Here is a 57671-nt window from a genome sequence, read left to right as displayed (position 1 = left end):
CTACGAGCTGCTCGACACCGAGCAGGTGACCTTCAGCGCCGCCGTGCCGACGGTGTGGATGATGCTCCTCCAGTATCTGGAAGAGACCGGCAAGAAACTGCCCTATCTGCAGAAAGTCGTCATCGGCGGCTCGTCCTGTCCACGCGCGCTCACGACGAAGTTCCAGGACAGTTACGATGTCCAAGTCGTCCACGCCTGGGGCATGACCGAGATGTCGCCGCTCGGCACGCTGTGCACCCTGAAGCCGGATTACGCCGGGCTGAAGGGCGAGGCCCGCCTCGGCGTCCAGCAGAAACAAGGCTTTACACCGTTCGGCATCGAAATGAAGGTGACGGACGACGCCGGCAACGAACTGCCATGGGACGGCAAGACCTTCGGCCGGCTCAAGGTCCGCGGGCCGGCCATCGCGCGCGCCTATTATGGCGGCATCGGATCCGAACAGTTCGATCAAGACGGCTGGTTCGATACCGGTGACGTCGCGCATATCGACCCCGGAGGCTATATGCAGATCACCGACCGCGCCAAGGACGTGATCAAGTCGGGCGGCGAATGGATCTCGACCATCGAGCTCGAGAACCTCGCGGTCGGCCATCCCGATGTGGCGGAGGCCGCCGCCATCGGCATTCCGCATTCGAAATGGGGCGAGCGGCCTTTGCTCGTGGTGGTGCGCAAGCCGGGCAGGGAGCCGACCAAGACGGATATTCTCGCTTTCATGGACGGCAAGGTGGCGAAGTGGTGGATGCCGGACGACGTCGCTTTTGTCGGCGAAATCCCACACACCGCTGCCGGCAAGATCCAGAAGATTACCTTGCGCCAGCAGTTCCGGGATTATCACCTGCCGACGGATTGACCGCAGATGCGGCGTCTTTGCGTCTTCAAGCCGCCGCTGAAAGGCACTATGCCTTTGTTCGGGTTGGGGCAGCGCGGAAAACAATGACGGGAATTCCCGAGCGACAAACGTCGAGGGCTGCCGGTTGGTCGCGGCGCGCCGGCGCGTTTTCGGCGGTCCTGCTGCTGACGGTTCTTATCGGCCACCGATATGACCTCGTCGAGACGCCGGCATTCCTGTGGGTGCTTGGTATTGTCGCGTTGCTGGCCGCGGTTGCGCTTTTGTTTGCCGGGTTTGCCTTTGCGCGACTGTGGAATTTCGGCGATCGCGGCGGCCATGACCTGACCGCCGGCGCCTTGCTGGCGATTCTGGTGCTCATGCCTTACGCTGTCGCGGCCTATTGGGCGGCGACCTATCCGCCCGTGCGCGACATCTCGACTGATTTTGACGACCCGCCGGCGCTCGATATTTCTACCCGGACAAAGGACATGAACGAGCTTTTGCCGCCGTCGCCCGGCGAGCAGCGCCTGCAAATCGAAGCTTATCCGCTTGTTACCGGACGCAGCTACACCTTGCCTTTCGATCGCGTTCTGGAGGCGGTCAAAACCGTGCTCGATCGGCGCGGCTGGCAGCTCACGGCGCCATTTCCCGACGCAGCAGGGCAAAGCGACGTGACGGTCGATGCGCTGGCTAAGAGCTTGCTGCTTGGCCTTCCCGCCGATGTCGCCATCCGCGTGACCGATGACGGCGATGCGGTCATCGTCGATATGCGCTCGGCCTCGCGTTACGGCCGCTACGACCTTGGCGACAATGCAGCGCGCATCACCGACTTCCTTGCCGAACTCGACCAGGAAGTCGCCGGCCAGGTGGGCGTGGCGCCGGCGGAATGATATCGGAAGGGTACTACTTTGCCGGCGAATAGATGCCGTCGATAGCCGGCGCGCCATCGGTGTGAACCAGGCCGCGCGCCACCAGGTCTTCCAGGTGGGCAAGCACCGACAGGCCGGCCGCGCCATGCAGGCGCGGGTCGGTGTCCCGATAGATTACCTCCACCATGTCCTTGATTGTCCGGTCGCCGCTGTTGATCCGCTCCAGAATTGCCCGTTCGCGCATTTTGCGATGCGTTTTCAATCCGCGCATGAAGCTGCGCGGCTCGGTCACCGGCCCGCCATGACCGGGCAGCAGCAGCCGGTCGTCACGTTCGATCAGCCGATCGAGCGATGTCATGTAGTCGGCCATCGCGCCATCCGGCGGCGCGACGATCGTGGTTGCCCACGCCATGACGTGATCGGCCGAGAAAAGGATGCCGGTTCCCTCCAGCGCGAAGGCCGCGTGATTGGCGGTATGGCCGGGCGTCAGCACCGTCCGGATCGCCCAGCCGTCGCCGTCGATCACCATATCGTCCGGCAGCGCGATATCAGGAACAAAGTCGGCGTCGGCGCTGGCATCGAGCGGATTGACCTCGCCGGTGCGCAACGGCCGCGCCGGGCGATGCCGGCCCTCCGCCAGAACCACCGCACCCGTATGCTGCTTCAGCCGCGCCGCCAGCGGCGAATGGTCGCGATGCGTGTGGCTGACGAAGATATGGCTGACCGGCCTGGTCCCGATCGCTTCGAGCAGTGTTCGAAGATGTGCCTCGTCATCCGGTCCGGGATCGATCACCGCCAGCGTCTCGCGCCCGACGATATAGCTGTTGGTTCCGTGAAAGGTGAACGGGCTTGGGTTCCTGGCGGTGACGCGTTGAATACCAGGCGCAACGGCTACGCCCTGGCCGTAGGCCGGATCGAAGCGTGTATCGAATTTCAGCGCCATGCGAACGTCGCGACCTTTTTTGGGGCGAGGGCAAAACCGATTGCCGCATAGCACGGAAGCCAATATAGGAAAACGCAAGGCCGCGTTCGGCGGCAATCCGGAACGGGGAAGACCATGGCAATTGCAACGACGATGCGTCCGCTCATTTCTCTCGCTTTGCCTGAAAGGGGCGCGGCCCGGCTGGCAGGACAGCTTTTGCTGGCGATCGCCGGAACGCTGCTGCTGATCTTGTCTGCCAAGACCAAAGTCATGCTCGGACCGGTCGATATCTCGATGCAGACGCTCGCCGTCTTCCTGATCGCTGCCTCCTTCGGCATGCGTCTCGGCGTCGCCACGCTGCTTCTCTACATGGCCGAGGGCGCATTGGGCCTTCCGGTCTTCCAGAGCACGCCCGAAAAGGGCATCGGTATCGCTTACATGCTCGGCTCGACCGGCGGTTATCTAGCCGGCTTCGTCGTCATGGCGGCGATCGTCGGCTGGGCTGCCGACCGTGGCTGGGATCGTCATCCTATCAAGCTCTTCAATGCCATGCTGGTGGCCGAGATCGTCATGATGGCAATGGGCTTTGCCTGGCTGGCGCTGTTGATCGGCCCGGAAAAATCCTGGCAGTTCGGGGTGTTGCCCTTTGTCGTCGGTGATCTGATCAAGGTTGCGCTGGCCGCGAGCCTGGTGCCGGCTGTCTGGTCGCTGCTGAAGCGGTCGTGAAGCCGGTCGAGCGGAACTGAAGTCAGAACGGAACTGCACGTTGCATCGCTGTCACCATGTTGTTGCCTGAACCCCATGACTCGATGGTAACCTGTTCTGCGCGACAATGGTTTTTCGCCGTAGTTGGTGTGGCCGTGTAGGATCTTTCTCGCTGGCGGCAGGCTTGTGCGCGACGCCATCCGTCACATTAGCTTCAAGTCGACGGACTAAGTACCAGAACCAACGGGCGATTCGTCACGACCAGCGTAACCAAGCACCTACGTATGGAAATAAATTGCTCGACATAGCATCTCAGCCAGCTGAAAAAGAAAGCGGCTCGATGATTATTTAGGCACAGCTAAATTTCTGGACAATGTGTAGGAAATTCTTAACCCAACGGCCTTGACTCTAGTGGCTTGGTTGCTTGCTGGTATCCACACACTGTCGTAACCGTTGACCTGAGATCATGCCGCCGACCGCCGAAGGAAGACACGTGAGTAGCGCGGAAAAAAGAACGAGCAAGGCGACCACCCTGTCGCCTGAGCCGACGGCCGCGCCGGCAACTCGCTGGTATGCGGCCAGCGTCTTTCCCGGGAAGGAGCATGTCGCGGAGCGGCATCTCCGGATCCAGGGATTCCAGCCCTTTGTGCCTCGCTGCGAGAAAACCGTGCGTCATGCCCGGCGGCTCGAAACACGAGTTGCGGCTTATTTCCCCGGTTATATGTTCGTCGCCATCGACATCGCGTCGCAACGTTGGCGCTCGATCAACGGAACGTTCGGTGTGCGTTCCCTCGTCACGCAAGGGGACCGGCCTTTGCCTGTCCCCTCCGGTCTGGTAGAGCGCTTCATTGCGTTGACCGGCAGGCACGGCCTGCTCGATTTCAGCGGCGGCCTCGCAGCCGGTGCTTCGGTTCGGATCCTTTCCGGCCCTTTCGCGGAAATGATCGGTCGCCTTGACCGGCTCGATCCAGCCGGAAGGGCTCGGGTTCTGGTTGCCATCATGAATGGCGAGATACCTGTCGACCTTGATGCCAGGGAGCTCGTCGCCATCGCATAGTCGTAAGCATCGAAGTGCGGCGAGGCGATGCAAATTGTTGTAGGATCGGCTCTCGGGTTTTCACCCGGGAGTGCGGTAGCCGTCTTTCGGTAGGGAGTGGGCGCTGTCTGGCGAGATCGTCTTATCGGCGCTGATTGAGAGAGTACGCGATATGCGGATAACAATGATTGGTGCCGGCTATGTGGGGCTCGTCTCGGGCGCCTGCTTCGCCGATTTTGGCCATCAGGTCTGCTGCGTCGATCGTGACGCGGAAAAGCTTGCCATGCTCAAACTCGGCAAGATACCGATCTACGAGCCAGGGCTCGACGACCTCGTCACGACCAACACCGCGCAAGGTCGCTTGCGTTTCGACGACAATCTGGCCGATGCGGTTTCTCAATCGGATGTCGTCTTCATCGCCGTGGGCACGCCGTCGCGGCGTGGCGATGGGCACGCCGATCTGTCCTTCGTCTACGATGCGGCCGCCGAAGTTGGCCGCGCGCTCAAGGGGTTTACGGTCGTGGTGACGAAATCGACCGTCCCTGTCGGTACCGGCGATGAGGTGGAACGGATCATCCGCGAGCAAAATCCCGCCGCCGATTTTGCGGTGGTCTCCAATCCGGAATTTCTTCGCGAAGGATCGGCAATCGAGGACTTCAAACGGCCCGACCGCATCATTGTCGGGACCGATGCCGAACGGGCCAAAGCCGTCATGGGCGAGATCTACCGTCCCCTCTCGTTGAATGTCGCGCCGATATTCTACACAAGCCGGCGTACGGCGGAGCTTACCAAATATGCCGGCAACGCGTTTCTGGCCATGAAGATCACCTTCATCAACGAAATTGCCGATCTCTGCGAGCGGTTGGGGGCCGATGTGCAGGACGTCGCGCGCGGCATCGGCATGGACAACCGCATCGGTGCGAAGTTTCTTCATGCCGGGCCAGGCTACGGTGGCTCCTGTTTCCCGAAAGATACGTTGGCACTGGTCAAGACCGCGCAGGACGCGGCAAGCCCCGTGCGGCTTATTGAAACGACGGTCTCGATAAATGACCAGCGCAAACGGGCGATGGCGCGCAAGGTGGTCGAGGCCTGCGGCGGCTCGGTTCGCGGCAAGACCATCGGTATCCTCGGCCTTACGTTCAAGCCGAACACCGACGATATGCGCGATGCTCCCTCATTGGCCATCATTCAGGCGCTCAAGGACGCGGGCGCTTCGATCAAGGCCTATGATCCGGTCGGCATGGAGCAGGCACGCAAGATGATCGAGGGCATTGCATTCGGGGAAAGCGCCTACGCGGTAGCTGACGGCGCGCACGCGATCGTCATCGTCACCGAGTGGAACGCGTTTCGGTCACTGGATCTGAAGCGGCTTCGTGCAGTCATGGCGACGCCGGTGATGGTCGACCTGCGAAACGTCTACCGCGGCGAGGACGTCGTGAAGGAAGGCATAGCCTATTCGAGCGTCGGCCGAGAGCGGCATCCTGTCCAGTGAGCGTCCAACAAGAGCCGACGGCAATTTTGAATCTTCGGGGTTAAACGTTCCTGCAGAGAACAAGGTAAGCAGGCAAAAAGCATTTGAAGAGACTTGGAATTCAGTAACTCGCAACAGAGATTTTGAACTTGAATATAGTGATGATGAATCGGCCAAGACAGCGCCACCTCGTGCACAGGGTCAGGTTTCAACTCCTGGGCGGTTTGGCTTTCGCAATCATGCTCCCTGTTCTTGTCAGGATTTTATTTGATCCATCAATTCTATATTATTCAAACCTGCAGATTACCATCTTCGCAGGCGTTATCGCGCATACAATAGGTTATTTTGCTTTTCGACGTATAGGGAATTTCCCGGGCATCGCGGCCTCGGGCTACATATTTCCGACATTTGCTTTTTCTTACGGGATTGTATATTTGGCGATTTTCCTGTTTAGGATTGAATATAGCGGTTTCCAGGCGGCCAGCAGCTTGACGTTGTCAATTCTCTGGTACTTTGTCTTGACCATCATAAGCCGGCGCCTTGACCCTTACAGTCTTGCTGTGGTTCCAGGCGGCGCCGTTGATCGCCTGGAGGAGATAGGCGGGGTAAACTGGCATTGGCTTGTATCCCCTGAAATGATCATTGAGCGCGTCAACGGCGTCGTTGCCGATCTGCGCGCTGATCTGTCCGACGATTGGGAGCGCTACATCGCCGACCGGGCGCTTGCGGGCGTTCCGGTCTACCATGTCAAGCAAATCACCGAATCGCTGACTGGTCGCGTCGAAATCGAGCATTTATCCGAAAACACGCTGGGCTCGCTTAATCCCAATCAGGCCTATATCAAGATCAAACAGGCGATTGACTGGGTCTGTGCGCTGTTGGCGCTGATCGTGCTGGCGCCCTTCCTGTTGTTGATAGCGATGATGATCAGGCTGGAATCTCCCGGACCCGCCATATTTCGACAGGAGCGCCTCGGTTTCGGCGGAAAGTCCTTCACGGTCTACAAGTTCCGGACGATGACCGTCAGTGAACCAGAGGCGGCAAACGTTCGCAGTCTGGCCGTCACCAAGCCGGGTGACAGCAGGGTTACCCGGCTCGGCCGCTTCCTTCGCAGAAGCAGAATTGACGAGTTGCCGCAGCTGATTAATATCGTTCGTTCGGAAATGAGCTGGATTGGACCTCGCCCTGAGGCGACAGTGTTGTCATCCCACTATTCGGTGGCGTTGCCATTCTATCGCTACCGAAACATCGTGCGCCCTGGTATCTCTGGATGGGCTCAGGTGAATCAGGGATATGTGTCGGAAGATGACGACGAGACCGAGAAGCTGCACTATGACTTCTATTACATCAAGAATTTCTCGCCGTGGCTTGATTTCGTTATCGTGCTGAGAACGCTAAAAACTCTGCTAAGTGGATTCGGATCTCGATAGAGACCGTTCTGAATTTTGGCTACCATCGAAATTTATCTGTCGAACACTGCGCCGGGATAATGCTTGGCGGGTAATGTTTTCTGAAGCTGCCGAAGGGTATGAAATGAGCCGAAAAACCGCGCTAATTACAGGCATCACCGGCCAGGATGGTGCTTATCTCGCAGACCTCCTGCTCGCCAAGGGATATGCAGTCCACGGCATCAAGCGGCGTTCGTCGTCTTTCAATACTGGCCGTATCGATCATCTCTATCAAGACCCGCATGAAACCGGCGTCAATTTTTCGTTGCATTATGGCGACATGACCGATGCGACGAACCTGATCCGCATAATCCAAGAAGTGCAGCCCGACGAGATCTACAATCTAGCGGCGCAATCGCATGTCCAGGTGAGCTTCGAGACCGCGGAATATACCGCGAATGCCGACGCGATCGGTACGTTGCGCCTTCTGGAAGCCATCCGGCTGCTTGGCCTGACAAAAAAGACGCGGTTCTATCAGGCGTCGACCTCCGAGCTCTATGGCAAGGTGCAGGAAGTTCCGCAGAAGGAAACGACGCCTTTTTACCCTCGCTCGCCCTATGCGGCCGCAAAGATCTATGGCTACTGGATCACGGTGAACTACCGCGAAGCCTATGGCATTCACGCTTCCAACGGAATTCTGTTCAACCATGAAAGCCCAATGCGGGGCGAAACATTCGTGACCCGCAAGATCACCCGAGCCGCCGCGGCTATGAGCCTCGGCCTTCAGGACAAGCTTTATCTTGGCAACCTGTCTGCCGAGCGCGATTGGGGACATGCGCGCGACTATGTCGAAGGCATGTGGAGGATCCTCCAGCAGGAAACCCCGGACGACTATGTGCTGGCCACAGGGATCAAGAACTCCGTTCGGAAATTTGTCGAACTCGCCTTTGCCGAAGTGGGGATTCGCATTCAATGGAACGGCTCCGGGGTCGACGAAAAGGGTGTCGATACGAAAACCGGCAGGATATTGGTCGAGGTCGATCCGCGCTATTTCCGGCCGACCGAGGTCGACCTGCTGCTAGGTGACCCTTCGAAGGCCGAACGGATCCTAGGCTGGAAGGCGACGACATCGCTTGATGAGATGGTGCGCGAGATGGTTCAATCCGACCTCAAGGTGGTGGCGCGCGAATTCGAGCATCGCCGGCTTGACGAAGAGCACAATCGCAAAGCGGCCCGATAGTCGCGACGAGTCCCCCGCGAACATGAGGATTTCCGTTCTAACGGTCTGCTGGAACTCGGCGGCAACAATTCGTCATACGCTCGACAGTTTCTTTGCCCAGGATCACCAGGACAAGGAACTGATCGTCGTCGACGGTGCCTCGACCGACGAGACGCTCACAATAGTTCGTTCCTATGCCGGGCAAGGATTGCAGATCATCAGCGAGCCCGACCGCGGCATGTATGACGCGTTGAACAAGGGGCTGGCACTTTGCACGGGTGAGGCGATCGGAGCCCTTAACGCGGACGACGCATTTCACGACGCTTCCGTGCTCGGCAAGATCAGCGAGGCGCTCGCTGAAAGCGATATTGTCCACGGCCACCTCGACTTCGTTGAAAACCATGAAAGCAAGCGAGTGGTCCGGCGCTGGCGAGCAGAATCAAGACCCCACGATGGGTTCCGCTCCGGCTGGATGCCTGCCCACCCGACCTTCTATGTCCGCCGCGCCGTTGCCGAAAAAAACGGGCCGTTCGACCTGTCACTCAAAGTCTCCTCCGACTACGACTGGATGCTGAGAGCCGTCGAGCTCCACGGATTCAGGATAGGGACAATCGATCAGGTCCTCGTCGACATGATGATCGGGGGAGCCAGCACAAGGAGCTTCCGTTCGCACCTTGGGCATAATCTGGAAGCGCTGCGTTCCCGACGCCGGTGGCTCGGATCAGGTCCGGTCGACTACGCGCTTATCGCAAAGCCGGCACGGAAGTTGGGACAATTCTTGTCCAAACAACCTCTCAAGTCCAAGGGATAGAGACCTGGCGGTGCTCGATAGGGGCGGCGTTTCATCGGACGCAGTGATGCGGGACGGTACGCCGTGAACGACAGCAAGCCGTCCAATGCAGATATCGGAAGTGCAGCAGAGCCTCGTCACCAAAGCATGGGAATCATATATGTGAAATCGGGTTCGGGACACAGGCAGTCTTATGCTGACCTGTTGGGACCGGTTTTGGGCTTGTCTCCTGTAATGGGGCCAATGTCACGGGCTCTTAAAAAAAGACTGCTGGCGGCCGATCGTCTCTTTTTTGCGACGCTCGATGACGACCTGGTTTCTTTTGCCTCGATAGCTCTTCGGCGGGCGGCTCTTGGCAGGGCGACTGTTGCATTGTTTTTAGGGCCGCAGTCCTGCTTCGGACCCTTCAACTTCAAGCGATTTCTTAAGAAAAGCATTTTTGTTGTTCTGAGGCTTGTGCCAAAGGTCACGGTCGCGAGTATCATACCTCTCAGTCTGGCTCCGGAATATGGCAGCGTTGTCGATGTCGGCCTTCACGATCCGCAGTGGTGGGACATGCACGACGGTCACGTCTTGAGGCAGCCCGGCCATACGCCAGTGGCGACTGAAGTCCACCGCCTGGCTGCCGGTCGGCCGATCGTCTGCTGGCTTGGTTCAGCCTCGGTGCACAAAGGCTTTGCCTTCATGGTGGAAATTCTCGAGGCCAATCCGGATATCGCCAAACGGGTGTATTTTATAAGCGCTGGTACGGCGAAATCGGAGCAGGCATTGGCTTCCCGGTTCAAATCGATGGGAGGAATGCATATTGACCGGCGGCTCACCGATGCCGAGTGGGAAAGCCTGTATGGTGTCGCCGACGCAGTGTGGGCCTGCTACGATCCGAGATACGATCAGGCGTCGGGAGTTTTTGGCCGGGCACTGCAATTTGGCGTTCCCGCGATTGTGCGGCGTGGCTCGTTGATCGAGACGGCAGCTCGGAAGTTCGCCGCTCCGGTCCATGCGATCGATTTTGGCGACTGTCACGCGGCTGCAACTGAGCTAAACAAGATTGCCAAGGCAGACCGGGGCACGGCGGCAACAAAAGAACGTGAGCAAAGGATAGGGTCGTGGCGCAGTGATTTCATCTCCTTCACGATGCGCGCCTTGGAAGGATCATGCATGCCAGCACCGGATTCTTCGAGGGAGCGGCATGACCAAGCCTGATACCCCATCTTATAACCCGGACCATGGCATTGTGGCTGCTCATAAATGGTGAAGAAAGTATTGTATTTCCATCATGCGACCGCCCTGGGAGGTGCGCCGAAGAGTTTGGCATTGTTGATAAAATCGTTGGATCGCAAGGAATTCTCTCCAATAGTGGCAATGCCGCTTCGCCCGGGGAATTCCGGCGTTCGCGAGTTATTCGAAGGTGCCGGGGCTGAGGTAATCGAGGAAAGGGACATTCGACCGTTCCATGGATCGACAGTCGCACCGTGCAAGGACGTGAAGTCGAAGATACACGCGATACTTTCCTTTCCGCTTCTCGTCGGATGCGCTAGAAAGCTTGTTCGTGATATACGGCCCGATCTTGTTCACCTGAACTCTACCTGCATGGTAGCGGCCGCCAAGGGGACGCATGAGGCCGATCCCTCGATCCCCGTCATTGCTCACGTTCGTGAACCGATCCTGCACAACTGGTGGGGCAATATTCTTCGCAGTTTGAATAAAAAGCACGTCGACTATTTCGTTGCTATCGACAAAGCAGGTCTGGATAGCGTCGGCGCTTCCGCTACCCCGGCATCGGTTGTCTACAATAGTGTCGATAGCAGTCTCTTCCGTACGCCGGACGAAGGCGTTGCTGAGTTGAGGCGGAAATTTGGATGGGGAGATGGCGATGTCATATTCCTCTCACTGTCACGAATTGCGGAGTCGAATGGCATTCTGCCGTTCGTACAGGCGGTCAACTCGCTTGAGACAAACCTTCCCGAATGCGCTCGGTTTGTATTTGCAGGTTTTGGAAAAAACCAAGAAGGCTATGGAAAAGCAGCATTGGAGGCGATAAACGCAAGCCGCCGGTGCAGCGCCATGCCATTCATAGATGACATCGTTCCCGTTCTCACGGCCAGTGACGTCGTAATTGCACCCTTTCTGACAAGTCACAGTGCTCGGTGCATTTTCGAAGGAGCATCGGCGGGACGCCCGGGCTTGGTGACCCGCTTGCCGAATTTGCTTGAGCTGATCGAAGAAGGTAGAACCGGCTTGAGTTTCGAAATGGCCTCTTCCGCCGGTCTTCTTGAGGCGATTGAAAAACTCTGCCGGCGCGATACCCGGCTCGCTATGGGACGGAGCGCACGCCAGTTCGCAATGGCCAGGTTCCACATCGATCAAAACGTCGCGGCAATTCAAATGGTTTATCGCGATCTGTCAGAATCAGGCCGTTGATGTCTCCCTTTAAGTTACTTGATCGAAGTGAGCGCCTGTTCTGGAATGCAATTGCAACGCTTCAGTTTGCGGTGAGGCGCAGGAAGAGGCCTCGTGGCTTGTCCGTGCTCGGGCCAATTGGGCTAGGAGGGGCGGGCGTCCTCGAGATCGGAGATCACGTAACTGTCGTCAGCAAATCCAGGTTCAATCGAGCCGGCATAAATCATCCCACTCAGCTGGTTGTTGGGTCGTCAGGAAGACTCTCTATAGGAGACAATGTTGGGATTTCTGGAGCGTCTATTTTTTGTGTCGAGAACATTGCTATTGGAAATAATGTTCTGGTCGGAGTGAATTGCAATATTTTCGACACCGACTTTCACGCCGTCGACTATCTGGATCGGCGGCAAGGGCGGGGTACTCTTTCCGGGCCAATCGTGATTGAGGACGATGTCTGGCTCTGCGCCAACGTGACCGTTCTGAAAGGGGTGAGGATTGGTGCACGCTCGGTCATTGCGGCCGGGAGCGTCGTCACCTCCGACATCCCGCCGGATTGCCTGGCTGGCGGCGTGCCCTGCAAGGTCATACGGTCCCTGGATACCCGCGCATGCGGGGTCGAGTGAATGATGAACTGTTTCCTCAACATCGCCCCGATGGCCGGCAACGGTTTGGTGATAACGTCCTGCATGACCATAGTATGTTGTTTCGTTAAAGGGGGCGGGCGAAGCAGATTGCGGCATATGCCACCTAGCTACGCGAATGGCCCCGTGACCAGCCGACAATTGCGCAGTGGGCTGTTATTGTGACGAAGGGCCCATCCGATCGTTCTGATACATCGATAGATTCAGCACTGTCTAATGAGCATTTAACGCGCGATCTCGGGAGACGCACGGCATCTGGAGGGATTATAGCCCTCTGCACCCAGGCTTTAATTCTTCTCACACAAGTCGGCTACATGGCGCTGATGGCACGTTTGCTCCAGCCCGATGACTTCGGTCTGGTGGCCATGGCAGCGTCCGCCACGGCGTTTGTCGGAGTCTTCGCCGACTTGGGTCTGTCGATGGTGACCATCCAGCGCAAGGAGGTTGATCATGACACCATCAGCGCTCTATTTTTCGTCAATCTTGGCGTCGGTTTCGCTCTCATGCCGCTGACATGGCTGATGGCGCCGGTCGCAACCTGGCTCTTTAATGACTCTCGCGTTTTTCACCTTATCCTGGTTCTGGCGGTAGCCATTCCGATCACTGCGACCGGTGCGCAGCACAAAGCGCTGTTGGTTCGCAACATGCGTTGGATGTCATTGCAAAGTGTGAATCTTGGCAGTCTCCTGTGTGGATTTGCTGTCGGTATTGCAATGGCATGGGGCTGGGATTTCAAATACTGGTCCCTCGCTGCGGCGACGCTCACCACGGCTTTGGTTGGCACGGTCGCCCAGTGGATGCTGTCACCTTGGCGTCCGACCAAGGTCGCGAATTGGAAAAATGCAAGATCGGCCATTAATTTTGGAATCCATTACAGTGGATCCCAATTCACAAATTACATCAACCGCCAATCTGACAATGTGCTGATCGGCTGGAAATCCGGTCCCGGCGAACTCGGATTCTACACCCGCGCCTATTCTTTGTTCATGTTGCCGATAACGCTCGTCAGTGGACCAATTGGCTCGGTTATCATTCCAATGCTGAGCCGACTCCAAACCCAGCCCGACAAGTGGGCTAGAACCTACCTCAGCGCTATGCGACTTACACTCATGATGAACACGATATTGTGTATCCTCATTACCATCAATGCGGAACAAATTGTAGCGCTCGTTTATGGAGAGAACTGGTCGAAGTCCGGTACTATTTTGATGGTACTTTCGTTGTCCCTCATTACGAGTATTTCCGGTCAGTTTGGTGGCTGGGCGCTCATCTCTGTGGGTCGAGCTCGCGAGCTATTTATATTTTCTATATTTTCGTCGGCTATTCGCTTTGCGGCCTTCTTATTTGCTGTTCAATGGGGTGCCTCTGGAGTTGCGCTTGCGTGGTCTATCACCTCATGGGTATTTACCCCAGTACTTTGGATTTATGCAACAAGAGATACAAAGCTTAGATTTGCGGACCTTATGAAGGCGGCGGGGCCCTTCTTCTTTGCTTATGTTGTGGTCGTCGCCTTGTTTCACTTTTCTGGGATTTCGTTCGGCCTCTCATCTGACACCTTATCTCTGCCAGCCGGGGGCAACATCGTGTTGAACTCGACCATCACGATCGCAATCTATGCAATTTTTGTCGTTGCTCCGTATCGTTTCGCCGGCTCCATGTTAGGGGACATGCGGCTTTTTCTGGATAAAGACGAACGTCAGAGGACCTAAATCGTTGAAAATAATTGTTGAAACAACGGTTTTTTTGAACGGCGGAGACGCCGCGATCCAAGTCGCAACAAAACGCATTCTCAGGACCGCGTTCGGAGACGATGTTGAGGTCGTTTTTGCGGACATGGACGAGAAAGTCGCTGCAAAGTATTATCCGGAAAGCAAATTTATTTGCTTTCCTTCCGCGCAGATTCGTAAGAGCATAGCTGTTCGATTGGTGAATAGATTGACCAAAGGACGGCTAGAGTTCAAGGTGATTTATTCGATTGTAATCGCAATGACTTTTGTTGAGCGGTATTTTCGATGGTTGAAATATCTTGGATATGGAGGAGCGGTGGCTCGGGCTTTGCGGGAATACATCGCCGCAGATCTTATTGTTTCGACGGGTGGCACGTACCTTTCAAAGAAACATCTGGGGTCGGTTGCACTCCGTCTGCCAGAATATGCGAGAGACATTTATCTCGGAAAGCCGCCCATTTTTTTCACGCAATCTATGGGTCCGTTTGGCGACGATCGCATTTTCGGCCGACTTGCGATCGTTCTGAGAAAAAGCCCACTCATACTGGTCAGAGACCAAAAATCCATGGCTTTTGCGAAAGAGCTCACCGGATACACAGGTAACATTGAGACAGTGGCAGACAGCGTTTTCGTTCTGACGGACCAGAACCAGATCGAGAAACGTCGCGCAGCATCGCGGGCTGCGACGCCGGGACGGCGGCCAAGGATCGCTGTTTCGGTGCGGCCATGGGCGGATTTCGGGGAACGAGGCTTGGAGGTTGGCCGAGCGAAGTACCACCAGTCGGTGGCTCGGGCCGCAGCGTGGCTGGTGGAGGAGGCTGGGGCCGAAGTGACGTTTGTTTCGACTTGTCAGGGGATACCCGAGTATCGTTTCAACGACTCGGATACGGCGCGAGATGTCTTGAAATACCTCCCAGATCACGTTCGAGACAGCGTAGTCGTCGATTCGCAGTTCAGGAACACTGAAACATTGCTTCGCAAGATCGATGAATTCGATGGCGCTATCTGCACACGCATGCATATGTGCATTCTGTGTCTGTGCCGCGGCGTTCCAGTCTTGCCGATTTGCTATGAGAGGAAGACCGCGGATCTTTTCCAGTCGCTTGATTTGCAGGAATACATAACTTTCATCGATAAGATTGAGCCGGATAGTTTTCGCGCTCTTGTCGAGCGCTGGTGGCAGGACCAGGAATCGATAACAGAAAAATCATGGCGGGGGACGCTTGAGTTGCGTGACAGTGCTCAATCCACTGTCGGTATTCTCAAAAACAGATTTGCACCGGTGGAATTGCAGCCGGAGACGGTGTCATGATTGCGGTTGTTTCGCAATTCTTCAACACGCCTTCCGAGACCTTTATCCGAGATCATGTTCGCCACCTTGCGCCCCGTGAGACTGTGCTCGTCTGCCAGGGCCCCGATGGCTCCGATCAGTTCGGCTATCCAGTTCTTTCCGGGGTTCCGGGGCCGTCGCCGCTTAGCCGGCTACCTGCCCGCGTCGCCAATGTGACGCGCCTATGCTGGCTTGCGTATGTCCGTGATGGGATGTCGAGGAGGGATGAAGACAGAGTTGTCGAATTTTTCAAGGCCCACAATGTGGAGGCCGCCCTTGTCGAGTATCTGACGATAGGTGCGCTGTTTGCCCCCGCTTGTCGCCGCGCCGGCGTGCGACTATACGCCCATGCCCATGGAGCGGATTCTACCGTGATGCCTAGGAAGCACTTGTGGCGACGTCGTTACCAACGTCTCTTCGCCAGCGCTGACGGCATCATCACGCCATCACGTTTCATCGCCAATCGCCTGCTTCAAATAGGCTGTCCGAATGAGAAACTGCATGTCAGTCCATGCGGAGTTTTGCCCGAGCGCTTCACATCATCGAAGCGCGAAAGCGGTCGGCTCCTTTTCGTAGGGCGGTTCGTTGAAAAGAAATCACCGCACCTGGTGATCGAGGCGTTCGCCCGTATCGCTTCAAGGTTTCCCGGGGTACGGCTTGACTTGGTTGGCGATGGGCCGCTCATGGCGCGATGCGAGGCATTGGTTAGGCAGGAAAACCTGTCGGACGCTATCGTCTTCCATGGCTATCAAAGCACAGAGTTTGTTCAAGGGATGATGCAGGACGCTGCAATCTTCGTGCAACATTCCGTGACGGCCCGCAACGGGGATATGGAAGGCCTGCCGGTATCGATCCTGGAGGCCATGGCAAGCGCGCTCCCCGTTGTGGCGACACGTCACAGCGGCATTCCAGAGGCTGTTGTCGATGGTGAGACCGGCATACTTGTAGACGAACACGATGTCGAAAGCACGGCAAAGGCGTTTGCTAGCCTCTTGGAAGAGCCTCGCCGTGCTGCCGAGATGGGGCATGCCGGGCGGCGGCGTGTGCTGGATCATTTCACGCAACGGCACACGCGCGATCGCCTTCGACATGCCATGATGCTGCCGGCCATGGCGAAACCTCTCGACTTCGCTGAAGGCCAGGTTCAATGAAGAATGTCGACCAGTGGAAGCCCACGAAGTTCGAACGAACGGATAAGGGCGTTTGGCGCTCGAATCGCAAGGAGGTACCGGCGCGGTCGCGCTTGATCGCCGATCGATTGGCGTCCGTCTATGCCACTGCGATCGCTACTCATGCTAAGGGCCGTCTCGCCGATCTGGGCTGTGGGGCGGTTCCGCTTTACGGGATCTACCGCGACTATGTCAGTGATGTGTTCTGCGTCGATTGGCCGGGCAGCACACATGGCACTGCCTATGTCGACCTGTTCGCGGACCTCAATGAGCAGTTGGTCCTGGAGAAAGGGAGTTTCGATACGATCATCGCCAGCGATGTTATCGAACATTTGCATACGCCGCAGGCATTGTTCGACAGTGCAGCCCGGGCCTTGAGGCCTGGCGGTAAGCTGATACTCGGCGCGCCGTTCCTTTACTGGCTGCACGAAGTCCCTCACGATTACCATCGCTACACCCGTTTTGCATTGGACCGGATGGCGGCGAAGGCTGGCTTAAGCACAATCGAGTTGTCATCCTACGGCGGCGTCACAGATGTTCTTTCCGATCTTGCCACGAAGGCGGTGTCAACTCGGCCCTGGATTGCCGATTCTGTCTACTGGCTTACCAGGCTGATGCGAGCGTTGCCTCCCGTCGAGAAATTAGGGCTGGCGACGCGCGAGAGCATGCCGATGGGTTATCTACTGGTAGCTGAAAAACCGTCAGCCCCGTCGGCTTCGGGGGGAAGCTAAAATGCACAACCGCCGAATACTGCGCCTCCGACCAGTGTCGTCGACAGCTGTCGGGCTCGATTCATCAACCGCAGAAGCGAGACGCAAACGTTCCGTTACTTGCATGGCGGACATTCAGAAATCGGTGTGGGCCAATCGCGTTAGGTTCGCCGCGGGAAGACTAGTCCCATGACTCAGAGAGCCAACACTCATTTCGACACATCGGCCGGGTTCGATCGAGGAGGGTTTCGCCGCCGATTTGCACATTTGAAAGGTTACGTTGACCGGCGCATTTTGTTTTCTCCTGCAATGGCGTTCGCGCTTGCAATCTGTGGCGTGTACGCTTTTGCTGGGTGGGTAAACAGGTTTGATCCAGAGGGAAGTACCGGGTCGATCCTGGTAAGGTTAGCCATCGTTCTGATAACGTTTGGCTCATATGTGCTTCTTCCGTCAAAATTGAGGTCGTCAACGGCCGCGCTTCTTCCAATGAAGCTCTTTTTTATTCTTTATCTGTGCAGACTTGTTGAAAATGTTTACTTATCTTCGATAAACATATCGCCTGGTCCTGTGATGGTATTCAGTGTTTACTTGGTATCTGGTGTCGGCGCTACGCTTATTATCGCATCGATGGATAGGGCCATAAGAAACACAGATATGATCCTCGTCATGAACGCGCTTTGCGTTATCTTTCTGATTGGGCTTTACCTCAATAGAGATGTGCTCTTCGCAGCCCAAGGCGAGAGGATGTCTATAGACAAAATAAACCCCATTGCGATGGGACATACAGCTTTCGCGTTTTTAATATATCTTTTTCTTGTCTTGGGAAAAACCAGAAAACTGACGATGCAAGCAATAATACTTGGTCCAATGCTATTGATGGTTGTTGTGTTTTCTAAGTCTCGCGGTGCCTATATTGCTGGCGCGGGGTCTCTATTGGTCTACATACTTTTGCTTAAAGGCTCAAAAAGAGTGTTCGCCGTTTTGGGAGCATTAGTTGTCGCCTTGGCAATTTTGGCGACCAGCGGCGTGGAGCTCATCGACGTTGTCATTGCGAGACTTCAGACGATCAACGTGGATGCCGATCAGTCCACAATGGTACGCAGCCAATTGTTCGCTGGAGCTTGGGGGCAGTTTCTAGAAAATCCTGTGTTCGGGCGTTATGCGGTCGAGATGCAGTTCAATTTCTATCCCCACAACATCTATCTTGAATCCCTGATGGCGATGGGCGCGCTGGGATCATTGCCGTTTGCGGCTCACATCCTCTTGGCGCTCAGATCGACGGTCGGTATCATTCGATCCGGCAAATTCCCGCTCGCTGCCGTTCTGACAGCGGTGCTATTCATCAGGGAAGCGATCGCGGGTATGGCAAGCGGCAGCCTATGGGGAAATTCAGTTTTCTGGGTCACCTCCGCTCTGACGATATCGTTTTGGTATGGATATCAGGGATTCCTTGCCAAAGCTCGCAATGCGGAGAATCGAGCTTAGTAGGAGTCGGTTGTCCCGCCGTGATAGGAATCGTGGCACGGGGTTGTCCTCCTAATTCGATGGGCTTTAGCGTTGGTCGCCTTCGAACTCCGCCCCGATTGGGTGTAGGCGAGTCGTGCCGCTCGTCCACAGGACGTCACCGAATCGGCAGATGGCGGATAGTTGTCAGCGCTCCACACCTCCAGACCAAACTCCAACAGGGACCAGCCATGCGTATTTTTCAAAATTCTGGGATCTCGACAAGCTATCGGGCCAGACTAACTGGGCTTGTGGAGGGAGTTCGCGGGTTCGAACCTCAAAGAGACGTGTTTTTGAACGATCGCTACGGGGCGTCGCATATTCTGTTGCCGGCGCTCGCCGGCAGCCCGGAAGCCTTTTTCACGAACGGAGATGACGAATCGCTGCAGCGCGCATGGGCGATCGAAAACGGGCTGGGCGAAGACGCATCGCTAGCCGATATCCTTCTTGCGCAGATCGAGCATCACAAGTCCGACATCTTCTACAATCTTGATCCATTTCGTTACGACGGCTCTTTCGTGCGTCGGCTGCCGGGGCATGTGAAGCGAAAGATTGCCTGGCGCGCTGCGCCTGGCAGGATCGATTTTTCGGGATATGATCTCGTCGTTTGCAATTTCCCCTCAATGCGAAGACTCTGGGAAGAGCAGGGCGCCAAGACGGCTCACTTCTTTCCCGCCCACGATCCGGAGCTCGATGCCATATCCGCAAACCGGAGCAGGGATGTCGATGTGCTCTTCTTCGGCGGCTACAGCCGCCATCACCAGCGTCGGCGACAGATTCTGGAAACCGTCGCACGACTGTCCGACCGCCGTAAGGTCGTTTTCCATCTGGATCTGTCGCGCTATACACCGCTCGCCGAGACACCGCTTGGTTGGTTCGGCCCTTTGCGAGCGGTCCGCCGGCCGAGTGTGATTCGTAGCGTCAGTGCGCCCCCGGTATTCGGTCGCGCCATGTATGCCGAACTCGGAAGGGCGAAGGTCGTGGTGAACGCCTCGATCGATATGGCGGGCCCGGACCGCGGCAACATGCGCTGTTTCGAAACGATGGGTGCCGGCGCGTTGCTGATTTCTGATGCGGGCAACTATCCCGCACCGATGCGCAATGGAGAAACCTTGGTGGTGTATGACCAGCCGCAGGAGGCATCGAAGGCAATCGAACGTCGGCTGGACGACGGAAGCTGGGACACGATCGGTTGGGCCGGCAATCGCGCCATTCGTGAGGAGTACAGCAAGAAACGCCAGTTTGAGCGGTTTCTCGAATTGGTATAGCGGACGATTTGAACCTTCGTCGTAGTTTGGCGCCAGCCCGACCACTCCCTCGGCCTAAGTCAAACGGGTCAGCCTAGCGAATCTTGCCCTGCTCTCGAAGGAATCTCAAGGTAGCCTGCCACCACTCCGCTTTTTCTTCCCATTTCGCGGGCCCATCCCGTGGACCGCCACGCATCGTGCCCCAGATCACGATTCCGTCGGCCAGCCTTCTGCAGGTGTCCAGTTGAGCATACCAGAGGTCGCCTGGCAGGAAGGCAACGGTCTTGTGAAACTGAGGCCATAGGAAGCAATAGATCGGCTTCCCTTGTGCAATTCTTCGCGCTTCGCCGATATTCGCTTGCGCGTAGGCAAGCCAGGCATCCTTGTCGCCGTAAAAGGTGTAAAGAGAGGGAAAGAGCGCATCGACGTAAGGGACGAGAGAGGACGCAACAACGGTGTTTTGCTGTTTCCATTCGTCCAGCGCCGCGGCCCCCTCGTGGCCGATCGCTCTCCAATGATCCCTGATCGGCAAAACGCTATAGAGCCCGATCTTGACGTTCGGGTCAGCTTTTTTGAACGCGCCGAGCGTCTTCTGAAATTTCGCGAGCGACGATGCCTGGTCCGGACCTTCCAAGGGCCAGCTTTCGATGTCGATATTGAGATATTCATTGCTCCTGGGCAAAGCCAGCGCTTGCCGCACCTGGCCGGCATCAGGAACGTCCGGTCCGAGAACATGAGGGTCGGCTATCGTAAGGTGTTCGAAACCAAACGCCTGGAAATCAGGCCCGCCAATGAACCGCATAGCCTCGAAAAGCTTGAACGGTACGCGCGTCTGCGACGTCGCGGGCAATACGCCGGCCAAAAGGCACATCACACAGAATGCTGTGTTGAAAGACATGATGTTCGGTATCCGGCGTCGCCAGCTGGCGAATTTTTGCACGGCCGAAATTTGCACAGTTTGAATTCCTTACAAGCTGAACTTGACGAGTCAAGAAACGGTAGCGTAGCTGGGAGCTTGGGACAACATCCTAACGGAAGCGTGATCGGCGCGCAGTTGCAAGGCGATAGAGGAGGGGCCGTGCTTCTTTTGGAGCTTGGTCATCCCTCTGAAACAAGGGACCGGCGAAGCATGAGATCCTATGACCAAGGCGCCATCAGGCTCCTCAATCCAAATTGGCGATGCTTGTTGTGGGCGCATCTGACGGGGAGATTGAGATCCTCTTGACCATGAATCCAGCTTACGCATTTGTTGCTGGGATCCGCCCCACGTGATCCGATAGATGGTTTTTCCCCATGCCTGAAACGGCCATGACCTGGGAAGACGCCGTTCGCTGGTGTATGAGCGAGCCGTCGATGAAAGAGCTTGCCCGCGCCGCCTATTTCGATGATCCGGTCATCGCGGCGCGCCGTTATCACGAAAGTGCGGAGTTTCAAGCGGTTCGCAGCATGATCCCGCACAAGGCGGGCCGTGCTCTCGATCTCGGCGCCGGCAATGGCATCCTCTCCTATGCCCTGGCGCGCGAGGGCTGGTCGGTAACCGCTGTCGAGCCCGATCCCAGCGCGCTTGTCGGTGCTGCAGCAATACGGACGCTTGCCGAAAAGACAGGCATGCACATCGATGTGCTCGAAGCCTTTGGTGAAGCTATTCCGTTGTCCGCGGCGGGCTACGATCTGGTCGTTGCCCGGCAAGTGCTTCATCATGCGCATAACCTACCGGCATTCTGCCGCGAAGTTGCGCGGCTCTCACGCGACGGCGCGACGTTCCTGTCCTTGCGCGACCATGTGATTTCCGGACCGAAACAACTGGAGCCGTTTCTGCGTGCTCATCCGCTGCATCATCTCTACGGCGGAGAGAATGCCTTCACGCTGGTGGATTACCGCGCTGCGTTGCAGGAGGCAGGACTGACGATCAATAGCGAAATGAATTCTTTCCAATCGGTTGTGAATTATGATCCGATGACAACATCCGAAATTCGCGAGAGGCTCGCCGGAGTCTTCGGCCCGCTGTCGGGGCTCGTCCGCCTGGCCTTGTCCCCTCTGCCCTTCGGTGCCGTTGCCGGAGTAGCAGCCCTGCTTGACCGCCGGCCCGGGCGCCTGGTGTCGTTCCTTTGCCATAAGCAAGGGAAGGGCTGATTTGGTGGTGCAGCTGAAAGAGGCAAAGCCTGTTTGGGTGACTGGAGCCGGCGGCTTCATTGGCCTGCACCTGTCACGATTTCTTGCCCAGGAAGGCCATCATGTCCTCGGCTTCGGCCGAAGCGAAGCGCCTGGGTTCGCGGCGGCCACTGCCGGCGTATTCTTTTCGGGCGGCGTGACTGCAGAAACGATGAATGCGGCCTCGGCCGGATACGGCCGTCCGGCGGCTGTATATCATCTGGCAGGCGGCTCTACGGTCGGCCAGTCGATCGCTGATCCGCTGAAGGATTTTGAACAAAGCGTCGTGTCCGCGGCTTGCGTCCTCGATTTCCTGCGTCGTCACGCACCCGATGCCCGCGTCGTTCTGGCATCCTCCGCTGCCGTCTATGGCGGCGGCCATTTCGGCCCGATCAGGGTCGATGCCGCACTCGATCCATACTCACCCTATGGCCATCACAAGCGCATGGTGGAGGAACTGGGCCGATCATTTAGTACCGCATACGGTCAGCCGATCTCGGTGGCCCGGCTTTTCTCCGTCTATGGCGAGGGACTGCGCAAGCAGCTGCTCTGGGACCTCTGCGGCAGGCTCGCGGCAGGCGAAACCGACATTGTGCTTGGTGGTACTGGCGCGGAAATGCGGGACTGGCACCATGTCTCGGATGTCGTGCGATTGATCCATCGCGTCTTGCCTGCCGATGCAGCGCGCTTCGCGGTCTATAATGTCGGCGCCGGCGCCGCTGCGTCCGTCAGGACAATTGCCGGTATGGTTTTGGAAGCCTGGGGAGGCAAGCATCGCCTCTCGTTTTCAGGAGAGTCCCGGCGAGGCGATCCTGTCAACCTGATCTCCGATCCATCCGGCGTCCCGGAAGGGTTTCGGTTGCAGGTGCTGCCCAGCAAGGGCATTGCGGGATATGTCGATTGGTACCGCGCCGACATTCTCGGCGAGCGGGTCGGCGATTTGCGACGCTTCGCGCTTTGATCACCATCGGCTTCACGCTCATTGGCCGCGGAACCTGGTCCGGTGGCGAGTCCTATCTGCGCAACATGTTAGGCGTCATCGCCTCCGAGTTGGGCGGCAAGGTTCAGGCGAAGCTGTTTCTGACGCCCGAGCAGCATGCGGGCGTTGGCGCATCCTTTGATCACCTGTTGGCCGCGCCGGCTATTGTCGACAACCGGGTCACGGGCGCCGGGCTCGGCAAGCGAGGGCTGACCGCGCTCGCTGGTGGAAGTGACCGCGCTTTTGCCGATCTGGTCGCCAAGCACGCTGTCGATCTTGTGTTTGAAGTCGCTCAGTGGTTCGGCAACCGATTTCCGCTGCCGGTGATTTCCTGGATTCCGGACTTCCAGCACCGTCGCCTGCCGCACCTCTTTCCGCGCAGCGCCTGGTGGCGCAGAGATCTTGGTTTCCGCCTGCAGACGTCCGGCAATCGAACCATAATGCTCTCGAGCAAGGATGCGCTCGCCGACTGTGAAACATTCTATCCGGCCTCGCGCTGCAAGACCGCCGTCGTGCGCTTCGCCATCGATCTCGATCCAGGCGCCGTCATGGCGCGCACCGAAGCAGCACGCCTGGCGCACGATCTGCCCGAGCGCTTCTTTTTCCTGCCCAACCAGTTTTGGATTCACAAGAATCACGGACTGGTCGTCGAGGCGTTGAGGCATATAGACCGGCTTGGGGCGTTGGGCTCATTGCCGCCGATAATCCTCACGGGGCGCACGACCGACCCGCGCGACCCGACATTGTTCAAGCGTCTGATAGGCCTTGCGCAAACGTATCGGGTTGAGAGCCATTTTCGACACCTCGGATTGATTCCCTATGACGATGTCGTTGCCCTGATAGGTGCAACGGACTGTCTGATAAACCCGTCCCATTTCGAGGGGTGGTCGACCACCGTTGAAGAGGCGAAATCGCTGGGCGCGCCCATGTTGCTGTCCGACATCCGGCTGCATCGCGAGCAGGCTCCGGACGCGCTCTTCTTCCCGCCTGACGACGCGGAAGCCCTGGCGCTGCGTCTGCTCGAAATCGGGCAGCGCCCACGCTTTGTCCGCGACAGCATCGCCGTGTTGCAAGGCCGGCAACAGGTCCGCCGACGGGACTATGCGGCAGCACTCCTTGCCTTGTTTGAGAAGACCAACACTGCCGCGCATTGATTATTGAATGGGGAGTAGGGCTTTTGTCGATCGGGAAGGTAACAGTACTTGCGTTCATAGCGCTGGCGTTTGTGGGCGGCTTTCTTTTCATCATCGTCAACAAGGGAACGAGTAGGTACGCGCCGGCGCCGAAGCCGGTGGCAGTTCTCACACCCTTCGATGGCAAGCTTACTGTCCAATCGATTGACGATCTGCGCGTCGCCGGCCGCAAGATCGTGCTGTGCGGCGTCGCATTTACCAGGCCCCAATCCATGCGCGCCATGGTCACCGAAGCCGCGCGCCGGGACTATCAAGGGCTCGCCTTGACGTGCAAGCCCGTCGGCACGGGGACCCCGTGCGACGGCAACGTCGCGCCAAAATTCGGTGACGCCGTCGTGGTGCAATGCCTCACCTCTGGCGGCACGGATCTGGCTGCAAAGCTCGTCGAGGCCGGCATCCTGTGCGGGCAGCCCGCGCAGGCGGGCTCGACCTACAAGTCTTGCGTGCCAGGCTCGTAGCTCCTGCTCGAACGCAAAAAGGCCGGCTGGATAATATCAGGCCATGGTCGACTGCAAGACCCTGCGCAAAGCATTGGAACGATGGCGATGTCAGCGGGCCACAATGAAAGCAGATCTGCCCCTGGCAACGCGCTTTATTGCGGCCGGCTGTAAAGATCATACATTTCGACACTCTAATGGTGTGTTCAATCAACCACACCGAAACCAAAAATTATCTCGCATCTGCGAAACGGGTTGGAATTGGCGCAGAAAGCTGTTACGCGCTTTTGAGTACCTTAGCGGTTGGGTGGGCCTCAGGTAACGTGGGACAGAAGGATTGATGCGGATGAACCTAGTTTTGAAAAGTGCGTTGGCCGGAGTTGTTGTGTTGGCCGGCTTCGCCCCGGTGTCGTCTTTCGCGCAGGATGGGTCGTGCACCTGTGCAACCGCCTATAACGGCGTAAATCCGATTGGATCGCTCGGCAGCGTCAATGGCGACGTGATGATCTCGCAGGTGGCTGGCTATGGCCCGGCGCAAGCGGGCGGCGCGCTTGATTTCGGCAGCCGTGTCGTGGTTGGCTCCAAGGGCTCGGCTTCGGTTCAGGTTGGTGGCTGCAACGTGAGCGTCCCGGCGAATTCGACGCTCGATATCTCGCGTGTCGAGAATAAGATCTGCCTCAATGTCTTGGGTTCTGAGAAGACCGCCCAGACGGGCAATACCAACAGCACCAACTACACGCCGGCCCTTATTTTTGGCGGCATGGCTCTTGGGGCTGGTGTTCTGGCTGCAACGGCGGACAAAGATCACGGCCACGCCGTTAGCGACTAAGTTGACCGCGTAGTAAATAAGGCAACGGCAGCAGAGGCGTGTGGCGCTTCTGCTGCGTGTCTATTGTTGGCGACAGGACGGCCCTGGCGTGTATGCTGGTGTCGTAGCCGGTGTATCAGCCGGATCGCTTAGGCCAAGGTGACATGCGGATGCCTGAGGCTAGCGAACATGCCGGGATGAAGGGCGAAATTCCGATCTATCCAGCCAACATGGCCGAATCGCAATCGTCCGATTCGCCGTTATGCGTCGGTGTGAATTGCAGTTTCGACATTCCGGCGGCGGTTAAAGTCGATCCCGGGAAAGGCGGCATGTGCGTAGTGCTGGACACATCGGGACTTCGCCTTGCGCCAACTCTGTTGGGTGGCGCTGTTGTCGGCCTGTGTGATGACAACTCTCTCAGCCAGTAGCTGGAGCCTAGGCTTCATCGCATCGCATGAGCTTGACACATGCGCCACTCGCTGTACGGCGGGTGACGCATTTATGTGTTTTTGGGATGACGTCGCTACATTGCTTTGTTGCAGTCACAAACGCCTATGATCGATCTGCATTCCCATATCTTGCCGGGCCTCGACGACGGCTCACCCAGTCTTGCTGAATCGCTGGAAATGGCTCGATTGGCGGTGGCCGACGGAACGACCCACATGGCGTGCACACCGCACGTGACTCCCGGTGTTTACGAAAACGGAACATCGAACATTGTCCGGGCGGTTCAAGAGTTGCACCAGGCGCTGCGCCGCGCCGCCATACCACTTGCTCTCTACGTCGGCGCCGATGTTCACATAGCACCGGATCTTCCGGATCAATTGGCATCTGGCAGCGTCCCGACCTTAAACAGGTCCCGCTATTTTCTGTTCGAACCGCCTCATCATGTCCTGCCTCCACGAATGGAGGATCTTGCCATACGCCTCATAAACGCCGGGTTCATCCCGATTCTTACTCACCCCGAGCGTTTGACCTGGATCAAAACGAACTACGACGTTATCGAGAGGTTGAATGCAGTGGGCTGCCTTATCCAGCTTACCGCAGACTCGATTGTTGGTGCTTTTGGACGCACGGCGCTTTATTATTCGGAAAAGCTGATTGACGAGGGCAGGGTGGATATCATCGCATCGGATACGCATAGCGCTACCCGCCGCCGTCCTGGGCTTTCGCAGGCGGTTGCTGCTGCCGCCAAGCGATGCGGGGAAGACGAGGCCCGCAACATGGTGTTGAAACGTCCAGGCGAAATATTGGCGAACCGGCCCATCGAAGCGGTCGGAAAAGCACGTCCGAACAAAACAAACGCTGGCAATGCTGGCCGCTTTGGAGGTTTGGGCCGCTTGTTTAAGGGCGGGACAGCGTAATGGGAATTTTTCGTTTTGCAGAAGGCCACATAAACACGAGACTCGTCGTGCTTGCTTCACTTGCAATATCGGCATGCACGAGCACCTCGTCGACGACACCTTCTTCATCGAGTTCGGTCGATGCGCTGCAATTGACGTCATCGTCGACGCCGCTTTCGGGCGGCGGCGCTCTGCAAGTGGTAAAAGACCTGCCCGCGCCGGCAAACACCCAGAACGGTAGCGAGCAGCCATTGTCTCCGAACGATGTGCTCGAGGTGAATGTGTTCCAGGTCGACAATTTGAACAGAACAGTTCAAGTCGATGCTAGCGGGCAGATTTCGCTTCCGCTTATCGGAACGATTACCGCAGCGGGAAAAACCGTGCGTCAGTTGGAGCAGGAAGTCGAAACCGCCTACGGCGCCAAATACCTGCAGTCGCCTGACGTGACGATTTTCGTCAAGGAATCGATTGGACAGCGCATAACCGTCGATGGCGAAGTCAACAAGGCTGGCATTTATCCGGTGTCCAGCAATTCTTCTCTCATTGATGCGATCGCCCTTGCAGGAGGGTTCAATAACATTGGGGATGCAAAAAAAGTCTTTGTCTATCGCAATATCGGTCCAAACACATTGGTAGCTAATTACAATGTGGAGCAGATTCGTGGTGGCAAGAGCCGGAATCCACGCATCTATGGTGGCGACAAAATTGTGGTCTTCGCATCGAAATCGAAAATTGCGATGGCCAACCTCAAGGACGCCCTCGGTGTCGCCTCAAGTGCAGCTCGAATTGCCGTGATCCCGGGACTATAGATAGCGGCCGGTCAGAATTGTCGGAATACAGAGAAACCTAGGATTACCTCGCACCATGCTCGATCGTAACAGACAGCATCAAATTGCAGGCCCAGGACACGGCCAGGCTTTGTCCGCCGACCTGTATTATGACGGTGCGCAAAATTATAGCCCGTATGGCCGCGACCATTCCGAGCAGGACGAGGGCTTCAATCCGCTAAAGCTGCTCTTTTACGTTGTTCAGTACCGGTGGCTGATCGTCATGGTGGCGGCAGCCGGGCTTGTCGCCGGCATTATCGTTACGATGATGCAGACACCAAAATATCAGGCAACAACACAGTTGGAAGTGCTCGTTCCTTCGGCCAAGGTCTTCCAGGACATCGAGGTGGTTTCTGAAAATGCCGACGTCCGGGCCTTCCTCACCGCCCGTGAAAAGCTCAAAAGCCGCGCATTGGCTCAGCGCGTTGTGTTCCAATTGGGTCTTAGTGAAAAACCGGATTTCCTGTTTCCCACGCCGGCCTTTTCCCTCGGCAACATCTTTTATCGTGCGTTTGGAATTTCAAAATCGCCTTCCATTGAAGAGAAAACTCCAGAGCAACGCGAAGCAATCGCGATCGGGCGTATTCTAAGTGATCTCACCGTCAACCTCGTTCCCAACACGAGCCTGCTATCGATCACGTTTGTCGATCAGAAGCCGAAATATGCGAGCGACGTGGCCAATCAGGTCGCCCAAAGCTTTATTGACCAACGTCTCGACCAGACCAGCGAAACATCCGACCTGGCACGACAGTTCATCCAGGAACAGGTTCTGCAGGTGAAGCAAAAGCTCCAGAAATCCGAAGAGGAACTGGTCGCTTATGCCAAGGATGCAGGCATCACGATAACCGGCGACGACAAATCGCTGATAGGGTCAAATATCGAAGCCCTGAACACTGCCCTTGCAACAGCGATTCAGGATCGACTCGATGCCGGACGAGTGGTGGACCAGATAGACAAAGGCCGCGGATCAAGCCTCAGCCCCGTCCTGGAAAGCAAAGGTCTGCAAGCGCTCAGCGATAAACTGGCGGATCTAACCAGTCAATACCAGCAGAAATTGGGGATTCTGAAGCCTGGTTTTCCCGAAATGCAGCAGCTTCAGTCCCAGATCAAGGAGCTGCAACGTCTCTATAACAACGGCGTGCTTGCTATAACGGATTCACTGCGGCTGAAATATCAGGAGGCGCAGAACAAGGAGGCCGATCTCAAGGCCAAACTTGCTGAGATGGAAAAGCAGCAGGTCGTCTTCAACGACAAGAACATCAAATATACTATCCTCAAGCGGGAAGTGGATTCGAACCGGTCGCAATACGACAGCCTTATCGCCAAGCTGAACGAGGTTGGGGTCAGCTCCGAACTCAAGACGCAAAGCGCCGCAATCGTAGATTTTGCCACGCAGCCGAGAAGCCCATATTCGCCGCGCCTTAGCATCAATCTCGCGATCGCTCTGGCTCTTTTCCTGGCTCTGAGCGCCTCGGTCATTTATGTTATCGAACTGTTGAACAACACCTTCACCAACCCTGAACAGGTCGAAAAAGAATTGGGACTGGCGATGCTCGGCATCTTGCCGCTCGTCGAGGACCGGGAACTCATGGCCAGTATCGCCGATCAGAAGTCCAGCCTGTCGGAGGCCTACCGCTCGCTTCGAACGTCATTGCAATTCTCCGGTGCGGAAGGCGCGCCACGATCGCTGGTTGTCACCAGTTCGGAGCCCTCGGAAGGCAAGTCGACGACATCGTTCAAGCTCGGGCAGGACTTTGCGGCACTCGGTGCGAGAGTTCTCATTGTCGACGGCGATCTTCGGAAGCCGAACCTTCATCGGCTGTTTGGTCTCGACAACACGATCGGGCTCAGCAATCTGCTGACAAACACCGTTCGCAAGGAGGATCTCGCTAGCATTTTCAGGGCGACGAAATACCCCAACGTGACCGTTCTAACCTCTGGGACGATCCCACCGAATCCCGCGGATCTGCTCTCGTCGCCGAAGATGGCTCTGATTGTCACCAATCTCGGCAAGCGCTTCGATGTTGTCATCATCGACGCTCCGCCGATCGTCGGTCTTTCGGATGCTCCTATTCTCAGCCGACTCGCTGAGGGCACATTGATGGTCATCTCTACAAATCAGGTGACGCGTAAGTCGGCCAAGACCGCGTTGAAGCGCCTGCGAGCGGCTGGCGCGAACGTAGTCGGAGCCGCGATGTCAAAGTTTGCGGTGAACAAGTTCGATTACAACTACGGCTACAAATATATGAATTATCAGTATTACAACTACGGCACGGACACGAGTAATCCGAAGATTGAGGGCAAAGTCGATGATGGAGCAAGCCAGCCCGCTTATGCAAAGTCTCCGGCATTCAGTCGTCTGGTTCGTCGCGTCCGTTCTAGTGTTGGTGGCTTCCTCGATCGGGCTAAGTCGATTTCTTGAAACAGAAACACCGGCTGCTTCTCTTGCCTTGGACCCGTTCAATGTCGACGCATTGATAGCTGAAATCACCGGCGACCTGAACGACACGAACAATGCTCCTGATCTTGATGCATTGCTTGCCAGGGCCAGGGGCGCGCTCGCCTTCGATCTGGCGGATGCGCGTCTCTATAGCCTGATCGGCGAGATCAAATACCGGCAGGGCGAAAAGGACGAAGCCTACCAGCTCTTCGATCAAGCCCGAAAATTGTCCAAAACAGAGATCCATGCGCTGCAGAGATCCATAGGCCGCAAGATCGAAACAGGTGATTTGCCGAAGGCGGTTGGCGAGATCGACGTATTGCTGCGGCGATGGCCAGACCAATTTCCGGCAGTCGCCGACGGCCTGCCGACAATTCTCTCGAATCCTGATGGGTACCAAGCCGCGCTGACGGCCATCAGGGCGCAGGCGCCCTGGAGAGTCAGTCTGATCTACGCTCTTAGCAAAACTCCCGAGGGGATCGATTTCGCAAATCGTCTGCTGCTCGATTTGACCGGATCAAGCGCACCACCGAATTCGGGCGAACTGACTGCCGTGATCAGCGGCTATTTGCGTCAGAAGGAATATGGACCGGCCTATCGGCTGTTTCTTTTCAGCCTGTCCAATGAAGAGCGGAAGCTGGGCGGATATATTTTCAACGGCACGTTCGAGCCGGGCTCGGGCGGCAAACCTTTCGATTGGCAGGTCCGCGATCAATCGGGCTTGGAAGTGACATTTGCAGCATCCCAGGATGCTGTGGAGGGCGAGGGTGGGGCAACGGTCCGGTTCTTGAATACCCCCGTCAAGAACACTGCCCTTCAGCAATATGTTCAATTGCCTCCAGGCTCGTATAAGATTTCCCTCGTTGCCTCTGCGCGAAACCTGAAGCTTCCAAAGGAATTGTTCTGGTCGATCAAATGTTTGGGGCCGGCCGGCGAAATAGCAAGGTTCAACATCCCCGAGGGCACATATAACCGACAAAAGCTGAGCCAGGACTTCTCGGTTGTACCGACTGGCTGCCCTATGCAACTATTGACGCTGCAGACCGCCGCCATTGCCGAGAGCTGGCGATTTCGATATGTCGGCACCTTGATAATGCACAAATTGAGCGTTGAGAGAGTTCCATCTTGAACGACCGGTCGTCGGAATGGGATAAATATCTCCTCGGCACGGTCTTGTTTGTATCGCTGCTGATCGGTGGTGGTACTGCGAGCGGCCTTTACACAGACACTCTGATCGAGGTCGCGGCGATAGTTTCGGCCGCGGCCATCTTTTCGCAAACCCCCGGCCAGAGAATCGCCCGGCCTGTTCTGTGGCTGCTGGTCTTCGCTATGGCGTTGATCGTTTTGCAAATCGTCCCATTGCCGTCAGCCATATTCAACGGGTTGCGGCCGGAGCTGTTGCTCGGAGATCCCTGGGTTGGAGAAAGCCGATTTCGTTTCATCAGCGTAGGGGTCGGCCGGACGGTCGAATGCCTGCTTTATCTTCTGGCCGCCGCAGCGTTTTTTTTGGCCGTATTGCGTTTGCGTGCCGAGCAGGTCAGCGCGCTCCTTCCGTTTTTCTTCATGGGTGTTATCTGCAATGGTTTGGCGGGAGCGATTCAATATTCGCTCTCAGACGACATTGCTATTGAGGGACTGTTGCCGTTTACGATCAATGCAGGGCTTTTTGCCAACCGGAATCATTTCGCGGCTTTGCTTTTTGTGTCGATCCCCTTCGTCGTTTACCATGGTCTCTTCCGTGGGCGCCTTTTGTCCGGGTCGCTTGGATTGGTCACACTTTTGCTGCTGCTTTTGGCAGCCGGTTCGCGTGCCGGTGTTCTGATTGGGTTGGCGATCACCGTATTGTCCGTGATCTTTCTCTCAGCTCGTTCAAGGGCGAGCGGGTTCAGCGTTCTCCTGATTTTTGTCGGGCTTTCGATCTACACGATCGGCGCTTGGACCAAGATCGACGTGGAGGCAATCGATCCGGCTTTTGGGCGAGGAGAATTCGCCCGAACCACAATCGAGGGGATCAAGAACAATTGGGCGACAGGTGTCGGATTTGGGAATTTTCAAAACGCCTATCAAATTTACGAAAAGGAGGGCATGATTTTCAAGCAATACGTGAATCATGCCCACAATGAATACCTTGAAATAGCCTTCGAAGGTGGCGTTCCGGCCATCCTGCTGATGGTAGGTTATTTCGTGTTGCTTTTCGCGGCATTGGCTAGAATTCGCCGAGACCCGCTCCAGAAAGCAGCGTTCCTCTCCGTTTCTTTTCTTCTTATTCATTCGCTGGTCGATTATCCGCTGCGAACCGCGGCATTGGCGATAGCCTTTGCCTATATGAACGCCATCATCTTCCATAAAGGGTTTGCGGAACGCTTGACCCGCAAGACTGAGATGATCGAGATCGATCACAACGGCGACAAGCTACTTGTCCCCATCGGAACTTCGTCCTAGCCACCTCGTCGCCACGACTGGCACCGCCTCAATGACGCGCACGGCTGTCAGGCGAGCCGGCTCCAGGCTCTCAGCTTCCCGCCCAGGCAATATTTTCCCGCCTCTCCCAAGCGCAACTGGTCGCGGGGCAGAAATTTCCCGATTTTGCCGGCCGTACGGAAAATTCATTCCCGAACCATTCGGCCGCAAGCCTGTCTTGCATTGTTCTGGACCGGAACGATCTGCTAGAACGCCCGCACGAGAATAGATTGTCCGGAAGTGCAGTTTGAATCGGTCGGCTGAAGGTCGCCTCCGATGCAGGCCCTTCGTGGATCGGTACGAAAGAACGCTCGCAGTCCATGAATATCGCGCTTACGCACCTTCAGCGGCTTGAGGCCGAATCCATCCATATCTTTCGCGAGGTGGCCGCGGCATTTGCCAAGCCGGTCATGCTCTATTCGGTCGGCAAGGATTCGTCCGTGCTCATGCACCTGGCGATGAAGGCATTCTATCCGGCCAAGCCGCCCTTTCCCTTTCTCCATGTCGACACGACCTGGAAATTCCGCGAAATGATCGCCTTTCGCGACCAGATGCAGCAAAAGCTCGGCTTCGACCTCCTGGTCCATGTCAACCAAGACGGTGTGCGCGACAACATCAATCCGTTCGACCACGGCTCCAACACCCATACTCATGTGATGAAGACGGTGGCGCTGCGGCAGGCGCTCGACAAATACGGGTTTGACGCAGCCTTCGGCGGCGCCCGTCGCGACGAGGAGAAGTCGCGCGCCAAGGAGCGCATCTTCTCGTTCCGCAACGCCCAGCATGTCTGGGATCCGAAGAACCAGCGGCCGGAGATGTGGAAGATTTTCAACACCCGCATCGCTGCCGGTGAATCGATCAGGGTGTTCCCGTTGTCGAACTGGACCGAGCTCGACATCTGGCAGTACATTCTTCAGGAAAACATCCCTATCGTGCCCCTGTATCTGGCCAAGGAGCGGCCGGTCGTCGAGCGCGATGGCATGCTTATCCTGAGGGATGATGAGCGCATGCAGCTGCGGCCCGGCGAAACAGTGGAGAACCGGATGGTGCGGTTCCGCACGCTCGGCTGCTATCCGCTGACCGGCGCGATCGACTCGGACGCCGACACTCTGGAGGCGATAGTCGGCGAAATGCTCACGGCGCGCACTTCCGAGCGGCAAGGTCGCCTGATCGACCGCGACGAAGCCGGCTCAATGGAAAAGAAGAAGCGCGAGGGGTATTTCTGAGCATGCACCATATCATGGCCAAGAGCCTCGCCCCGACCGACGGTGTCCGCGACTATCTGGCGGCGCAGGAACGAAAGTCGCTGCTGCGCTTCCTGACCTGCGGCTCGGTCGACGACGGCAAGTCGACGCTGATCGGGCGCCTGCTTTCCGACACCAAGCAGATTTTCGAGGACCAGCTGGCCACGCTCGAGCGCGATTCGCGCAAGCACGGCACCACCGGCGACGACGTCGACTTCGCGCTGCTGGTCGACGGCCTCGAGGCCGAGCGCGAGCAAGGCATCACCATCGATGTCGCCTATCGCTTCTTCGCCACGCCAAAGCGCAAGTTCATCGTCGCCGACACGCCCGGCCACGAACAATACACGCGTAACATGGCGACAGGTGCATCGACGGCGGATCTCGCCATCGTACTGATCGATGCCCGCCAGGGCGTGCTGCGTCAGACCAGGCGGCATTCGATCATTGCCTCGCTGCTTGGCATCCGCCACATCGTGCTCGCCGTCAACAAGATCGATCTTGTCGGCTTCGACGAAGCGGTTTTTGAACAGATCGTCGCGGATTACGGGCAGTTCTCACGTGAGCTCGGCTTCCAGACGATCGTGCCCATTCCTATGTCGGCCCGTTACGGCGACAACGTTACTGGCCGTTCCGATAGGACATACTGGTATTCCGGTCCGACGCTGATTGAACATCTCGAAACCGTCTCGGTCGACGAGGCCGCGGTCGAATTGCCGTTCCGGTTTCCGGTCCAATATGTGAACCGTCCCAACCTCGACTTCCGCGGTTTCGCCGGCACCATAGCCTCCGGCTCGGTTGCGCCGGGCGACGAGGTGGTCGTCGCCAAATCCGGCAAATCTTCGCACGTCAGGCGCATCGTTTCGCATGGCGGCGATCTTCAGCAGGCTATTGCCGGCCAGGCCATCACCCTTGTCCTAGACGACGAGGTGGAAGTCTCGCGCGGCAATATGCTGGTATCCCCGGCGGCGCGGCCGCAGGTCGCTGACCAGTTCGCCGCCAACATCGTCTGGTTCGACGAACATGCGCTGCTGCCTGGCCGCTCCTACATCCTGCGCACCGAGACCGACCAGACTAGCGCCACCGTCACCGACTTGAAATACCGCGTCAACGTCAACGACTTTGCCCATGAGGCGGCCAAGTCGCTTGAAATGAACGAAGTCGGCATCTGCAATATCTCGACGCGGTCGCCGATCGCCTTCGATCCGTTTGCCGAAAACCGCACCACCGGCGCCTTCATCCTGATCGACCGCATCACCAATGCTACAGTCGGCGCCGGCATGATCCTGCATTCGCTGCGCCGCGCCGAAAACATCCACTGGCAGTCGCTCGATGTCGGCAAGCGCGCCCGCGCCGACATGAAGAACCAGCGGCCGGCCGTGTTCTGGTTCACCGGGCTTTCGGGCTCGGGCAAGTCGACCATCGCCAATCTGTTCGAAAAGAAGCTCTTCGCCACTGGGCGCCATACCTACATTCTGGATGGCGACAACGTCCGTCACGGACTCAACCGCGATCTCGGTTTCACCGACGCCGATCGTGTCGAAAACATTCGCCGCGTCGCCGAAGTGGCACGCCTGATGGCCGACGCCGGGCTGATCGTCATCGTGTCGTTCATCTCGCCGTTCAGCGCCGAGCGGCGCATGGCGCGCGAATTGATGGCCGACGGCGAATTCATCGAGGTGTTTGTCGACACACCCTTCGAGGAATGCGCCAGGCGCGATCCGAAGGGCCTCTATGCGCGGGCGTTGAACGGCGAGATCAAGAATTTCACCGGCGTCGATTCACCGTATGAGGTGCCGGAAAAGCCCGAAATCCATCTCAAGACACTCGGCAAATCAGCCGAGGAGATGGTGGAGGCCCTGGAACACTGGCTGAACGAGCGGGACATTGCCGAAGACCAATATGACAGCGGCGGCGGTATCTGACGACGAAGCGATGCTCGCCGTCTTCGAGCACCTTGCCTTGGCGGCAGGGCGCGAGGTGATGCGTGTCTTTCGTGTCGGCTGTGCGGTCGACAGCAAATCGGACAGTTCGCCAGTGACGGAGGCGGATCGCGAGAGCGAAAAGATCATCCTTGCCGGGCTGCGTGCCGCATTTCCCGAAATTCCATGTGTGGCCGAGGAGGAAGCCTCTGCCGGCATCATGGCGCCGGATCTCGGCGACGCCTTCTTCCTGATCGATCCGCTCGACGGCACCAAGGAATTCGTCAACCGCCGCACCGATTTTACCGTCAACATCGCGCTGGTTCGCCATGGCGTGCCGGAGATCGGCGTCGTTTTCGCACCTTGCACCGGCCGCTTCTTTTCCGGCCGGCCGGGCAAGGCGGAAGCGATCGAGATCAATGACGACTATGAGATCGTCGATCGCCAGCCGATTTCGGCAAGGGCCGGTATGGTGCCGCTGACCGTCGTTGCCAGCCGCTCCCACAACACGCCGGAAACCGACGCCTATATCCGCGCGCTTGGGGCCGCCGAGATCGTCTCGGTCGGCTCGTCGCTGAAATTCTGCCTTGTCGCCGGCGCCGAGGCGGACGTCTATCCGCGCTTCGGCCGCACCATGGAGTGGGATACTGCCGCGGGTGACGCGGTGCTGCGCGCCGCCGGCGGCATGACGCGCACGCTGGATGGTGAGCCGCTCGCCTACGGCAAGCGCAACCAGAGTGACGACGAGGATTTCGCCAACCCGCATTTTATCGCCAGCGGCAAGGCTGCTGGATTTGGCTAGACGGTGATTGCGCAGTTCCAGACCCGTACGAAAGTGCGGGTGTTGCAAGTGACTTATGCGAGCGACCTCAGATACTGCTCGAGATCTGTAAACACAGCGGTACGATCCCCATCCAGCCGACAGTTGGGTCGGCGTGGCCGATTCGCTTCGTGTCCGGTCGATGCTACGGGCCTTCACACGGTGTATCCAAATTGCTGTATACCGATACACTTGAACGGCTATACGAGCGAGTGATGGCGTTCCACATCAAAAATCCCGAGACCGACGCACTGGCCCGCCGGGTCGCCGCACTTAAGAGGACTGGTCTGACAGAGGCCGTCCATGCCGCGCTCAAACATGAGCTTGAGCGCGAACAGGCTAGACCGTCCCTGGTAGAGATCGGCGTCAGGTTCTGCCGTGATCTGCGAGCCCGGGGCAAGCCTGATCACGGCAGGCCCGCCGACAAGGCGTTTCGCGACAGCCTGTACGAGAATGACTGATGTTCATCGACGCCTCGGCCCTGACGGCGCTGATGACCAACGAGGATGATGCGCGCGAACTCCTGGCCGGGACCCGGCGCGGCTGAACAGTGTTGAACCGGAGTTTACTTGGCTGGCCACGGTCCATGATTGGATCACGTTCAAGAACCTAAAATGCGGCGGGCTTGCTTCGGATGGTTAAGGCCAGGAGCGCCTCCGAAAGTCGTTTCTTCGCCCGCTCCACCCCGTTCTCGTCGATTGCCTCAACATCGAGGAACAAGTCGAGACCAGTCGCATGCTCGCTGATGACCTGAGGGCGCTGGGCGAGTTCACCCAGGAGGCCCTCGACTTCGTAGGGGACAACCTCCCGGCTGATCCCCTTCATGGCAATCGGGGCTAACGGACGCGCCCGGACAAGGTCGCGCACGAGCGCGTAAGTCTCATAGCTGAGGCAGATGCCGCCGGGCTCGGCAATCGACTGCAACCGGGCCGCCAAGTTCGCTTCGGCTCCAATGATCGTGTAGTCCATCCGATCATCGGAACCGAAGTTCCCAACATTGCAATAGCCCGTGTTGATGCCCATGCGAGCTCGGAAGGGCCGTTCAACTCCGCGGTCATGCCACACCCTGTTCAACTGCTCGAGCCGACGCTGCATGTCGACAGCCATGCGCAAGCAGGCTCTCGCGTCTTCCTCGATGCCCTGCGTCTCGGGGTCTCCGAAGAACACAAGAAGCGCGTCGCCGATGAACTTGTCGACGGTGCCGCCGTGTTTGAGCGCGATCGTCGACATCTCGGTGAAGTACTCGTTGAGGAGAAGCGTCAGGTCCTCGGGCTGGAGGCGTTCCACGATCGCGGTGAAATCCTTGACGTCGGAGAAAAAGATCGTGAGCTTCTTGCGCTCGGTTGCGATGGTGACGTCCTTCTGGCCGCTGAAGATGCTTTTGTAAATTTGAGGCGAAAGGTATTTGGCGATCTTCAATGAAATCGCGGCCAGAAAGTCGTTTGCCTCGGAAAGCTCCTTGTTGATGCCCTGAATCAACGCGGACTGCCGACGCTGCAGGAGAATGAACGTCAGGCCCGCCGCCGCCGCGAACCCGAAATATAGGAGCAGATACTTGAAGGTCAGCACGTTCGCAGCAATAGGCTGATTGACTGATATCTCCTGGATCCCTCGGACATCCCCTACCTTCCAGTCCGTCTTGGGGCTGTCCGGGTGTGAGTTATGGCAGGTCACGCACACTTGTCCCATTATGACAGGGGCCGCGGCGCGGACCTGCCGGTCAAACAGTGAGCCCGAGACCTCGATGATCGGCTCCTTCGGGTTGGCGCGCAAAGCCAAGATTGCATTCCGCTCGAAAACATCGAGCTGGTGGGGCGCGCGACCTTTGAAAGGCAGATCCGAGACGAACCGATATTTGACCGACCCGTCATGAGCGCTGATGCGCTTGCCGAGTTCGATCGAGAGGGTTGCTGGAATAGGGATCGCACCTGGCACGTCCCGATAGTTGTGCGTCGCAGTCACGGCGCCGTTAGCTTGCAGCACGCGTCCCACGACGTCACTGCCGTAGAATCCGCGCATTTCGTCGATGATGCGGCTGATTTCGCTGGCTTGCCTGCGCAGCATCCGTTCCGACAGGTCTCGGAGGTCGAGCCAGGCTGCGACGGGCAGACCGATAAGGCCGATGACCACTGCCGCCACCAGGAGCGGTCCCATGGTGCGCTGCTGACGCGCAATCTGTTCACCCAGTCCAGCCATTGTGCAAGCGCCCGGCCGTCTTAATATGTGAACTATAGCTCATTCCCGGCACGGTACCAGAGTCAGTCTTGGCTCGATAAAAACACGTCAGCCCTGCAACGTCGGACCGACCTTGAGCGGTTGTTGCTAAGCTCCGACCCTCACAGCGGATTTCGCATTCTGGCGCTAGACGGACAGTGAATCAGTGAAAGGGATGTCGCAACGTCGGTTGTGGCCCGGAATGCGCTCCGCGATAACCGCTAAGGGGCCAAAAATTCACCTGTAGCAAGGTTGAGACTTCTGCGGTCGGAGAGCGGGTCGGAAAAGAAAGTGTCCCGCAAAACGTATCCGCGCTTCGGCCGCACTATGGAATGGGACCTGCGGCGGCTGACGCGGTACTGCGCGCTGAAATTGTCGCCGGCAAGGACATGCTGAGCGCGGATGCCTTTGCCAAGCTGCTCGGTACGTCCCGGGTGACGGTCAACGCCAAGCGGCAAAATGGGCAAGTGCTCGGGATCGATGGCGCCAAGCGCGGTTTCCGTTTTCCTGTCTGGCAACTCGACAAAGACGATCGTCCCTTCGAAGCATTGCCGGCGCTCCATGCGGTGTTGGGCAACAGCGCCTTGGGCGGTCTATCGGTTTCTGGCGTCGCGCCATGGCGCCCTCGATCGCCGGACGGGCGTTCGAGCGCTTCAGCAAGGCGATGACGCCGCGGTGCTGGCCGCGGCGGAAGGCATGGCCAGGGGCGACTTCGACTGAATGCCCGGCGTTCTACCTCCACCCGATTTCGCGCTCGCAAAGACACGTTGCGCACCTGATTGTTCCAACCAGCTTTCGACCGAACGAGGGGACGAGGATGCCGGCTGTGTTGATTTGCCAAGATGATGTACTCCGTCACCGCTCATGCCGATGAAGGGAGCCGGCTCGAACCGCAAATCTCAAAATGTCTAGTGATGGCCACTGGGACCCCGCACAGTCGGGGATTCGAAGCTGATTTTCAGGTGGTGCTAAGCAAGGCCGGCAAGGTTGAGACGATCACCGTTATGCTAGTATGCTCATACATCGCGCTTTGCTCTGAGTGGCGGCCCAGCAGCTTGGGTTAGGGGGGCCGCTGGGCCTGACCAGCGAGCGTTCGGGAATGCTCGACTGGCTGGTTAGTATTTTAGATAAATCTAATGTAATCGAACCATGCGAACGAAGTACGCGGCGGTAAGAAAGTGGCTGGCCCGATTCACTTACCGCGCTCTTGCCTTGGGTTCTGGCGAGCTTTCGGACGGGTTTGCAGCCAATTTTGCAGATCGCCGATCTGTTACCCACAGGGACTTTTTCCTCGCCACCAAATCGTCACGATCGCCCTCAGCGGTCGCTCGGCTGTGCATGGCAGCTATGGCGTAGTCGGCTCTGTTGGTTCGATAGTCTTCTTTTTGGACAGTCATCGTTTGCTCCCAGTTTCATAGCCCCTCTTTTGCCCTTGCGGGGAGATTAACTGCCGGTGCATTACGCGAGTCAATCGATGAAACGACCACTCCGCAGTCGCGAGGGCGGGAAGCAAACCGACAATTTTAACGTTGGAACGGCTCACAGAGTGCCGGCAACACAGCCGCCCTTTCGTCGGGCTGCGTTGTTCGCGTCCATGTTGCCCTTCAGCTCGCCGATCTTGGCTTCACGTACCTTGATGTCTGTGTTGTCCATCATGCTGCCAACCGGCAAGCCAAGCCAAAACACGCCGTCCACGTCATGGCGGGCGGTTCTGTCTTGTACAGCCATTATCGGCGCCAGGTCGGAACTCGTTCGGTAAAGTTCGGCTTCCAACTGGCTGCAGGACTTGCCCGCGTATGGGCTGGACCAAACCGGCGTGGGCTTGATGTCGGCTGGGCGAGTAGCGCAGCCCGACAAAACGCTGATGGCTACAAACGCACATAACTTGATTCATGCTTCCCCCCAAAATGCCCGCGGCGAGCAGGCGCTGAGGGCGGGATGAAGTCTATGTGCCTTGACGGCATGCGGAATATATTTTGCGGGATGCCGCACCCTCGCCGACACGAAGCCGTTTCCGAATATCACCTCGCCAAAATTGAACGACAGGCGTGGCTTCTGACGGTAGAACTCCGCGACACGCAGTTGTCGCTCAAGCCATTTGGCGAGCATTGGGAAGCGATCGACCATCTGCATCGGGACATAAAGCGGGCGCTCAATCTGCTTAACAATAGGCCGGCGGACTACGAGGAGCCGCATTTCGCGCCCATGTCGCGAGGGTGAAGAACTAGCCTGTAAGTTTAGTGAAGTCGTGGCGCCGCGCGCGAACATGTGCCAGCAAATTCGTTTCGTTTACGACCCCTGATTGAAAGAGATTCAGCGTGGTCGAGGCCAGAATCTGACCGTCTATCGGGGTGCTGTACCATTTGGCGTCGGCGGTTACCTGGTCGACAACCCGCTGGCAGATCGCCCGATCTTTAGGTCTAAGGAACTGACTTTTCAGTGCTCGTAGCATCTCGACGCCTTGAAACGGGGAGTCACCTGTCTCCGCGCGATACCCATGCGTGGTCTCCGGGCATGGACCCTAAACGCATTCAGACGGAAAATTGCCATTCGTTTGAGTGGTACCGATGTCGCGTGGATAAGCGGCGGTCCGCGAGCTGATCCACCATGTCGCGCAGCGGCTTCTTGCGTTTTGGCGTCCTGTACTTCTCGACCAGCCTGACCTTGTCGATATCGATCGTCACCAGCGGTCCCAGATCGACGGTCACCCTGCCGCCTTCCTCGTCTATGCGCGTGATCTCTCCGGTGAGCTCGATCTGCTGCCCCTTCTTCACCTTGGTATGATCGATGATCGAATGTGGAAAGCATAGCTCGGAATCGAGACGTTTACGCCGTGCTGAGTGACCCATTTGCGAAGGTGGGCGTGATCGCCACCTCGTCACGAATGGAAATTCGGCGCGCCGTTCCATGAGTCCGGTGCGCTCGGCGCCTTACTCAAGATATTGCTAATTATGGATGAGCCCGCTTCCTCCAACCGATGGATGAAGCCGATCGTGCCGGTGCTACTTTGATGCATCGCGCGACTTACCCGACAAGAGCTGGCTCCAGGGGCAAAAATATGAGCAAGACGACTCTCACTGCTATCGCAATCCTCGCGATCGGTGTCGGCTGTGCCGAAGCCAAGGACCGTAAGGTCGAAACCGCGACCTTGGGCACTTACGCCAATTCGAAGAACCTGCCCGTTTGCACCTCGTCAAGCTCACTCTTCGAAGTCCTCGGTGATAAATGTTTTCTCGTCCCAGGTTCGATGATCTATGGCGACATCGCCGAACTGTCGCAGACAATCACTTTGAGTTGGTAGCCGAAGCAAAAACCTCCCAGCGCGGCCTCCATTCTCCGGTATGAAGTTGCCCTTGCAGGTGCTGCCGTGACCCCAGATATCGACCCAGTCTTCGCGCGCCGCCAATACCGGCGCAATCCCCAGTCACCACGGGCCTCTCCAAAATTCTTATGCCGTTCGCACTGCGGTCGAGCGTGTCGCGCCAACACAGCAGCGCCTCTGCATCGTTTGGGCAACCTAACGCATAGCTTCCGGTCCGAGTCTGCAATGAGCCTGTGACCGTACTGCAGAGGCCTAGGCGAGCAAGTGTCGCCTGCGATGTCGCCCAGTGCGGAGCAAAGGGTGCTCCCAGCCGAAAAAAAGCCAGAAACTCGCAGCCGCAATCCTCGCCTCCCGCAGTTGCTCCTCCCGATATCAGTGGCGGAATTGGGATTGGCGGTAGCCTGGAGGTGCGACAGACGTTGCAGACACTCGGTCCCTGATGTAATTTAGTATTCGATCAAGTGAGGAATATGCCCGCCGTCGCGACGGCTTTTCTCTCTTTCTGTCTCGGCGGATTGCATGCTCTCTGACGGACCTTGCTAGCACATTCCGTGTTCTTGTGGGCGAGGCAATAGCGTTCAAGGGAATTGCCATGCTCCGACTTTGCGGAATCATCGCAGCCTTCCTCTTCGCGAGCTTCACGACTTTTGACGCTTGCGCCGACCGAAGAGTCGCCTTTGTCATCGGCAACTCGGAGTACCGACAATTCCCCGCACTCAAGAACCCGGCCAAGGATGCCGAGGACGTGTCAAAAACCTTTCGACTGGCAGGGTTCGAGGTCTTCGTCGCAAGCGATCTGACGAAGCTGCAATTCGAGGAGCAGTTCCGCAACTATCTTGCCGCCGCAGACGGCGCAGAACTGGCCGTCGTCTACTACTCCGGCCACGGTTTTCAGATCGGCGGCGAAAATTTTCTGATCCCGGTCGATGCCTCCTTGAAGCAGGCGGCGGACATCGAAGTCCAGGCCATTAAGCTCAACGATGTGCTGGAACAGTTACGCTCGAAATCAAAGATTCAGGTGATCATACTCGATGCCTGCCGCAACAATCCGTTCCCACGCAAGAATTACTGGCTGAGAGACCAGCTCATCACTGCCGGCAATACCGGGCTCGCACAGGTGAGAAGCTCGCTGAACACCTTGATTGCCTTTGCCACCGAACCCGGGGCGGCGGCTTATGACGGCGCCGGCGAACTCAGCCCGTTTTCGGCGGCGTTTTCCCGTCGCGCGCTGGCTCCGAACCAGGAGATCCGCACCGTGATGGCGGCGGTGCGCCGCGATGTGGTCGAGGCCACAAACGGCCTCCAGGTTCCCTGGGAGAACTCATCGCTGATCGACGAAGTCGTCCTGATGCGCCGCAGCAATCGACCATCGCTGCCGCCCGTGCTGGAGAAGGTGGTGCTGTCAGGAGTCGGACCCGTCGACTTGGGCTTGCCTGAACCGGTCGATGTCGATGGTGGCACGATTACCCTGAGCATCGAAAGACCGCCCGCCCTGGGGCGTTTGATGCTGGACGGCAAGGCTGTTGAGTTGGGCGTGCCGATCCAGGGCAAGGATCTGCCGCGTCTGCAGATGGATGTTCCCAAGGGAGTCGCCCCGCAGGAAGAGGTCGACATGCTGGCCTATGCGACGCATGACAACTGGGGCGGCCAGACCCAAGGCATCGTCGTGTTTCGGGTGAAGAGCGGTGAAGGCGCGCAAGGCGAACAGATCATGGCTTCGCTCGAGGCCGAGCAGAAGCAGCAGGTGCTGGAGCGTGGCATTCATATAACCGGTGCGGCCGAAGCGATCGAGAACCGCGACATCGACGTTCCCGTGGGCGTGGGTCCAGTTGCGCTGAATCTGGATTTCCCGACCGATGATCCCGCCGTCAGCCTTAAAGTATCGAGTTATCCGGCAACGGGAACGCTCTCGCTGCCCGATCGAACCCTGTCGCCGCAGTCGAGCCTGATGGCCGGAGAGGTCGACCGGCTGCGCTATGAACCGCAGATCGGCGCGGAAGCCAAGGTCGAGGTCGGCTTCGAAATCCGGGCGGACAGCAGCTCATCAAAGCCCGCCACGATGAAACTGTCGCCGACGATCGATCCGTGCGACACGGCTGCCGGCGAACCTCTCGATCTGCAAGGCGTCAGCCCCGGCCTGCTGCCGAATGAAATTGGCGCTAGCGCGGTTGAGCTTTGCGAGGCCGCGGTAAAGGCTCATCCGGAAGTCCCGCGCTTCCGCTATGAACTGGGGCGGGCGCTGCTTGCGGCAGGCAAGGTCGAAGAAGCCAAGACAGCCGTCGAGGAGGCGGCCAGGAAGGGACATGTACGCGCCGTGTTCGAACTCGGCTACATGTATGCGACCGGAGCCGGCGTGGCCCTGGACCGCACCCAGGCCAATGCCCTCTACGCGGCGGCCGCCGACAAAGGCGATCCCTACGGAATGACGTCGTGGGGTCGCGCCTTGTTCAATGGCTATGGCGTCAAGCCCGACACCGGCAAGGGTTTGGACCTGCTGCTCAAGGCGGCAGCGATGGGGCACACCTATGCCATGAACGATCTGGCCGCGATCTTCACTGAGGGCCGCAACGGCGTAACCGCTGACCCGGCCCGCGCTGTTGCCTTCCTGCAAGCCGGTGTCCAGCGGCAGGACATGTATTCCATGAACCTGCTCGGGCGCAATTACTTGTCCGGGCAGGGCGTGGACAAGGACCCCAAAACGGCGGTAGCGCTATTTCAGAAGGCAATCGATCTCGGTCAGCCGTATGCACCCGGCAGCCTCGCACGCATGTATCGGGATGGTGTCGGTGTGGGACGGAGCCTCGCAGAAGCGCAAAGATTCTTCGAAATTGGGATCGCTCGGGGTGATCCGTCCGCAGCTTACGATCGCGCGGCCCTCGAAATGCAAAAGGGCGACAAGGCCGATCAGGCCCTTGCCGTGCGCTTCCTTGCGCTTGCCGCCGCACTTGACGTGCGCAAGGAACTGCCGGACGCCCAGAGGACGCTGGCAAAGTTCGGACCGAAGCCAAAAACAGCGGCGTTGAAGCAACTGCGACATGAACTGAAATCGAAGCTTCCCGGGTCCGGTTCACAAGACACTCAACTGGTTAACGCGGCCAGACGAGTCTGGGAAGAAGCCAATCCGCGTCGGGACTTATTCTGACCAAGGAGGAGACAATGGCGAGCAGAGTATTGAAACACGCAATACTTGGAACAGCGTTATCCGGCTTCTTGGCGGGCCTCATGGGCTGCACTTCCCTGGTTCCGAGAGTTGAACCGACGCCGCTGGTCGAAACGCCCCAGCCGAAGATTCTCCGCCGGGTGCCTCCGCCGAAGGTCGTCAAGCCTGTTCGCAAACAAAAAACCGCGAAGAAAGTGATTATACCGGTTGAGGACGAGCCTGTTCCTGCGCCTGTCATTCCTTCTGGTGGCGGTGGCGGCGGCGGTGGAAGCGGGGGAGGCGGCTGGGGTTGATCAGGTCAGACTGAAGAATGCATGAGCTTGGCGTCCGATGGCGCTTTCTGATCCTACCAGACTTGCCAGTCGTCATCGACATCCCGCCGAACACGACAAAAGACAGCAGGGAGAACCGGCCTCTGACGGAAATGGGTGAAGTCGTCCTCAGGCCTCGGTCAGGCAGGCGGCGAGGATTCAATAGCTGGCCGCACCATGCCTTCCGGGACGAGGCTGACCCGCTAGCTTTGACGATGAGACGTGACTGCCTTCGTGAGGGAGTCACGCCGTCCGGGCGCAAGATCGTCATGCTGCAATACCGGACCAATGCCGGCGTCCGCCGTAAACCCTCGATCGGGAAGTCCGGTGATTTGACGGTCGAGTAAGCTCGAAAAATCGCCCAGGACTGGCTCCTTCCCTATTCGATCGTGGCGAACTTGAGCTTCGAGGCGAGGTCAGCCACTTCGACGAGAACGCCCGAAAGGGTATTTGGGGAACGCTGCTGGGCACTTACAATCGCAGCGGCCGGGTCAGACCGCTGGCTGTCTCAACACAAGCCGGGTTGACCTTGCAACTGCCAGCGCACCAAGGAGCGCCGTTAAGGGAACAGCACCTCTTCCTGTAGATGACGGCCTGATGCGATCCTACCAGACTTGCCGATCATACCAATCGTCAATATCCTGCCGAACGCGGTCCCTTTCGATACCGTAGCGTTCCTGGATCTTGCCTTCGAGCTGATCGCGATTGCCAGCGATGCGATCAAGATCATCATCGGTAAGTTTGCCCCACTGTTCCTTGATCTTACCCTTGACCTGCTTCCAGTTTCCTTCGACGCGATTCCAGTCCATGACATATCCTCCATTGTTTTACACAAGGCGAAACGGTCGTCCGGCCAGGGAGTTCCGGGAGGAAGATCTCTGATGTTCACGTCTCCAGTTGGGAAGGTGACGACGCCAATCAGGAGATGGTGGGCCTTTGGGGAGGCGTCGACCTCCCCGAGCGGAGCGTGACGTGTTGAGCGAGAGGAGCACGGCTGTCCTGCGCATGATCATCCATGTCGAAATCGCCCACCCAGGCTTCGAGCCGCTAGGCTCGCCCCGCGGTAGCGACGTGCCGGATCCGAATACATGGGCTCATTCGATATCCTGCCTGGGAGCTGGCTCCGTGGCACGCGCGTCGCCACGATTGAACCGGAAGGGTCCGCCGCGTTGTCTGGTGACTGGTACGGCGATTGTTGTAGATAGAAATGGCGAACACTGGCACAACGCGTGGACGCAACCAGGACCAGGCAAGGGTCGCTAGTGGCAAGACCAGGAAATGAAGTATGAGGCGAGCAAAACCGGCGCCAGCAAAGCTGACGTCAAATCGGCGATGAAGTCGGTCGGCAACAGTCGCAAGAAAGTCGACGACAAGCTGGTCAGGAAGTGAGCCTCGGCCGCACAGACGCTGGCGAAGTTGCAATATCAAGAGCTCGAGGTTCAGCGAAGGGGATAGGCCACATTGCCTATGACCGGCTGCCGCGAGGTCCTCATGAGAGGGCATGCATCGCTACCTTCAATGTGAACGGCGTCAACGGCCGACTGCCTGTGCTCCTGAAGTGTTAGGCGAAAGCGACTACGACATCGTTTGCGTGCAGGAATCGAAGACGTCGGAGGACAATTTCCTATCGATGGATCACAGAGGCGGGTTACGGCGCGATCTGGCACGGCCAGAAATCCTACAACGGTGTGGCGATCCTGGCCCGAACGCCGACGCGGCCCTGGCTGGCGGTCCTGACGACACTCAGAGCCGCTATATCGAGGCCGAGGTGGATGGGGTCGTTGTGGGCTGTCTCTATCAGCCCAATGGCAATCCAGCGCCTGGCCCAAAGTTCGACTACAAGCTGCGCTGGTTCGATCGTCTCATCAACTACGGCCAGCACTTGCTCGAAGTTGGGGCACCCAGTGTTCTCTGCGGCGACTATAACGTCGTTCCAACCCAAATCGACGCCGTGGTGCCAAGGCGATGGCTGGGCGATGCGGTCAATTTCCCGGAATGCCGGCAGGCCTATGCTAAAATGCTCGAAGGTGGCTGGGTCGATGGCGTCCGGCGCATCCATCCGGAGAAGGGCATCTACACCTATTGGAATTTCTCCTACTGGGGCGGCTACGATCGGAGTTCGGGCCTGTGAATGGACCATCTCCTTGTGAGCCCCTCGCTTTCCGACCGGCTGCGCAGTGCCGGCGTGGATGTCGACATGCGCGGCTGGGAGAAGCCAAGCGACCATGCGCCGGCCTGGATCGAGCTCAATTGACTGGGAGGAATACAGATGATTAACCGGATTCTCTCGAAATGATGGGCTTGGCGCGCCGTTCCAGACCGGGAAGCTGTTGTCCAGCCGGCGATGTCGCCTGCACGAGCGAACTCGAAGCGGCGTTTGACGAGTATATTGAACCGGGTCGCGTCGGCGCGCAGCTAGGCTGCCTTCTTAAGCTCCGCCACCTGAACGCCCAGCCGGAACGCCTGACCATCTGCAAACGAGCGCGCGTAGCTCTCGGATGTAAAAGGGACGGTGGTCATGGTGCCATTGACCGTCACGCGAACCGACCAGTCTTTGTCTCTGACGATTTCAACGGCATGTCGCTCATGCGGAGCCATGCATTCCTCCCAGAATCTTACGTTGAGGAGGGAGGATAGCGTCGCAACACTCGTTTGCATGCAAATAATCCGACACCGCGATGTCGAAATGTCAAAACGGCGCAGAGCTAGGCGAACTTAAGTCGATGTCGTCGCCTTGAGCTGTTCAAGGTGGTCTCTTGGCGAAATTAAAAAGTGCGGTGGCAGTCTCTTCAGCCGTCCAGCCTTGCTCGATGCAAGAGGACACCAGAGCCGTGAAAGCGGTTTCAAGGACGGCTGCGCAGTTCGCGTCCTGTCCAGGCTGTCCTCGGCAAGAGTGTGCGGTGCAACTTTTGCTGTTTGGGACATGAAAAATAACTGGCGAGTGCCAGAAAAATTCTGACTTTCATCTTGCCGTCGATCAGCCGTAGTGAAGTTTCGGTTTTGGCTCGGTGCCGGTGAATTTGACGCCGATGCGATCGTTGCGGCGCCAGCAAACCTCCGATCGATAGGCAACTCCATCGACCGACACGTAGAGCAAGAAGCGATCAGGAACCCGGGCATCGGGCGCGACCTTCAGCTGAGCGCCCCCTCATGCTGATTGCGCAAGGTGCAGCTGATCTCGGTCCCGGTGATGATCGTCCCGCCCTTTAGCACACGTTGACGGCGCTCGCGCCGATGCTCGTCGGAATTCTCATCAACTGGGTTCGCGGTGTTTGCCATCGACAAAATGTCAGATCAGCTGAATTCGCCCCTAGGTATACCGAACACAGGCGCGCAGCAATGGATGGGTCATGTTGCCCTATTATGTGACATTACAGGGCATGCTCAGGTGAATCTGTCGGGTCGCGCAGAAAAAGGCAATGATCTAGCAAAGGTCCCGCGTTTGCCGCCATGCCGATCAACACGGTTTCCAAGCTTCTGGTCGACGCCGACCTAAATGCTGACCTTCCGGCAGACAGGCCCAGTAGCCGTCGAACTCCACCTCGTGTATCCAGGCGTCGCCCTCGGGCGGCTTCTCGACCAAGGTCGGCATCAAGGCTCAATGAACTCCAGCCGGCTGGTGCCGGCGCCTGCCCACCTACGCAAGGAACCGAGTCTGGATCGTGAGATCCGGCGGCTAGGGCAACGGAACATAATCAGATTACCAAATTAGCAATGATGCATGAGATGGCCTATAACTTGCGCAACCGGCGAACGACCCGATTGCCGCTAGCTTAGTTAGCGCCAGCGGCCGCTGGTCACCGCCCGATTGGCTGCCAGGCCGCTCCTATCAAACCGCTACGCTCGATGGATCGGCTACTCGCGACCATCGAAAGCCACCAACAGGTCAAGGGCCGCAGCGACTTCGAGGATAGCCTCGGTTATATGGTCGTCGCATACTGTCAAATCAGGCGCAGACTGCCGAACGTGGTATAATGCGGCTTTGACCGAGACGGTGTCCCCCCGGTCCGCCCTGTTGAGGATTGCGGCAATCGCCTGTTCTAGAACTGGACCGACCCTTTGGACGATGCTCATCCACCTTCCCCCCCGGGAACGCTAGCGTCAAAAATAACGTGTTCGAGGCCGGAATGCAACCGATGGGCGAAATCGCGACTATTTTTCGGTCTAATCGTTGCGCAAATCTGCAAAGGAGACCGAAGCAAACATGCCGCAGCGGAGCCAAGGGCGATGAATCGTCTCAAAAGGCTCATCGTCGTCAGAGTTCCAAAGGTTGAACTTCATCGGGGAACACTCCTTCTGTCTGTCTGTTGGATTGCCGGGCGCATCCCGCGCAATCAGACAGGAGAAAGAAGATGAAACGCATCCTTTTGGCTTCGGCCGTGCTGGCGGTGTCGACTGGGCTTTCCTTTGCCCAGACGACGAGCGGAACTTCGAGCGGAACCTCGACGAGCGGCACCTCGACCACGACGCCCATGCCCAGTACGACGGATCAGGGCACCGGCACGACGAGCAGCGGGACCAACATGTCCGGCGATCAGGGCACCGACACGACCACCACCAGCGGCACCACGAATCCGAACTCGGCCAGGGACTGCGCGCCCGGCCAGCAGACTGGCAGCGCTCAGCAGGCGGCGCCAGGTCAGCAGGACACGACAGCCAACACCGCCGCGCCGGGCCAGGTGAAAAAGACCGGTGAAGGTTGCTGATTGGCAGTTCCTCTGCCAACCACCTTTGAGCCTCCTCACAGGTTGGTGCCAGAGCGGCTGTAAGACCGGCCTCGCGAAGGTTCACTTCCAGATCGAGCGCGATCATGGGCTCATCCTCAGCGACAAGGACCAGCGGCTTTTTCCTATTCAGCAGCAATTCACGTTTGTTGAACAATTCCGAGCCCGATGAGCCGAGTTAGCCTTTGTGCGGCGCTGGCAGCTCAAGGAACAAGTCGCTTTGCCAATCATCGGGTTCCAAGGGGCCGAACATAAACAGGTTTTCAACATGGGAGAAGACAAGTTCGCTTGCGAGCGACTGAAGGAGGGCAGGTCCAAGTTTTAGCCGATGAACCGGCATTGCGCAGGCACAGGCGCGCGAGCTGACCGAAATGATCGCACCGACTATGCATCATTGCTGCGCGAGGCGTGAATACTGAAGAGCAGCGCGAGCCGGAGGTGAGCGGGCGACATAGAAATTACGAAGGAGCGAGCACCTACGTATCAGTCTCAAGATCGAGAGCACATACACGACCAGAGCAACGGAACCACAGCTGGTTGGCTGTCGAGGGCGGTGTCAGCTTCTTCCTGTTCCTCCCACATTGTGATGCCCACCTGGCTTTCGTGACCGCTATCGTCTAACCCATTTTTCCGTCGGTCTCTCTCTCGAAATCCTTGTCGCCCTATCTGCTCGGATCACTGGATCCGCGAGCAGGCGGCTCGGAAGCCAACCAGGACGATTGTGTCGCCATCGTTCTTGTCCATGGCGCCAACAGTGTTTTCCGCTGCACTTATCTTCCAAGTTTCTAATGCAAGATTTTGAATGAGCGTGTCGCTCACAATCGGTGACGGAATGTAGAAAGGCCGCGCCTCCGGAGAGACGACGCGGGCTGCGAGCTGACTCTGCGGAGGCACGGATGCTGAAGTCTAGCCAGAACGAGCCGAGAAAGCCGCAATCGTCCGGCAAAAAACCGAATTGAATATCGGCCCAGCAGCATAACCATGGAACCTTTCAAAGCCGCATGCCTTGTCCCTTCCTTATAGAAGGAGATGCGAAATGAGCCTTGATATAGGAAAGGTCGCCATAGCGTTGCTTGGCCTGCTTGCCTACAAGAATAGGGACAAGATCGGCGAGTTGATCGCTGGCAGGAAATCGACAGATCCCAACGCTAGCGCTGGCTCCCCTGGCGGCCTCGGCGACATGCTGGACCGTCTCAGAAATGCGGGTGCGGGCGATCAGGTTGATTCGTGGGTAAGTAAAGGATCAAACCGGCCCGTTCAGCGCGATCAGGTTGAGAAAGCAATCGACCCGCAAACATTGAGCGATCTGGCTGAGCAAACCGGATTGTCCCATGAGGAACTTCTCGACCGGCTCACAAGAGAATTGCCCGACGCGGTGGACAAGCTTACGCCCCACGGCCAGATGCCCGCGGGCAACGGTCCAGATCTCTTGGACGAGGTACCAGGAGCTGGCCGTACTTAGCGCCATCTGCGACAAAGCAGGCTGAAACTAGGAGACGCCGGCTTCGGGGCCACCGACCTGGCAGCAATCGTGTGAGCGGGAAGTTGCTGGCCTTCACCGCGGGTTCCAAGGCCTATCGCAAAAAGTCCCGCCGTACATGCCAGGACGGCGGGACCGATCGGAGCGCCTTTGCACCGGGCATGGGGGATGCGGGGGCGGGCTTGCCCGGTGCGCGCGTACCGTCCAGGAATCTTAGGCTCTCACCGGCAGTGCGTCTATCAACCGACGGTTGGAGCGACAACGAAGAAGATGTCGATAGCCGTTCGTCATCATCCGGCGCGCGCGCGCAAGATCGGCCCGACGTGGCGCGTCGGCGGGCGCAGTGGACCGGGTCGCCGCCCCATGCTCTTCGACGGGCCGATCAATGGTTTCCGGCTGTATGTCGAGAAGGTGCTCTTGCCCACCCTCAAGCCGGGCGACATCGCCGTCAACGACAATTCTTCACACGAGGACATGAGGGGCAAGGCCGTCCGGCACGCCCTCGGCAAAGCCGGCGCCAAGCTCTTCTTCCTGCCGGAAATACTCGCCAGACCTGAATCCGATCGAGATGCTCTTTGCCAAGCTCAAGCACCTGCTGAGAAAGGCCGCCAGATACACCACCGACGCCGTCTGCAGCGCCATTGGCGAAATCCACAATGCTCTCAGATCAAAGGAATGCGCCAACTATTTCACCGAGGCCGAGTATGCCCCAACTTGGAATCATCATGCTCTAAACTAAGCACGGTATGGGTGATGGCCGAGTCAAGCACGCGAACTCAGTCCTCCCTGAATGCCCGACGGATTTGATCGTCCAAAGGTTTTACGAGGTAAGACAGCATTGTGCGGCTGCCGGTCGAGAAGAACACCTCGACAGGCATACCGGGCGACAAGGTCAGACCCTTCAGCCTCGTAAGCTCTGCACGTGGCAGGCTGACACGCACAGTATAGAAGCTCGCGCCGTTTCGCTCATCGATGCTGAGATCGGGGGAGATCTCACTGACGACACCATTCAGCTCTGGCGTTGTCCGCTGGTTGAAGGCCGAAAGTCGCAACGTTGCGCTCTGCCTTGGCATCAGCTGATCGATGTCTTGCGGTACCACACGCGCCTCGACCGTCAGATCGTCTGTCACAGGGACAATCTGCATGATGAGCTCTCCCGCGGATATGACGCCGCCGACCGTATGCACGCCGAGCTGATGGACGACGCCAGTTTGCGGGCTGCGTATATCGATACGCTTGAGCTGGTCTTCGGCCGAGACCTTTTGCTCGACCAACTCGGCGAGCTTTGCCTGGACGTCACGGAGCTCGGTTGCCACCTCGCTGCGCAAATCCTGGCCGATCTGAATGATCTGCAAGCGGATTTCGGATGTATGGCCCTTCGATTGCGCGATTGCCGCAGTCAGCTTCCCATGTTCGCCTTCAAGCCGGACTGCGTCACGCTCAAGTGTCGTTATGCGATCGATTGAAACCAGCTTGCGTTCCCAGAGCTTGCGCATGCCGTCGAGCTCAAGCCCGATCAATTTGATTTCCCGCGTTTTAGCATCCCTTTGCTCGGTCAAGCCGGCGACTTCTTCGGTGAGCTGAGCAATGCGCTCTCTCAACTGAGCCTTCTGGCCAGCGCGTGCCTGGCGACGAAATTCGAACAAGGACTGCTCGCCGGCCATCGCACGCCGGATCTCAGGATCGTCCTGCCGCGACGTCAGCGAAGATGGGAAGGCGATGGTGTCAGTGCCATCCCGCTCGGCTTCGAGGCGGGCCAGACGGGCCTCGAATTCGTCCAAGCTCTTGGTGACCATGGCTAAATCGGCCCGGGTCACGGTTTCATCGAGACGGATCAAAACCTGGCCCGCCTTCACGGCGTCGCCTTCTCGCACGAGGATCTGACCGACCACGCCACCCGTTGGATGCTGCACCTTTTTAACGCTGGAATCGACGACCAGCCTTCCCGAAGCAATGACGGCTCCAGAAAGCTCCGTGACCGCGGCCAGGCTTCCCGCCCCACCAACCAGGAGCATGCAGACCGCGAGGCCGCCGAACAGATAGCGTCGAATGGTCCGGTCGATCGCCGATGCCGCGTGTTGCGTCATCAGTGTGTCGCCTCCTCAGGGCCGGAGACGACCTTCAGGGGAACGCCGCCCGAACGGGTTACCTTGCTCAAGACCTCATTCTTGGGGCCAAACGCCTGGACACGGCCGTTAGACATGACGAGTACCTGATCCAGGCTTGCAAGCGCGCTCGGCCGATGGGCGACCACGACAGCAATGCCGCCTCGCGCCCGCACGCCCTCAATTGCAGCCGCCAGCGCGGCCTCCCCTTCGGAATCGAGGTTGGAATTGGGCTCGTCCAAGATAACGAGGAACGGATCGCCATAGAGTGCCCGTGCGAGCGCAACCCGCTGTCGCTGGCCCGCCGAAAGCGCCGACCCGGCCTCGCCGATCCGCGTTTCGTAGCCTTCCGGCAGATGGACGACAAGGTCATGAACGCCGGCCGCGCGCGCAGCCGCCAGTATCTTGTGCGAAGAGGCTTGAGGTTCGAAGCGTGCGATGTTCTCGGCAATGGTGCCATCGAACAGTTGCATATCCTGCGGCAGATAGCCGACATGGTTGCCCAGTTCTTGTGGCGACCACTGGTCGAGCGTTGCTCCGTCCAGCCTGACGGTCCCGCGGGCTGGGAGCCATATCCCGGCTATTGCTCGGACAAGCGATGATTTTCCAGACGCGCTCGGTCCGACGATGCCAAGCCCGGCACCCCTTTCTAGCGCGAACCCGACATCCTGCACAACCACACGACGCTCGCCGGGTGGCGTGACGCAGATGCTTTCTACCGCAAGAGAAGATACAGGTGCAGACAGCGAGACACTCGTGGCAGTTTCAGGAAGCAGGGCCAAAAGCTGGCTCAGCCGGGTCCATGCCTGGCGAGCACTGACGAAACCCTTCCAGTGGGCGATAGCCAGTTCGACCGGTGCGAGCGCCCGGCTCATCATAATCGAACTGGCGATCATAATACCGGCTGTCGCTTCTTGATGAATGACCAGATAGGCGCCGATCGCCAGTATACCCGACTGCAGCATCATGCGCAGGATCTTCGAGATCGTGCCGAGCGTCCCAGCTAGGTCGCTGGCTCTTGCGTTCGTGTTGAGAAAGTCGGCGTTGACGCTTGACCAGCGCTCGGCGATGCGCGCGCCAAAGCCCATCGCCTGCAGAGCCTCTGCATTGCGACGCGTCGCCTCCGCAAGCGTATTGCGCGCTGCCGCCTGGCTGTTTGCCCTCTTCGCAGGCTCCCTGGTGCGAACTTCTGCAAGCCCAGTCAGGCTAGAGAGAATGATGGCGCCTGCCAGCGCCGTCATGCCGATCCAGAGATGGAACAGGAAGCATATTGCCAGATACAGCGGCATCCAGGGCAGGTCGAAAAGCGCGGTCGGACCAGTGCTCGACAGAAACGAACGCACCTGGTCAAGATCCCGCAACGACTGAAGGCCGTCGCCTGGGAGCTTGGTGCGCAAGGGCAAACGCATAAGGGCGGTATAGACTTGCCCGCTCAATCGCGCATCCAAAGCCATCCCGATGCGCACAAGCAACCGCGACCGGATAAGCTCAAGAACGCCTTGGAAAATGAACAGCATGCCGGCAAATACGGCAAGCCCGACAAGCGTCGGCACACTGCGGCCGGGTACGACCCGATCATAGACCTGCAGCATGAAGAACGAGCCGGTCAGCGCCAGAACATTGACGACGCCGCTCATCAGGGCAATTCCAGCGAACGCGCGGCGGAAAGAAGCCAAAACCGCAGCGAGGGTTGTTCGTGGCGGCTCGGACGAATGGGAATGCGACATCGCCTTCACATCGGTTCCAGTTCGGTCCCCGGCGCAAGCATCGTGCCCGCAATCAGGCTCGGTGTCTCCATACCGCAGCCACCGTCAGGTGTTGCGCCTAGATATGCCAATCGTTCAGCGCGTACGCGTGGATGTAGTCGATCTGCATTTCCGCAGGTGTCGCAAGCCCGTCGGCGGGCGCTCCCGCCAGGCCACCAACCGCCAGATCGACCAGCATATACATGGGGTCGTGCATATCGGAAGGCGTTGCGGCACGAGCAACTTCGACGTCGTCGAAATACCAGACGAGTTCGTCTTTTGTCCACAGCACTCCGTAAGTGTGGAACCCTTCGGTATCGGCGGCATAGGCCGTCGAGGACACTGTCGTATGAATTCCCGTCTCGTTGGAGTGGCTTGTCAGAATGAGCTTGTTTGGATCCTGACCGAGCATTTCCACGACGTCCAGTTCCGGTGGCCAGGAGCCGTCAGCCGGGAGAAGCCAGAAGGCCGGCCATAGACCTTGCTTTTCGGGCATGTCAGCCCGAATTTCGAAATAGCCGTAGGTTTGTGCGAAGGACTCATAGGTCGTCAGCAAACCTGACGTGTATTTGTAATCGTTTATGTAGGGCTGGATTGCCGCGGGAGCCTGGGCGGCGGTAATCGTGAGAACACCGTCCTCAACACTGAACGGGTTGACCGAACTCGTCGGGGCGTAGTTGGTGTCGATATACCATTGAAGCTCCTTGTTGCTCGTGAGCGAGCTGCCGTTCGCGGCACCCCACCAGAAGTTCGAGTCCCAGGTGCCGCTCGAGCCATTCCACAGATTGAGCGTGTTGAACTCGTCCGAGAAGGTGAGTTCCAGATGCGACCTGTCCAGGGCCAGATCGAACTGGCCTGGGGTGAACTGGTCGACGGTCTTGTTGGCAAAAACGAGAAATTCGTCATCGGACAGATTAAGTTGGACGTTCGCTCCCGACTGAACCATGTTGGCGTGCACATCCTCGAAGGAGGTGAAGCCGAAGCTCCCGACGCGCGCGGTATCATCGGCGCCAAAGTCGAGGATCAGGTCACTGCCGTTGCCGGGGGTCACCACGAAAATGTCCGCACCGGATCCGCCCTTGAGAACGTCATCGCCCTGCAAACCGTCGAGCGTCTGTTGGCCGGAGCCGCCGGTAATGATGTTGTTTAGCTCGTTTCCGAAAGCATAGTGTTTGTCGCCGGTGACCGTCAGGTTCTCGAAATTCACTGGGAGCTTGTAACTCATCCAGGTCGATATGGTGTCGACACCCTCGTTGGGCAGCTCGACCGCTTTGTTTTTGGATGAATACAGATAATAGATGTCATCGCCCTTGCCGCCGTACATCGTGACGGTGACGCTACCGTCGGCGTACATCGAGTCGTTGTAGATGCTGCCATAAAGTGTCGGGCCGGAATTCGTCGCCGAATACCACTTTACGGAGGATCCGCTGTAGGGGAGTGGAACACCCTTGGCGTTCAGTACGTTGGCCATTTTGGTCCTTTCTCCTCTTGCTCGCCTCGATATCGGGCCTAACACCTATTGAGAGCAAAGGAGCCATTACCATTTAGCCTTCGAGTTTGGAGGGTTACCAAAAGCTTAATATTCAGCGGAGCCACTTGCCGCGGGGGCCGCCTCACCCCTTCAAGGGCACAAGGCGTGGCACCCGGCGCTTGCCGCTCTGCTTCGGCCGGTCGCAATCTTAGACGTACGGCCGTTGCGCACGACGCAAGCTTGTTGTCAGGTGCATGACGCGGTGCGTCAAATGCAGCTTTGGCGATGGCGGGCGCGCTGCATTGTTGATATTGTCCGCACGGAACAGGCGCGCAAATGACACCGGATTCAGAAAAGGCCGAGGCGGTCGAGCAGTTGCTTGATACACCTGACCTTGCAACCGCACTGGAAAGCGAACAGTTCAAAAAATTCCTTGACCAGGTGCCGATCGCCATTGCCGTTGCGAACCTGGCCGCTGAGGAGCGCGTAGTCTACGCCAACCCGGAATTCGAGAAACTGTCAGGCCTGACGGCCGCCAGGCTCACACGAGCAAACTGGGCAGCCC

The 57671-nt window shown here is 57.9% G+C and carries 52 protein-coding genes and 3 pseudogenes (1 of these 55 running past the window's edge); 43 read left to right on the top strand and 12 right to left on the bottom strand.

Annotated features, from left to right (window positions below; translation table 11 throughout):
* Both NKJ28_RS23315 and NKJ28_RS23310 read left to right on the top strand, forming a co-directional pair.
* On the top strand, window positions 1-850 hold the 3' portion of the coding sequence (locus NKJ28_RS23315; RefSeq protein WP_352637080.1) for a fatty-acid--CoA ligase. It extends 779 nt beyond the left edge of the window; only the last 850 of its 1629 coding nucleotides appear in the window; its start codon lies off the left edge, out of view; its stop codon occupies window positions 848-850.
* An 83-nt stretch (window positions 851-933) separates the two neighbouring features.
* Window positions 934-1719: a DUF1499 domain-containing protein gene (locus tag NKJ28_RS23310; protein ID WP_352637079.1), complete on the top strand. Its 786-nt coding sequence runs from the start codon at window positions 934-936 to the stop codon at window positions 1717-1719.
* Window positions 1720-1732: 13 nt separating this feature from the next.
* Here the strand turns inward: NKJ28_RS23310 and NKJ28_RS23305 are convergent, their stop codons facing one another.
* Window positions 1733-2641 carry an MBL fold metallo-hydrolase gene (locus tag NKJ28_RS23305; RefSeq protein WP_352637078.1) on the bottom strand — a complete coding sequence of 303 codons (909 nt, stop codon included), beginning with the start codon at window positions 2639-2641 and terminating at the stop codon, window positions 1733-1735.
* A gap of 114 nt (window positions 2642-2755) precedes the next feature.
* On the opposite strand from NKJ28_RS23305, the gene NKJ28_RS23300 reads away from it, so the two are divergent.
* The 15 genes from NKJ28_RS23300 to NKJ28_RS23230 all read left to right on the top strand — a co-directional run bounded on the left by NKJ28_RS23300 (window position 2756) and on the right by NKJ28_RS23230 (window position 19974).
* The gene (locus NKJ28_RS23300) at window positions 2756-3346 is read left to right on the top strand and encodes a biotin transporter BioY (RefSeq protein WP_352637077.1); all 591 of its coding nucleotides are present in this window, start codon (window positions 2756-2758) and stop codon (window positions 3344-3346) included.
* 445 nt (window positions 3347-3791) lie between these two features.
* Window positions 3792-4382, top strand: coding sequence for a transcription termination/antitermination protein NusG (nusG, locus tag NKJ28_RS23295; RefSeq protein WP_352637075.1), 591 nt, complete (start codon window positions 3792-3794; stop codon window positions 4380-4382).
* A 151-nt stretch (window positions 4383-4533) separates the two neighbouring features.
* Entirely contained in the window at window positions 4534-5853 is a 1320-nt protein-coding gene (locus NKJ28_RS23290; protein WP_352637073.1) for a UDP-glucose dehydrogenase family protein, read from the top strand.
* A 218-nt stretch (window positions 5854-6071) separates the two neighbouring features.
* Window positions 6072-7262 carry a sugar transferase gene (locus NKJ28_RS23285; RefSeq protein ID WP_352637070.1) on the top strand — a complete coding sequence of 397 codons (1191 nt, stop codon included), beginning with the start codon at window positions 6072-6074 and terminating at the stop codon, window positions 7260-7262.
* Between the two features lie 103 nt (window positions 7263-7365).
* Entirely contained in the window at window positions 7366-8460 is a 1095-nt protein-coding gene (gene gmd / locus NKJ28_RS23280; protein WP_352637069.1) for a GDP-mannose 4,6-dehydratase, read from the top strand.
* Window positions 8461-8482: 22 nt separating this feature from the next.
* Window positions 8483-9250, top strand: coding sequence for a glycosyltransferase family 2 protein (locus NKJ28_RS23275; protein WP_352637068.1), 768 nt, complete (start codon window positions 8483-8485; stop codon window positions 9248-9250).
* Window positions 9251-9313: 63 nt separating this feature from the next.
* Complete coding sequence (locus tag NKJ28_RS23270) at window positions 9314-10432, top strand: glycosyltransferase family protein (protein ID WP_352637067.1); 1119 nt, start codon at window positions 9314-9316, stop codon at window positions 10430-10432.
* Window positions 10433-10477: 45 nt separating this feature from the next.
* Window positions 10478-11650, top strand: coding sequence for a glycosyltransferase family 4 protein (locus NKJ28_RS23265; protein ID WP_352637066.1), 1173 nt, complete (start codon window positions 10478-10480; stop codon window positions 11648-11650).
* Entirely contained in the window at window positions 11650-12249 is a 600-nt protein-coding gene (locus NKJ28_RS23260) for an acyltransferase (protein ID WP_352637065.1), read from the top strand. The genes NKJ28_RS23265 and NKJ28_RS23260 overlap by 1 nt, the downstream gene beginning before the upstream one ends.
* A gap of 179 nt (window positions 12250-12428) precedes the next feature.
* A complete protein-coding gene (locus tag NKJ28_RS23255; protein WP_352637064.1) occupies window positions 12429-13976 on the top strand; it encodes a lipopolysaccharide biosynthesis protein in 1548 nt (515 codons plus the stop codon).
* 4 nt (window positions 13977-13980) lie between these two features.
* A complete protein-coding gene (locus tag NKJ28_RS23250; protein WP_352637063.1) occupies window positions 13981-15306 on the top strand; it encodes a polysaccharide pyruvyl transferase family protein in 1326 nt (441 codons plus the stop codon).
* A complete protein-coding gene (locus NKJ28_RS23245) occupies window positions 15303-16475 on the top strand; it encodes a glycosyltransferase (protein ID WP_352637062.1) in 1173 nt (390 codons plus the stop codon). Before NKJ28_RS23250 ends, NKJ28_RS23245 begins: the two co-directional genes overlap by 4 nt.
* Window positions 16472-17224 (top strand): class I SAM-dependent methyltransferase, encoded by a 753-nt coding sequence (locus NKJ28_RS23240; RefSeq protein ID WP_352637061.1) that lies wholly within the window; start codon window positions 16472-16474, stop codon window positions 17222-17224. Before NKJ28_RS23245 ends, NKJ28_RS23240 begins: the two co-directional genes overlap by 4 nt.
* A gap of 168 nt (window positions 17225-17392) precedes the next feature.
* Window positions 17393-18688, top strand: coding sequence for an O-antigen ligase family protein (locus NKJ28_RS23235; RefSeq protein WP_352637060.1), 1296 nt, complete (start codon window positions 17393-17395; stop codon window positions 18686-18688).
* A gap of 305 nt (window positions 18689-18993) precedes the next feature.
* Window positions 18994-19974, top strand: coding sequence for a glycosyltransferase family protein (locus NKJ28_RS23230; protein ID WP_352637059.1), 981 nt, complete (start codon window positions 18994-18996; stop codon window positions 19972-19974).
* A gap of 73 nt (window positions 19975-20047) precedes the next feature.
* Here NKJ28_RS23230 and NKJ28_RS23225 read toward each other — a convergent pair whose 3' ends face one another.
* A complete protein-coding gene (locus NKJ28_RS23225) occupies window positions 20048-20908 on the bottom strand; it encodes a hypothetical protein (RefSeq protein ID WP_352637058.1) in 861 nt (286 codons plus the stop codon).
* A gap of 353 nt (window positions 20909-21261) precedes the next feature.
* Here NKJ28_RS23225 and NKJ28_RS23220 point away from each other — a divergent pair, with 353 nt between their 5' ends.
* The 15 genes from NKJ28_RS23220 to NKJ28_RS23150 all read left to right on the top strand — a co-directional run bounded on the left by NKJ28_RS23220 (window position 21262) and on the right by NKJ28_RS23150 (window position 37035).
* The gene (locus NKJ28_RS23220) at window positions 21262-22086 is read left to right on the top strand and encodes a class I SAM-dependent methyltransferase (RefSeq protein WP_352637057.1); all 825 of its coding nucleotides are present in this window, start codon (window positions 21262-21264) and stop codon (window positions 22084-22086) included.
* A gap of 4 nt (window positions 22087-22090) precedes the next feature.
* Window positions 22091-23065 carry an NAD-dependent epimerase/dehydratase family protein gene (locus tag NKJ28_RS23215; RefSeq protein ID WP_352637056.1) on the top strand — a complete coding sequence of 325 codons (975 nt, stop codon included), beginning with the start codon at window positions 22091-22093 and terminating at the stop codon, window positions 23063-23065.
* A complete protein-coding gene (locus NKJ28_RS23210; protein ID WP_352637055.1) occupies window positions 23062-24237 on the top strand; it encodes a glycosyltransferase in 1176 nt (391 codons plus the stop codon). The genes NKJ28_RS23215 and NKJ28_RS23210 overlap by 4 nt, the downstream gene beginning before the upstream one ends.
* Window positions 24238-24260: 23 nt before the next feature.
* Complete coding sequence (locus NKJ28_RS23205) at window positions 24261-24734, top strand: hypothetical protein (RefSeq protein WP_352637054.1); 474 nt, start codon at window positions 24261-24263, stop codon at window positions 24732-24734.
* 325 nt (window positions 24735-25059) lie between these two features.
* Window positions 25060-25542: a hypothetical protein gene (locus tag NKJ28_RS23200; RefSeq protein WP_352578540.1), complete on the top strand. Its 483-nt coding sequence runs from the start codon at window positions 25060-25062 to the stop codon at window positions 25540-25542.
* A gap of 149 nt (window positions 25543-25691) precedes the next feature.
* Window positions 25692-25949 (top strand): hypothetical protein, encoded by a 258-nt coding sequence (locus tag NKJ28_RS23195; protein WP_352637053.1) that lies wholly within the window; start codon window positions 25692-25694, stop codon window positions 25947-25949.
* Between the two features lie 126 nt (window positions 25950-26075).
* Window positions 26076-26885, top strand: a complete 810-nt coding sequence (locus NKJ28_RS23190) for a tyrosine-protein phosphatase (RefSeq protein ID WP_352637052.1) — start codon at window positions 26076-26078, stop codon at window positions 26883-26885.
* Entirely contained in the window at window positions 26885-27673 is a 789-nt protein-coding gene (locus NKJ28_RS23185; RefSeq protein ID WP_352637051.1) for a polysaccharide biosynthesis/export family protein, read from the top strand. The genes NKJ28_RS23190 and NKJ28_RS23185 overlap by 1 nt, the downstream gene beginning before the upstream one ends.
* A 55-nt stretch (window positions 27674-27728) precedes the next feature.
* Window positions 27729-30113, top strand: coding sequence for a GumC family protein (locus NKJ28_RS23180; protein ID WP_352637050.1), 2385 nt, complete (start codon window positions 27729-27731; stop codon window positions 30111-30113).
* Entirely contained in the window at window positions 30001-31260 is a 1260-nt protein-coding gene (locus NKJ28_RS23175) for a tetratricopeptide repeat protein (protein WP_352637049.1), read from the top strand. Before NKJ28_RS23180 ends, NKJ28_RS23175 begins: the two co-directional genes overlap by 113 nt.
* Complete coding sequence (locus tag NKJ28_RS23170) at window positions 31257-32573, top strand: O-antigen ligase family protein (RefSeq protein WP_352637048.1); 1317 nt, start codon at window positions 31257-31259, stop codon at window positions 32571-32573. The genes NKJ28_RS23175 and NKJ28_RS23170 overlap by 4 nt, the downstream gene beginning before the upstream one ends.
* A gap of 338 nt (window positions 32574-32911) precedes the next feature.
* On the top strand, window positions 32912-33817 hold the full coding sequence (cysD, locus tag NKJ28_RS23165) for a sulfate adenylyltransferase subunit CysD (RefSeq protein WP_352637047.1): 906 nt from the start codon (window positions 32912-32914) through the stop codon (window positions 33815-33817).
* Between the two features lie 2 nt (window positions 33818-33819).
* Entirely contained in the window at window positions 33820-35757 is a 1938-nt protein-coding gene (cysN, locus tag NKJ28_RS23160) for a sulfate adenylyltransferase subunit CysN (protein WP_352637046.1), read from the top strand.
* 10 nt (window positions 35758-35767) lie between these two features.
* On the top strand, window positions 35768-36556 hold the full coding sequence (gene cysQ, locus NKJ28_RS23155; protein WP_352637168.1) for a 3'(2'),5'-bisphosphate nucleotidase CysQ: 789 nt from the start codon (window positions 35768-35770) through the stop codon (window positions 36554-36556).
* Between the two features lie 233 nt (window positions 36557-36789).
* Window positions 36790-37035: a type II toxin-antitoxin system VapB family antitoxin gene (locus NKJ28_RS23150; protein WP_254820584.1), complete on the top strand. Its 246-nt coding sequence runs from the start codon at window positions 36790-36792 to the stop codon at window positions 37033-37035.
* A gap of 148 nt (window positions 37036-37183) precedes the next feature.
* Here the strand turns inward: NKJ28_RS23150 and NKJ28_RS23145 are convergent, their stop codons facing one another.
* On the bottom strand, window positions 37184-38770 hold the full coding sequence (locus NKJ28_RS23145) for an adenylate/guanylate cyclase domain-containing protein (RefSeq protein ID WP_352637045.1): 1587 nt from the start codon (window positions 38768-38770) through the stop codon (window positions 37184-37186).
* A gap of 383 nt (window positions 38771-39153) precedes the next feature.
* Between NKJ28_RS23145 and NKJ28_RS23140 the strand changes: the two are divergent.
* Window positions 39154-39508, top strand: a pseudogene (locus NKJ28_RS23140) (XRE family transcriptional regulator); the annotation flags it as partial.
* A gap of 819 nt (window positions 39509-40327) precedes the next feature.
* Here the strand turns inward: NKJ28_RS23140 and NKJ28_RS23135 are convergent.
* From NKJ28_RS23135 to NKJ28_RS23125, 3 genes are all read right to left on the bottom strand, one after another.
* Window positions 40328-40516: a hypothetical protein gene (locus tag NKJ28_RS23135; RefSeq protein WP_352637044.1), complete on the bottom strand. Its 189-nt coding sequence runs from the start codon at window positions 40514-40516 to the stop codon at window positions 40328-40330.
* Between the two features lie 162 nt (window positions 40517-40678).
* Window positions 40679-40984 (bottom strand): hypothetical protein, encoded by a 306-nt coding sequence (locus tag NKJ28_RS23130; RefSeq protein ID WP_352637043.1) that lies wholly within the window; start codon window positions 40982-40984, stop codon window positions 40679-40681.
* 335 nt (window positions 40985-41319) lie between these two features.
* Window positions 41320-41697 (bottom strand): transcription elongation factor Spt5, encoded by a 378-nt coding sequence (locus NKJ28_RS23125; protein ID WP_352637042.1) that lies wholly within the window; start codon window positions 41695-41697, stop codon window positions 41320-41322.
* Between the two features lie 149 nt (window positions 41698-41846).
* On the opposite strand from NKJ28_RS23125, the gene NKJ28_RS23120 reads away from it, so the two are divergent.
* The 3 genes from NKJ28_RS23120 (at window position 41847) to NKJ28_RS23110 (ending at window position 45563) form a co-directional block, all read left to right on the top strand.
* On the top strand, window positions 41847-42089 hold the full coding sequence (locus NKJ28_RS23120) for a hypothetical protein (protein WP_352637041.1): 243 nt from the start codon (window positions 41847-41849) through the stop codon (window positions 42087-42089).
* A gap of 613 nt (window positions 42090-42702) precedes the next feature.
* Window positions 42703-45252 (top strand): caspase family protein, encoded by a 2550-nt coding sequence (locus NKJ28_RS23115; protein ID WP_352637040.1) that lies wholly within the window; start codon window positions 42703-42705, stop codon window positions 45250-45252.
* Between the two features lie 14 nt (window positions 45253-45266).
* Window positions 45267-45563 (top strand): hypothetical protein, encoded by a 297-nt coding sequence (locus NKJ28_RS23110; RefSeq protein ID WP_352637039.1) that lies wholly within the window; start codon window positions 45267-45269, stop codon window positions 45561-45563.
* Window positions 45564-46186: 623 nt separating this feature from the next.
* Here NKJ28_RS23110 and NKJ28_RS23105 read toward each other — a convergent pair.
* On the bottom strand, window positions 46187-46390 hold the full coding sequence (locus NKJ28_RS23105; RefSeq protein WP_352450279.1) for a CsbD family protein: 204 nt from the start codon (window positions 46388-46390) through the stop codon (window positions 46187-46189).
* Window positions 46391-46859: 469 nt separating this feature from the next.
* On the opposite strand from NKJ28_RS23105, the gene NKJ28_RS33020 reads away from it, so the two are divergent.
* The 3 genes from NKJ28_RS33020 to NKJ28_RS23090 all read left to right on the top strand — a co-directional run bounded on the left by NKJ28_RS33020 (window position 46860) and on the right by NKJ28_RS23090 (window position 47835).
* Window positions 46860-46970, top strand: coding sequence for a DUF3606 domain-containing protein (locus NKJ28_RS33020; RefSeq protein ID WP_502899098.1), 111 nt, complete (start codon window positions 46860-46862; stop codon window positions 46968-46970).
* Between the two features lie 112 nt (window positions 46971-47082).
* Window positions 47083-47712 carry an endonuclease/exonuclease/phosphatase family protein gene (locus NKJ28_RS23095; RefSeq protein WP_352637038.1) on the top strand — a complete coding sequence of 210 codons (630 nt, stop codon included), beginning with the start codon at window positions 47083-47085 and terminating at the stop codon, window positions 47710-47712.
* On the top strand, window positions 47713-47835 hold the full coding sequence (locus NKJ28_RS23090) for a hypothetical protein (protein ID WP_352637037.1): 123 nt from the start codon (window positions 47713-47715) through the stop codon (window positions 47833-47835).
* 161 nt (window positions 47836-47996) lie between these two features.
* On the opposite strand, the gene NKJ28_RS23085 is transcribed toward NKJ28_RS23090, so the two are convergent.
* Complete coding sequence (locus NKJ28_RS23085) at window positions 47997-48179, bottom strand: hypothetical protein (protein WP_352637036.1); 183 nt, start codon at window positions 48177-48179, stop codon at window positions 47997-47999.
* Window positions 48180-48558: 379 nt separating this feature from the next.
* A pseudogene (locus NKJ28_RS23080) lies at window positions 48559-48860 on the bottom strand (PilZ domain-containing protein).
* Window positions 48861-49933: 1073 nt separating this feature from the next.
* Here NKJ28_RS23080 and NKJ28_RS23075 point away from each other — a divergent pair.
* The 3 genes and pseudogenes from NKJ28_RS23075 to NKJ28_RS23065 all read left to right on the top strand — a co-directional run.
* Window positions 49934-50287: a hypothetical protein gene (locus NKJ28_RS23075; RefSeq protein ID WP_352637035.1), complete on the top strand. Its 354-nt coding sequence runs from the start codon at window positions 49934-49936 to the stop codon at window positions 50285-50287.
* Window positions 50288-51341: 1054 nt separating this feature from the next.
* On the top strand, window positions 51342-51767 hold the full coding sequence (locus NKJ28_RS23070; RefSeq protein ID WP_352637034.1) for a YidB family protein: 426 nt from the start codon (window positions 51342-51344) through the stop codon (window positions 51765-51767).
* A gap of 378 nt (window positions 51768-52145) precedes the next feature.
* Window positions 52146-52524: pseudogene (locus NKJ28_RS23065) on the top strand (transposase); the annotation flags it as partial.
* 37 nt (window positions 52525-52561) lie between these two features.
* On the opposite strand, the gene NKJ28_RS23060 reads toward NKJ28_RS23065, so the two are convergent.
* The 3 genes from NKJ28_RS23060 to eglC all read right to left on the bottom strand — a co-directional run bounded on the left by NKJ28_RS23060 (window position 52562) and on the right by eglC (window position 57106).
* Window positions 52562-53872, bottom strand: a complete 1311-nt coding sequence (locus NKJ28_RS23060; protein ID WP_352637033.1) for an HlyD family type I secretion periplasmic adaptor subunit — start codon at window positions 53870-53872, stop codon at window positions 52562-52564.
* Window positions 53872-55617 (bottom strand): type I secretion system permease/ATPase, encoded by a 1746-nt coding sequence (locus NKJ28_RS23055; protein ID WP_352637032.1) that lies wholly within the window; start codon window positions 55615-55617, stop codon window positions 53872-53874. The genes NKJ28_RS23060 and NKJ28_RS23055 overlap by 1 nt, the downstream gene beginning before the upstream one ends.
* A gap of 97 nt (window positions 55618-55714) precedes the next feature.
* Entirely contained in the window at window positions 55715-57106 is a 1392-nt protein-coding gene (gene eglC, locus NKJ28_RS23050) for an endo-1,3-1,4-beta-glycanase EglC (RefSeq protein ID WP_352637031.1), read from the bottom strand.
* 336 nt (window positions 57107-57442) lie between these two features.
* Between eglC and NKJ28_RS23045 the strand changes: the two genes are divergently transcribed.
* Window positions 57443-57671 (top strand): PAS domain-containing protein (locus tag NKJ28_RS23045; RefSeq protein ID WP_352637030.1); only part of this gene is annotated, 229 nt, incomplete at its 3' end.

The sequence above is a fragment of the Mesorhizobium sp. M0145 genome (assembly GCF_040322355.1).
GTDB lineage: Bacteria > Pseudomonadota > Alphaproteobacteria > Rhizobiales > Rhizobiaceae > Mesorhizobium.
Note: the sequence above shows the minus strand (reverse complement) of the source record. Positions and strands in the feature narration are given on the sequence as shown.

Excerpts from the sequence above, each read along its gene's own strand:
- cysD (WP_352637047.1), top strand. The coding sequence starts at position 32,912 with ATGAATATCGCGCTTACGCACCTTCAGCGGCTTGAGGCCGAATCCATC.
- NKJ28_RS33020 (WP_502899098.1), top strand. The coding sequence starts at position 46,860 with ATGAAGTATGAGGCGAGCAAAACCGGCGCCAGCAAAGCTGACGTCAAA.
- NKJ28_RS23235 (WP_352637060.1), top strand. The coding sequence starts at position 17,393 with ATGACTCAGAGAGCCAACACTCATTTCGACACATCGGCCGGGTTCGAT.
- NKJ28_RS23220 (WP_352637057.1), top strand. The coding sequence starts at position 21,262 with ATGACCTGGGAAGACGCCGTTCGCTGGTGTATGAGCGAGCCGTCGATG.
- NKJ28_RS23180 (WP_352637050.1), top strand. The coding sequence starts at position 27,729 with ATGCTCGATCGTAACAGACAGCATCAAATTGCAGGCCCAGGACACGGC.
- NKJ28_RS23190 (WP_352637052.1), top strand. The coding sequence starts at position 26,076 with ATGATCGATCTGCATTCCCATATCTTGCCGGGCCTCGACGACGGCTCA.
- NKJ28_RS23110 (WP_352637039.1), top strand. The coding sequence starts at position 45,267 with ATGGCGAGCAGAGTATTGAAACACGCAATACTTGGAACAGCGTTATCC.
- NKJ28_RS23150 (WP_254820584.1), top strand. The coding sequence starts at position 36,790 with ATGGCGTTCCACATCAAAAATCCCGAGACCGACGCACTGGCCCGCCGG.
- NKJ28_RS23090 (WP_352637037.1), top strand. The coding sequence starts at position 47,713 with ATGGACCATCTCCTTGTGAGCCCCTCGCTTTCCGACCGGCTGCGCAGT.
- NKJ28_RS23070 (WP_352637034.1), top strand. The coding sequence starts at position 51,342 with ATGAGCCTTGATATAGGAAAGGTCGCCATAGCGTTGCTTGGCCTGCTT.
- NKJ28_RS23245 (WP_352637062.1), top strand. The coding sequence starts at position 15,303 with ATGATTGCGGTTGTTTCGCAATTCTTCAACACGCCTTCCGAGACCTTT.
- NKJ28_RS23185 (WP_352637051.1), top strand. The coding sequence starts at position 26,885 with ATGGGAATTTTTCGTTTTGCAGAAGGCCACATAAACACGAGACTCGTC.
- NKJ28_RS23095 (WP_352637038.1), top strand. The coding sequence starts at position 47,083 with ATGCATCGCTACCTTCAATGTGAACGGCGTCAACGGCCGACTGCCTGT.
- NKJ28_RS23265 (WP_352637066.1), top strand. The coding sequence starts at position 10,478 with ATGGTGAAGAAAGTATTGTATTTCCATCATGCGACCGCCCTGGGAGGT.
- NKJ28_RS23240 (WP_352637061.1), top strand. The coding sequence starts at position 16,472 with ATGAAGAATGTCGACCAGTGGAAGCCCACGAAGTTCGAACGAACGGAT.
- NKJ28_RS23135 (WP_352637044.1), bottom strand. The coding sequence starts at position 40,516 with ATGGCTGTACAAGACAGAACCGCCCGCCATGACGTGGACGGCGTGTTT.
- NKJ28_RS23075 (WP_352637035.1), top strand. The coding sequence starts at position 49,934 with ATGAAACGCATCCTTTTGGCTTCGGCCGTGCTGGCGGTGTCGACTGGG.
- NKJ28_RS23085 (WP_352637036.1), bottom strand. The coding sequence starts at position 48,179 with ATGGCTCCGCATGAGCGACATGCCGTTGAAATCGTCAGAGACAAAGAC.
- NKJ28_RS23105 (WP_352450279.1), bottom strand. The coding sequence starts at position 46,390 with ATGGACTGGAATCGCGTCGAAGGAAACTGGAAGCAGGTCAAGGGTAAG.
- nusG (WP_352637075.1), top strand. The coding sequence starts at position 3,792 with ATGCCGCCGACCGCCGAAGGAAGACACGTGAGTAGCGCGGAAAAAAGA.
- NKJ28_RS23130 (WP_352637043.1), bottom strand. The coding sequence starts at position 40,984 with ATGCGGCTCCTCGTAGTCCGCCGGCCTATTGTTAAGCAGATTGAGCGC.
- NKJ28_RS23260 (WP_352637065.1), top strand. The coding sequence starts at position 11,650 with ATGTCTCCCTTTAAGTTACTTGATCGAAGTGAGCGCCTGTTCTGGAAT.
- NKJ28_RS23060 (WP_352637033.1), bottom strand. The coding sequence starts at position 53,872 with ATGACGCAACACGCGGCATCGGCGATCGACCGGACCATTCGACGCTAT.
- gmd (WP_352637069.1), top strand. The coding sequence starts at position 7,366 with ATGAGCCGAAAAACCGCGCTAATTACAGGCATCACCGGCCAGGATGGT.
- NKJ28_RS23145 (WP_352637045.1), bottom strand. The coding sequence starts at position 38,770 with ATGGCTGGACTGGGTGAACAGATTGCGCGTCAGCAGCGCACCATGGGA.
- cysN (WP_352637046.1), top strand. The coding sequence starts at position 33,820 with ATGCACCATATCATGGCCAAGAGCCTCGCCCCGACCGACGGTGTCCGC.
- NKJ28_RS23290 (WP_352637073.1), top strand. The coding sequence starts at position 4,534 with ATGCGGATAACAATGATTGGTGCCGGCTATGTGGGGCTCGTCTCGGGC.
- cysQ (WP_352637168.1), top strand. The coding sequence starts at position 35,768 with ATGCTCGCCGTCTTCGAGCACCTTGCCTTGGCGGCAGGGCGCGAGGTG.
- NKJ28_RS23310 (WP_352637079.1), top strand. The coding sequence starts at position 934 with ATGACGGGAATTCCCGAGCGACAAACGTCGAGGGCTGCCGGTTGGTCG.
- NKJ28_RS23305 (WP_352637078.1), bottom strand. The coding sequence starts at position 2,641 with ATGGCGCTGAAATTCGATACACGCTTCGATCCGGCCTACGGCCAGGGC.
- eglC (WP_352637031.1), bottom strand. The coding sequence starts at position 57,106 with ATGGCCAACGTACTGAACGCCAAGGGTGTTCCACTCCCCTACAGCGGA.
- NKJ28_RS23300 (WP_352637077.1), top strand. The coding sequence starts at position 2,756 with ATGGCAATTGCAACGACGATGCGTCCGCTCATTTCTCTCGCTTTGCCT.
- NKJ28_RS23115 (WP_352637040.1), top strand. The coding sequence starts at position 42,703 with ATGCTCCGACTTTGCGGAATCATCGCAGCCTTCCTCTTCGCGAGCTTC.
- NKJ28_RS23275 (WP_352637068.1), top strand. The coding sequence starts at position 8,483 with ATGAGGATTTCCGTTCTAACGGTCTGCTGGAACTCGGCGGCAACAATT.
- NKJ28_RS23175 (WP_352637049.1), top strand. The coding sequence starts at position 30,001 with ATGATGGAGCAAGCCAGCCCGCTTATGCAAAGTCTCCGGCATTCAGTC.
- NKJ28_RS23195 (WP_352637053.1), top strand. The coding sequence starts at position 25,692 with ATGCCTGAGGCTAGCGAACATGCCGGGATGAAGGGCGAAATTCCGATC.
- NKJ28_RS23120 (WP_352637041.1), top strand. The coding sequence starts at position 41,847 with ATGAGCAAGACGACTCTCACTGCTATCGCAATCCTCGCGATCGGTGTC.
- NKJ28_RS23285 (WP_352637070.1), top strand. The coding sequence starts at position 6,072 with ATGCTCCCTGTTCTTGTCAGGATTTTATTTGATCCATCAATTCTATAT.
- NKJ28_RS23055 (WP_352637032.1), bottom strand. The coding sequence starts at position 55,617 with ATGTCGCATTCCCATTCGTCCGAGCCGCCACGAACAACCCTCGCTGCG.
- NKJ28_RS23200 (WP_352578540.1), top strand. The coding sequence starts at position 25,060 with ATGAACCTAGTTTTGAAAAGTGCGTTGGCCGGAGTTGTTGTGTTGGCC.
- NKJ28_RS23125 (WP_352637042.1), bottom strand. The coding sequence starts at position 41,697 with ATGGAACGGCGCGCCGAATTTCCATTCGTGACGAGGTGGCGATCACGC.